Below are 51,752 nucleotides of genomic sequence, written 5' to 3' on the forward strand. Positions count from 1 at the left end.
GCGTCCATTCTGGGATGTGACTTCCCGATGGGGGCCGATGCGGAAACTGCGTCCCGTTTCGGGTCTTTAAAGCGGGACGCGGCTTCCCCTAGGGAAGCATCTCGTTATTTGCCGTCGTCGTCCTGGGCTTCATCGCGCGCGTAGAGCTCCAGCATGCGGCGGCGGTATTCGCGCACGGCGAGCTTGGCGCGCTCCAGGCGGCGGCGCTCGCGTGGAGTCAGCTTGGACGGGTCGATCTCGTCGCCATAGGTCTTCTCAGCCAGCAAATGAGCGGCGTCCACGATGCGGGCATCGATGTGGCCGCTTGCCGCCTCGGTCGAGAGGCGGTCAGCAATGGAATCAAGGGTAGGTATGCCGTCGAGCGAGCGCCCATGGCCATGCGAGGTCAAAAGCTCATGCTCGCGCGCGAGCAGGCTCGCTAGGTCGTGGTGAGCGCGCAGGATATCGAGTGCGTCGGCAGGGTGCTCGGCGACCTCTGCCACGGCAGTGGCCGGCGCGGCATCGACCACGCGATAGAAGAGCTGCGCGAGTAGCGGCATCAAGAACACCGTGATAGCACCGGCGGCTACCATAACCGAGGCGACGTCTTGCGACAGAGCGCCTGCGTTGACGGCCACACTCGTCACGGCTACGATGATCGGCAGGGCCGTGGTGCAGTACAGGGCCACGGTAATGCGGCCATACGCCGAAACGTCACGTGTCGCGGGACAAATGCTCATAGAGACAAGGATCGGCACGGCGCGAATGATCAGCAACGCCGCGATAAAGCCCACGAGCAGACCCGGGCGCGACGCCACGGCCGTCAGGTCAATCTTTGCGCCCGACACGGTAAAGAACACCGGAATCAAAAAGCCATAGGCCAGGCCATCGAGCTTGGTCTCGAGCGTATGGTTGCCCTCGGGGATGATATAGCGCAGGACAAAGCCAGCGGCAAAAGAGCCCAACACGATGTCGAGGTCAAAGATGGCGGAAAATGCCACGAGTGTGACCAGGATGAGCACCGTCAGGCGCACGAACGTCTGCGACGTCGTGTCGGCCCGCTCCTCGACAAACGCAAAGAAGCGGCTGCCGACGCGCTTGGAGCGGCTCGGAACCACGGCCAACAGCACACAGACCAGTGCAAACAAGCCAAGGATCACGAGCGTCTGGATACCAGTACGAGCGGAGAGCAGCACCGACATGGCAAGCACGGGACCGAGCTCTCCCCACGTGCCATAGGCAAGGATGGAGTCACCCACACGCGTGCCGGTCAGCGAACGCTCACGCATGATGGGCACGAGCGTGCCGAGCGCCGTCGAAGTGAGCGCCAGCGTCACGGCGATACCGTCGAAATGGCTGACCGAGAACCACGGGGTAAAGCGCACGGCAAGCCAGGCGATGCCAAACGTGACGACCCACGTCGCCATACCGTAGCGCCCCTCGACGCCCGTGATGTTCTTGGGGTCGATCTCAAAGCCGGCAAGCAGGAACAAAAAGGCCAGACCGAGCTCGGACACAAGCGAGACCTCGGCATCTACATGGATGACGCCGAGCATGTGAGGCCCCAGCACCGCGCCGAACACGAGCAAAAAAACCGTCTCGGGAACGGGCTTTCCGGGAATCGCCGATGCGATAAAGGGGCTTGCGAAGGCCACAAGCGCGATGATGGCGAGCGAAACGAATGCCATGTGATGCCTTTCTCTTGTTTGCGCTTCACTGTAGCACCCTCGCCGTCCTCAATACGCCATGAGCTGTCGTATCATAGTGACGTTTACAAACATGTGGCTCAAGGCGACCGCGAGGCTTGTCCCGCAAACCGACCGCTGCCGCATACCGCACCGTACGCCCAACCGATCAGGAAGGCAGGAACCAATGGTCTCTCGTATTTACGTGGAGAAGAAACCCGGGTTCGACGTCGAGGCTCAGCAGCTCAAGGGCGAGCTGACCGAAATTCTCGGCATCAAGGGCATCGAGGCCCTGAGGATCATCAACCGCTACGACGTCGAGGGCATCGACGAGGAGCTTTTCCGCTCCTGCGTGCCGACCGTCTTTAGCGAGCCCCAGGTCGATGTGACCTACGACGAACTCCCCGCAAGCGATGGCGCCGTCTTTGCCGTCGAATTCCTGCCTGGCCAGTTTGACCAGCGCGCCGACTCCGCCAGCGAGTGCGTGCAGCTCATCAGCCAGGGCGAGCGCCCCGCCGTTCGCTCCGCCAAGGTCTATATGATCTCGGGCGCTCTGGACGAAGCCGCCATCGAGGCCATCAAGCACTACGTGGTGAATCCCGTCGAGGCCCGCATCGCCTCGCTCGACCTACCCGAGACGCTGTACATGGAGACCCCCGAGCCCCAGCCCGTCGAGGTGCTCGACGGCTTCCGCGAACTCGACGAGGCCGGCCTTGCCGCCTTTATCTCCGAGCGCGGCCTTGCCATGGACGAGGCGGACATCGCCTTCTGCCAGCAGTACTTCCGCGATGAGGACCGCGACCCCACCATCACCGAGATCCGCGTGATCGACACCTATTGGTCCGACCACTGCCGCCACACCACCTTCGGTACCGTCCTGGACGACGTGACAATCGATGACGCCGTGGTACAGCAGGCCTTCGACCGCTATATGGAGATGCGCCACGAGCTCGGTCGCGACGCCAAGCCCGTCTGCCTTATGGACATGGGCACCATCGGTGCCAAGTACCTTAAGAAGACCGGCGTCATGACCGATGTCGACGAGTCCGAGGAGATCAACGCCTGCACCGTCAAGGTGAAGGTCGATGTCGACGGCGAGGACCAGGACTGGCTGTTCCTGTTTAAGAACGAGACCCACAACCACCCGACCGAGATCGAGCCCTTCGGCGGTGCCGCCACCTGCGTGGGCGGCGCCATCCGCGACCCGCTCTCTGGCCGCAGCTATGTGTACCAGGCCATGCGCGTCACCGGCGCCGGCGACCCCACCGTCCCGGTCTCCGAGACGCTCGAGGGCAAGCTGCCGCAGCGCAAGCTCGTGACCACCGCTGCCGCCGGCTACTCCAGCTACGGCAACCAGATCGGCCTTGCCACCGGTCAGGTCAACGAACTCTATCACCCCGGCTACGTGGCCAAGCGCATGGAGGTCGGCGCCGTCGTGGGCGCCACCCCGGCAAACCACGTGCGCCGCGAGTGCCCCGCCCCCACCGACAAGATCATCCTGCTGGGCGGCCGCACCGGCCGTGACGGCATCGGCGGTGCCACCGGCTCCTCCAAGACCCAGAACACCGATTCCATCGAGACCTCGGGCGCCGAGGTCCAGAAGGGCAACGCCCCGGTCGAGCGCAAGCTGCAGCGTCTGTTCCGCCGCGGCGACGCCTGCCGCCTGATCAAGCGCTGCAACGACTTTGGCGCCGGCGGCGTCTCGGTCGCCGTGGGCGAGCTTGCCGACGGCCTGTATGTCGACCTGGACACCGTGACCAAGAAGTACGACGGCCTGGACGGAACCGAGCTCGCTATCTCCGAGTCCCAGGAGCGCATGGCCTGCGCCGTCGCCGACGGTGACGTCGAGGAGTTCATGGGTTATGCCGCCGAGGAGAACCTGGAGGCGACCGTCATCGCCGAGGTTACCGCCGAACCGCGCATGCGTATGGCCTGGAACGGCGTCGCCATCGTCGATCTGTCCCGCGAGTTCCTCAACTCCAACGGCGCACCCAAGCACCAGGTCGCCCACGTGTGTGCCCGCAGCGTGTGGCAACCCAGCTGGGCCGGCACCACGCTTGCCGAGCGCATGACCTCGCTTGTCACCGATCTCAACGTCGCCTCCAACAAGGGCCTTTCCGAGCGCTTCGACTCCACCATCGGTGCCGCTACCGTGCTCATGCCCTTTGGCGGCAAGACGCAGCTCACCCCGAGCTCTGCCATGGTCGCCAAGTTCCCCGTGGACGGCGAGACCACCACGGCGAGCGCTATGGCATGGGGCTTCAACCCCTACCTGATGGAGGCCGACCAGTTTGCAGGCGCCTACCTGTCCGTGGTCGAGTCCATCGCCAAGCTCGTTGCCGCCGGCTTTGAGCACAAGCGCGCCTACCTCTCCTTCCAGGAGTACTTTGAGCGCCTGCGCACCGAGCCCGAACGTTGGGGCAAGCCCATGGCAGCCGTCCTGGGCGCCCTTATGGCCCAGGTCGACCTGGGTGCCGGCGCCATCGGCGGCAAGGATTCCATGAGCGGCTCGTTTGAGGACGAGGCCGGCGAGCTCAACGTTCCGCCGACCCTGATCAGCTTCGCTGTCGCCGTGGGCCGTGCCGCCCGCGCCGTCTCCCCCGAGTTTAAGGGCCTCACGCACCGCGTCGTTCGCATCGCCCCCGCCACCTATGGCGAGGACTACCGCCCCGATGCCCAGCAGCTGCTCGCCGCGTTTGACGCCGTCGAGGCGCTCACCGCTACCGGCGACGCCCTGGCCGTCTCCACGCCCGGCTACGGCTGCGGCGCCGAGAGCCTCTTTAAGATGTGCGTCGGCAACCAGATCGGTATCGAGCTTGCCGAAGATGTGGACGTGGAGAGCCTCTTCACCCCGCTCTACGGCAGCTTTATCGTCGAGCTCGCCGAGGACGCCGAGCTGCCCGAGGTCGCCGACGGCGTTGTCGTCGAGCCCCTGGGTACCACCGTCGAGGGCTATGTCATCGACACCGGCTCCGAAGTCATCGAGCTCGCCGAGCTCCAGGAGGCCTGGGAGAGCGGTATCGAGGGCGTCTTCGCCTACCGCAGCGCCGGCGAGACCCCCGAGGTCGAGACCATCGACTTCCGCGCCAAGGATATCCATGTGTACGGCGGCGCCAAGATCGCCCGCCCGCGCGTGATCATCCCTGTGTTCCCCGGCAACAACTGCGAGTACGATAGCGCCCGCGCCTTCCGCGCCGCCGGCGCCGAGGCCGACACCTTCGTGATCAACAACCTCACGCCCGAGGCCGTCGCCGAGAGCACCCACGAGCTCGCCCGCCGCATCCGTGCAAGCCAGATCGTCATGATTCCCGGCGGCTTCTCGGGCGGCGACGAGCCCGACGGCTCCGCCAAGTTCATCACGGCGTTCTTCCGCGCTCCCGAGGTCACCGAGGCAGTCCGCGACCTGCTCAAGGCCCGCGACGGCCTGATGCTGGGCATCTGCAACGGCTTCCAGGCCCTGATCAAGCTCGGTCTGGTGCCCTACGGCGACATCGTCGACGCCACGCCCGATGCGCCCACGCTGACGTTCAACACCATCGGTCGCCATCAGAGCCGTCTGGTGCGCACCCGCATCTCGTCCAACCTGTCCCCGTGGCTGTCGCAGTGCAGTCTGGACGACCCCTACACCGTCGCCATCAGCCACGGCGAGGGCCGCTTTGTCGCCAACGATGAAGTGCTCGCCCAGCTGATCGCCAACGGCCAGGTCGCCACGCAGTACGTGGGCGAGGATGGCAAGCCCAGCATGGATCTCTCCGTCAACCCCAACGGCTCCGCGCTCGCCATCGAGGGCATCACGAGCCCCGACGGCCGCGTCCTGGGCAAGATGGGCCATGCCGAGCGTCGCGGCGACAACCTGTACCGCAACGTGCCCGAGCATGTCCCCGGCGATAAGTTCATGCCGATCTTTGAGAGCGGCGTAGCCTACTTCGCTTAAATACGTTCCCATCGGGTACAATCCCCTCGGGTAACAACACCCGCCACCGGCACACCCGGTGGCGGGTTCTTTTTTACTTCGCGCATACAGGAAGGACATCATGGAAAGCCGCAAGCCGTATCTCGCCACCCTGCCCGAACTCATCCTGGGCTGCCTCGTCTGCTGCGCACTCTGGGGGTCGGCTTTCCCCTGCATCAAGATCGGCTATGAGCTCTTTGGCATCCCCGCGCACGATAGCGCCTCGCAGCTGCTCTTTGCGGGCTTGCGCTTCACGCTTGCCGGCGCCCTGGTTATCGTTGGGATGAGCGCGGCCCAGCGCTGCCCACTCGTTCCACAGGCTCGCGACATTAAGCCCATCTGCATCCTGTCGCTCTTCCAGACTATCGGGCAGTATTTCTTTTTCTACCTGGGACTCTCGCGCGCCAGCGCCATGTCGAGTTCCATCATCGAGGCCAGCGCCAACTTCCTCGCCATCCTCTTTGCCGCCCTGGCGTTTCGCACCGAAAAGCTCGATGCGACCAAGGTGCTCGGCTGCGTACTGGGCTTTGCCGGCGTCGCATTCGTCAACCTTTCGGGTGCGGACGGCACCTTTGGCTTTACACTCGACGGCGAGGGATTTATCTTGGCTTCCACTATTGCGGGCGCCCTGTCGACCTGCCTCATTGGCATCTTCTCGCGCGAGCATGACGGCGTCTTGCTCGCCGGCTGGCAGTTTTTGGTCGGCGGTTTGGTCCTTACCGCCATCGGGTTTTTGATGGGCGGCGCGCTATTCCCCACCGAAATCGCCCCCGCCATCGCGCTCATCATTTATATGGCGCTCATTTCCGCCGTCGCGTACTCGCTGTGGTCCCGCCTACTCGCCGTCAACCCCGTTAGCCGCGTTTCGGTCTTTGGCTTTATGAACCCGGTCTTTGGCGTGCTGTTGAGCGCGTTGTTGCTCGGAGAGGGCGCTGGCACGAGCCCTGTTACCGTAATTGTGGCCCTGCTCTTGGTCTGCAGTGGCATCATCATTGTCAACAAACCTAAAAAGGCCTAACAAACCACCCCGTTTTGAAAAGGGCAGCTCTCACTTTAGCTTAATGGAGCACACTGTATCTCGTTGATTTCGTACCGAGTCGCGGCGGCAGACGCCGTCTTGCCGTAACGCGCCGGCGACATCGAGGGGATGCAGATGCATAAGAAACTGGTTATGGGAAACCAGGCCTTTGCGTATGCCGCGCTTGCGGCGGGCGTTCGCGTGGTCGCCGGCTACCCGGGCACGCCGTCGACGGAACTTGTCGAGACAGTTGCCAAACTCAAGGCCCAAGGTAGTGCCGAGGGTGTCCACGTCGAGTGGTCGACCAACGAAAAAGCCGCGCTCGAGGTGCTGGCAGGTGCATCGTATGCAGGAGCGCGCTGCCTTTTTACCTTCAAACAAGTTGGACTAAACGTTGCCTCCGACCCGCTCATGAGCCTCAACTACGTGGGCATCAAGGGCGGTCTGGTGCTGTTTGTTGCCGATGATCCCGGCCCCATCTCCTCTCAAACCGAGCAGGATACGCGCCGCTTTGCCGCATTTGCGAAGATCCCCGTGCTCGATCCGCAAAATCTGGAGCAGGGTTACGCGATGATGCAAGAGGCATTTGAAATCTCGGAGCGCTACCATACGCCCGTTATCGTGCGCCCCACCACCCGCGTATGTCACGCCTCAACCTATTTGGAGGTACCCGAGCATACCGTCGCACATCCCGCTGGCACCTTTGAGAAGGATCCCAAATGGGTTATCTTCCCGCGCCGTTCGTTTGCCGCCCATGGCGAGGTTAACGAGCGCCTGCCGCAGATTGCAGACGCCTACTCCAGCGGCAAGGCCGCAGACGCGTTTAACCCCATCGAAAACCATGGCGATGCCACGCCGCGCCTGGTGAGCTGCCGCGCTCCGAGAAAAAGACGAGGCGCATCTTCGACAGCCGATACTAGTCCCCGAAAGCGCAGAAGGGGCGCACGACCATCGCAACGGTCGTGCGCCCCTTTTTTCTAGCGTATCTGGACGCCGGCTTTCTTCTTCTCGCGCTTTACGCGGTAGAGCTCCGCGTCGGCAGCACGGAGCAAGTCTTGCCAGGTATCGGCGCCATCACCAACCCGTGCGTAGCCGATGGACATCCGCAACAGATACGGAACCTCGGCGCACGCGAGCTCGTCGTTGATTGCCGCGCACAGATGCAAGATATCCTGCTCCGCCATCGCCTTTTGAAGCACCACGAACTCATCGCCGCCATAACGCGCGATAAAGCTACCAGACGCCGAGCAGACTTCTTTGAGTGCAGCGGATATGACCTGAAGAGCATGGTCGCCCTCCACATGTCCATAGCGATCGTTAATCTGCTTAAAGCCGTCGGCGTCCATCATAAGCAGATACACGTCTTCGGCCTGATCCACATTTGAGAAGAGCGACAGTATATAGGTCTCAAAACGGTTGCGATTGTTGAGGCCAGTCAACGGGTCGGTCGAGATGAGCTGCTCCTGGAAGACAATGTAGAGCAACAATATGCCAATCATTATGCCGACACAAAGGCCGGGCACCGAGTATACGACCTGAAAGGTACCGCCCACCAGGGCCGGAATGGCGAAAAATGCCAAGGTTCGATAGATGGTCTTCGTCTGCAGGCTCTCGACCCTGCGAGATTGCACAAACGCATGTAGGGACGTATGTATAACGTAGCAGTAGCTGACAATGGGCTGGATCATATAAGCAGAGCCGCGACTATACACGCCCTGCGAATCGATATAGAACAGGGCGTGCGTCCAGTAACTGGTAAACGCCAGCACGACCACCAGAACCGTAGGCGACGCTACAAGCACCACCCTATAGCGCGAGGCCAAAAGGCGAGAACCCTGCACCGTCTCGGAAAAATAAACCAAATGAGACACACGATGGCAAAGAGCGAAAACGAAACCGCGTTGGAAATCCAGTTGACAGCAATGCCCAACGTGCCGTCCACACCATCCAATAGCACCCAGATCATATCGAATAATATGTACGCGGCAGAGGTGTAGCCAAGCGTGCTAAACAATAGCTGCTGGGTGCTCGAGAACAAGGAGCGACGACTCCGCACGGCAAGCCCGATAAGAACAATCATGCTTAGCAGGAATATCTCAATCTTGAGCGCCTTAACCACCAGGCCCATCTCCCCATCATCAAACCGACAGCGCTTCTCCGAGCCGCACGCATCACCATAACTCCCCCAATCCAGAGGGGAATGAGGGAATAATACCAGAGCGCCCGGGCGCTCTCACGGCGCGAGTTGCACGCCAGCATCATTGATGGGCGCCGATGGCTACTCGCCATCGATGTCGGCCGCGACGGCTTCCTCGATGGCCTCGACACCGGCGGGCGACAGGTCTTCCTTGCCCTGGCAGAACTTCTTATCGACCCAACCGGTCAGAATCGGAGCCATGATTGCCGTGATGATGACGGCGGTGGCGATCTGAGCGTATGCGGTGGGCGCAAGATCGGCATAGCGCGGCGCGACCTCGGCAAGAGCAACCGGCGTGGTCATAGCCGTGCCGGCGATGGTGGAACAAGCCACGGCGGCTTTGCCGTTACCGCCGCACAGGCGCTCGAACGCAAAGGTGATGGGACCGACGACAAACAACGTGACAAGGCCCAGCAAGATGCCGGAAATGCCGCCGGTGATAAAGCTCGACAGGCTCATAGACGCACCGAGCTGAAATCCGATGACGGCGATCGCAGGATTGGTGCCGGGAACCAGCAGGTTCTTGATGAACGGGAAGAGGTTGCCCAAAACCATGCCAATCACGAGCGGCAGGATGGAACCGATGATGGTGCCAACGGGAATGTTGGCAAGACCAGAGACACCAAGAATGATCATGGTAACCGCAGGGCCCGCCGTGAAGAACAGGATGCCCACGGCGCCCTGCTCGGACTCGTCGCCAAACTCGCCCATGATGCCCGTGTAGAGCGCCATGTTGCAAAACGTAATGCCGCCGATGATGGAAACCGAGCTCAGGCCCAAAAAGTTGTCGTTAAAGAAATACGCAACGCTCAAGCCCAGCACGGCTGCCACCACAAGCTTAGGAATCAGTACGACGATGCCGGTCTTGATGGCACCCGGCGTGGACTTAAAGCTGATGCCAGCGCCCACAAACAACAGGATCGCGGCGACGATGGTATTGGAACCGCCGCGGCAGGCGGCGGTAAAGAAGCCGCCGATCTCGAAGACCTGCGGGCAGAAGGTATTGAGCAAAAGGCCGACGATCATCGGGTAGATCATGATGTCACCCGGAATGCGCGGTACTTTGAATTTCTTTTGCTCGTTGGCGATCGCTTCCTGTGCCATGAAACCCCCATTTCCGTCGACGCGGAGAAAAGCCCACGTCATGCTTTGCTACAGTAAAGTTTGACCATGGTACCAGAAGAAGCAGACCGGCTCGGTGAGAAATCCGATTCGTTGGGCCCGGACGGTAAACGCACCCCACTCCTATACGAGGCTCAAAACGATATAGAGCCCGATACCCGAGACGCAGCACCACAACATCGACTTTGTCTTGATTGCCACCGCAACGACGCCGACAGCCGCTGCGAAAAGAGCAGGCAAATAAAGAGCGATGTGCAGACGAAACCCGCAATAGCGGTGGGAACATCGACAACGGCGCACCTATCGCAACATAGGCAAGCATCACCGGCCAGACGGTTTTAACGATTTTGAGCACCATAGCGTTCCTCGTCCCGACAAGCTTTCCGAGCCGCATTCGACGACATGGCAGAATCATCGTCCGGCGGCAACCGAGTTCATCTACAATTGCCACCGGATCGAAAGACACAGAAAGACATAGCTTTTTAGGAAGTCGTTATGACAGCTATCGATCGAACGGGGGCAATCGCGGCCTTCAGGACCTACACCGATGCCTACGATGCCGCCAATCCGCGTATCGCGCTCAAAATCGAGCATACGTACCACGTTGCCGAGGCATGCGATGCCGTGGCACGCAAGCAGGACTGGGCACCACAGGACATTGACCTGGCGTGGCTTTGTGGGCTGTTGCACGATATGGGCCGCTTTGAGCAGCTGCGACGCTGGGACACGTTTAAGGATGCCGAGAGCATGAGCCATGCGAAGTTGGGCCTCGAGGTCCTTTTTGGCAAAAACCCTGCAGACGCGCCCGCGGCAACAAGTATCCGCGACTTTATCGACAGCCCGGCAGAAGACGAGCTCATCCGCGCGAGCATCGCCTATCACAGTGACTTTCGCCTGCCGGCACAACTCGACGAGCGTACACGGTGCTTCTGCGATATCGTGCGCGATGGCGACAAAATCGACATTATGCGCACCATCGCCGACAGCACCGTCGACACCATCCTCAAGGTGGATGAGGACGCATTTCTCGCCAGCCACTTCTCGGCGCCGACGTTGGCCGCCTTTGACGAGCACCGCTGCGTCGCACGTGATGAACGCGACGAGCCCGCGGACTACCTGGTAGGACTCATCTGCTTTATGTTTGAGCTCGTCTATCCGGCGAGCCGCGCGCTGGCGCGCGAGCAGGGCGATATCTACCGCCTGCTCGACGCGCCCTTTGGTATTACGCAGCCCTTTACCGACCCCGCCACACAGGCAACCTGGAGCCGTCTTAGGGAAGAGATGCGCGACTGGCTGGCGCGCGCCTAGCGCTCAAGCTGGGCCAGCAGCTCCTCGACGACCTCGACGGCATCACCGACAACCTTGTACTGGGCAGCACCAAAGATGGGGGCATCCGGGTCCTCGTTGATGGCGATAATGCATTCCGCCCCACCGATGCCGGCAAGATGCTGGATGGCGCCCGAAACACCGATACTCACAAGAATCTTGGGCGAAACCGATACGCCCGTCTGGCCAATCTGATGGCGATACTCCAACCAGCCGGCCTCCACGACGGGTCGCGTGCAGCCAAGCTCGGCTCCCAGAGCCTCGGCGAGCCTTCGCATCAGCGGCAGGTTTTTCTTGGAACCAATGCCGCGACCTACCACGACCAGGCGCTCGGCATCGGCGATTGAAGCCTGCTGTCCCCACTCCTCGGCGGGAATCGAGATCTCGACACGAGCCTTAGCATCATCCGCAAGTGCTATCTGGGTGATCGTGCCGGAGCGGCCGTAGTCAAAGTCGGGCGCCTTAAAGATGCCGGGGCGCACCGTTGCCATCTGGGGACGATGATTGGGGCAGACGATGGTGGCCATCAGGTTGCCGCCAAACGCCGGACGCGTCTGTTGCAGCAGCCCCGTCTCCGCATCCATCGAAAGCACGGTGCAGTCAGCCGTAAGGCCCGTCTGCAAACGCACGGCAACGCCGGGTGCCAGTTCGCGGCCAAAGGCGGTCGCTCCGTACAGAATGGCCTCGGGCTTGCGCTCTGCCACCAAATCGCAGATGAGGCGGGCGTAGACCTCCACATCGTTCTGGCGCAGGCGCTCGTCGCGACAGATCAGGACCTCGTCTGCACCGGCGCAAACCAGATGCTCCAGGTCACCGAGAGAACCCTCGGGGCCCATGCCGACCAGCGCCACCAGGCGACAGCCGCGTGTATCCGCAAGCTCGCGGCCCTTGCCCATGAGCTCGAAGGCAACGGGAGCCACCGTATCGCGCTCGTCGGTCTGCGCGAATACCCAAATGTCTCGATATGCATCGAGGTCAACCGCGCCGGCGGCCTCCTCGCGCTCGATCGAAATGGCATTGACGGGGCAAGCGTCGACGCACCCGCCGCATAGCATGCAGCCGTCGGTTACGCGGGCGCAACGGTTGGGCCGCTCGCCTTCCACTACGATGCCGCCCGAGGCACAGGCGCGAACGCAGCGACCACAGCCGATACAGGCTTCGCTATCGATAATCAGTCCGCTCATCTATGCCATCCCTCGATAATCTTGGCAAGTTTCGCCGCCTGCTCGGACGCCGTTCCGTCAACGGTCTCGCACGTTTGGTCGCGGTCGGGCACAAACGATCGCACGACCTGTGTCGGCGAGCCGGCAAGACCGCAGCGCGCGGGGTCGGCGTTCACGTCGGCAGCGTTGACCACGCGCACGTCCGCCTCCTCGGCCGCACGAATACCGGCGATACTCGGCATGCGCAGTTGGCCAATCTCCTTGGCAGTCGTCATCGCGCACGGCATCTCAAGATAGACCGTCTCCTCGCCGGCATCGCAGCCGTGAACAAGCGCCAGTGAACCACAGGTCGTAAAGCCCGCACTCTGCACGCAGCTCACGTCGGTCACGCAGGGAATCTCGAAGGCACCGGCAAGCTCGGGACCAATCTGGGCCGTATCGCCGTCCACCGCCATCTTGCCGCAGATGAGCAGGTCGAAGTCCTCGTCGAGCGCCTCGATGCCGCACTTGAGGGCATAGGTGGTTGCCAGGGTATCGGCACCTGCAAAGGCGCGATCGGTTAGCAGCAGTGCGTCATCGGCGCCTCGGGCGATGCAGTCGCGCAATAGCGATTCAGTCGCGGGGATGCCCATCGACACCACCGTTACGCGCACGTCCATGCCAAAGCCGATAAAGTCGTCCTTCAGCGCCAGCGCGCATTCCAAAGCGCTCGCGTCAAAGGGATTAATTACCGCCTGCTTGCCATCGCGCACGATGGTATTGGTCTTGGGGTCCATCTTGACCTCGGTGCTGCCCGGCACCGCCTTGACGCACACCACCATATGGAAATCGCTCATCTTCACGCGCCCCCTTTCTGGACGAGCTCATCCAAGAGCTGCTCCGAAAACAGGTTACCGCGGCCCAGCTGCCCGGCAGGATCGAGCTGGAGCTTGAGCCGCGCCGACTCGACCATGGCCTCGTGACCGTACATCGTCTCCAAGAAGCCCGCCTTGATCTTGCCGACGCCGTGTTCGGCGGAGACGGCGCCGCCCATGGCCGTGACCTCGGAAGCCCACTGGGCAAAGAGCTCTTCGCCGCGGCGGTAATCCTGCGCATCGCGCGGCAGAATGTTCACATGCAGATGGTTGTTACCGATGTGCCCCCAGGCGGCAGATTCAAGCCCACTTTCGGCCAACGTGCGGCGATAAAGGGCGATGACATCGGCCAAGTGTGCGTTGGGCACCGACATATCCGACCCCAGCTTGGTAATGGTGGGGTCCGTACGGCGACGCTCGTCGATGAGCATGTTGACGCTCTCGGGCACCGCATGGCGGAAGAATCGCTGACACTCGCGATCGACCTCGGTGCGCGCGACCCATGTCGCATCGTCGCTGCCGCCCGCAAGCTCCAGTACCCACCCCAAGTGATACAGCTCCTCAGTCGCCTGGGCTTCGTCGTCGCAGTCGAGCTCCACGTAGACACAGACCTTGGCGTCTTTGTCGAGCGCCGGCAGCGAGGCGAACACAGTCGACTGCTCGCGCTGACGACGCAGGATATCCAGGGCGCCCGCATCGAAATATTCGATGGCAGCCGCGTGGGACAGGACGGGACGTACAGAATCGGTGAAGGACACGGCCTTGTCTTCGCTGTCAAAGAAGCAGCTCACGCCCCAAACGACCGCAGGCGCCGCCTGCAGGGCAATCTCGAGCTCGGTGATGACGCCGAGTGTTCCACACGCACCGATAAACAGATCGATGGCATCCATATCGTTAGCAACGAAATAGCCCGAAGCATTTTTGGTCTTGGGCATGGTGTAGTCGGGAAGGTCGAGCTCGAGCGTGCGGCCCTGCACCGTGACGAGCGAAAGGCGACGACCCTGTGCAAAAACCTCGCCACGGTGAAGCTCGAGCAGGTCGCCATCGGTCAGCACGACATGAAGGCCCGTGACGTGAGGGCGCATGGGGCCGTAAGCGTAGCTACGGGCGCCGGAAGCGTTGCATGCCGCCATACCGCCCAGGCAGGCAGATGCCTCGGTGGGATCGGTAGGAAAGAATTGCTCGGGAGCTTCCTGGAACTCCTCGTAGGCCTCAAGCGATGCCTGGTCCCAGCCGGCAGTCGGCAGCACTTTCTTGCCCAGTTGCTTGCGCAGCTCAGACAGCACGACGCCGGGCGCCACGCGCAAAAGAAAGCGGCCCTGCTCATCGCGGCGAATGCCTAGGTAGCGATTCATGCGGGAAGTATTGAGAATGTGACCGCCATGAGGCACGGCGCCGGCGGCAAGACCGGTCCGGGCGCCCTGAACCGTCACCGGGACACGCTCGGCATGGAGCTTTTCCATAATGGCGCGGACCTCGTCCTCCGTTGTCGGAAACGAGATGCTCGAGGCCTCGCCCGATGTGCGAGACTCATCGCGACCATACTCTTCGAACTCGTCGGTGAAGGGTTTGATGGTTGCAGACACGCGAACTCCCCCTTTAGCTAACTACAGTGCTTGCAGGGAAATGTTACCGCATCGTTTCACCAACATGTTCGAGACCGTCTCCATAATTGACGTTTTTAACGTTCGCGCAATTCGGCGAACGGTGGAATTTTCGAGACAAGCGATGCTTTTGCCACACGTTGCCGCGCAGCCACAACATGTGCATTTATCAGTCAAAAATAGTTGAGATTTTTTTCACATGCTTTTACCTGCGGGGATATCGGCTCGTCAAGCAATTGGTTAGTTATTGGGCAAGTTGCGGCTGATACGGTCGGCATCGACAGCCAAACCAATAGGAGTTTTGGCCCCAGAGCAGGGAGGTTTCCATGGCATATTACTGGCCCCAATACGGTTTCGCCATCGAAGTCGATGACGACCCCTATCTCTTGCCTTTCGACGAAGATGCATTTCCAGGTACGGAGGTCTACCACGTCACCACCGATGTGATCTGCGACCCCGAGTCGTTCTCGGCGCTCGCCCACCACATCGCGCGTATCCACAACATCGAGCTCCCTCACGACTTCGACGAGCTCATCTACTCGCGCCGCCTGATGCTTCACATGCTCTTTGGAGCGGACCCGTCCACGTTCGCACGTGTCTACACCACCAAGGACGCCGCATGAGTGCGAAGAAGCCGCCCCGCCTTGCAGGACTGGGGCGTCGCAAGAAACTCGTCGTTGTCTGCCTGGCTGTCGTCTGCGCCCTCATCGCCGTAGGGCTATACGCCTGGCAGTCGCAGCCCGTGCCCGAAGCGGGCGCCTCAGTCACGACGGCAGAAGGTAAATCGCGCCAAGAAATCCAGGATGAGCTCGACGCCATCGTCCGCGACAACATGATGACGATCTCGGTCGCGCCGGTCGCACAGTTGCAGGAAGGCGGCAAGTTGCGCGTCAACGTGCAGAACGTCCAAGACAACAAGTTTCCCCAGCGCTTCCGCGTGATTCAAAACGACGAGACCATCTATGAGTCCGGTGTGGTCGAAGCCGGCAAGACGGTTGAGACCTGCCCCGCCGGCGATATCCAAGAAGGCGAGGCATATATCGAGATTCAGGCACTCGATGCCAAGACCTACGACACCCACGGCAATCCGACGCGCGTCAAAGTGCGGGTGGCACAGGCAGAAGGCTAGTGGCCGACGCGCTCGCAGGGGCAGCACCCTGTCCCCATTCGTCCAACCATCACGGAAACAGTCCGTGACGAGCAGAAAGGATCGATTATGAACACACCCGTGAACCTGAGCGGAGCCAGGGCACTCGCCGTGGGCGCAGGGCTTACGCTCGCACTTGCGATGGGCGCCGCGCCAACGGCGGCCATGGCAGAGGTGCGCGTTGGAACCACCGATGTGACGGTGAAGGCCGACATTAGCAATGTTTCGTTTAAGGTGCCAACGGTCATCCCTTTTGCCGCCAAAGCCGACGGAACGCTTGTAGGACCCTCCGACAAGACGATTACCATCGACAACCTCTCGGCATACGGCATCCACGTCACCAACATGAAGGTCACGGCCAAGAACGACTGGACAATCGTTGCAGACGCAAAGACGGGCTCGGCCCAGAACTCCATCGATTTTAAGGTTGGCCCCGATAAGGCAGAAAAGGATGCCAGCTCGGCGACTCAGACTACGGGCCTCGATCTTTCCAAAGACGCAAGCTTCGACATGAAGTACAAGGACATTGCCGACGGAACGGACAAAATTAGGCTCAATGTGAGTGGCCACGTCGCCCGCGTCACGCGTGACATCTACCACGCCACCGGTACGGGAGATCAAGTGGCAAGCATCACCTGGACGGTCGAGCCCGGTGCGCACGCCACGTCCTAAGGCGATTGCACTGGCCGCCATCGTCGGCATCTTGGCGTCCGCACCCGCAATGCCTTTGCTCAACAAGAGCAAGCGCAGGCGGCCACAGAAGTGACCGTCGATCTTTCGGGCCTTAATCGCGGCAGCCGTCACGAGCCGCTCGTCCAGACGAGCGACACCCGGCAACTCATTGCGGTAGGCGTCGCCACGGTGGGAGCAGGACTGACGTGCCTTGGCCTGCACATCAAACGCAACCAATAGCCAAGCACGACCGGAGTACGCGGAATAGATAGGAGAACCATGGCACCCAAAAACCTTTTGCCCGTTGCCGCGCTCTGCAGCGCACTGGCGAGCGGTACGCCTCTCGCCGCTTGGGCGACGCCCGCCACGGCAAGCTCTTTACCGCAAGCTCCTTACCGCAAGCTCTGAACCCCGCGTCGAATTCGTCGGGTATCGTCGCCTGCCAACGTTTTTCGCTCGCACATGCCACGGTCCGAACCTCGGGATGCCTTCACCTCAATACGGTCGACTCGATAGTCGTGGATATCAATCGACCGGACAAGGAGAACGGCCCCCGGACAGGTTGCGCCATCTGCACATGGAAATCGGCTGCAGTCAACGCCGATGGCGACCCATGCGACTTAGAGCTGCGCATCGATATTGCCTCGGTCGATGACTCGGCGAACGGGGCAAAGGTCGTCTTCGACAGCGCGGCCCATGAAGAAGGGGGTGTATGCCTGGGCTGCGTTCCCTCGAATGTCGATGGCGCGCAGCCCATCATCTCCTTTACGGCGTCGCTGCGGCTGACCAAGGCGGACACCGAAGCCATCGCAACGGGAGATGCGCCTTTGCTGTTCTACGCTGGCGACGCGGACGACCAAAAGGCTCAAAGCACCAGGCAGAAGGGCTCGCTTAACCTCACGCGCGGATCAGAACCCGCCCCCATCAATATCGATGCCCAGGAGCCGGGCGTGCAGCGCATTCTCGCCGATCCGGCGCTGCTCCAAATGACATGGCACGGAGTGGGGTCCGTCGAGATTGCCGCTCCTATATCGAGCGATAATGACAAATCCCCCAAAGACGAGGTCGCAGACGCACCGGCACATGTTGACGATGCATCATCAGAAGACAACGCTGCGGTTCCTCTCGAGAAGCCAAGCGGAAGCGCCACCGAACTAGGCGATTCCCAACCGAAAGACGGCCTGGACTTTGCCGCTCCCCCAGGTGTCGACGAAGGCAACTGTTGCATGATGGTCGCGCTCGACCACACGGAAACCGTCGATGCTGCAAGCATTGAGCCAGTCGCTGCCAATGCGCCCCGCCGCAAAAATATCCTCATCGCATTCCCCAATACCGTCTTTTTGCCTTCGGGCGAAGTCGTCGCGCCTACGGCACTTACAGCAGTGGGAGCAAAGAGCGCATCGAACGATATCCAAGCTATCTCGGCACTTGATGCCACAACGACCGCCAAGTTACACCTTTATTCTGTTGCAGCAGACGGAACGCGAACCGAAGAATTCGACGGAACCAAGCTTTTGGTTCCTCGTCGCATCGGTATCCAAGAAGACGTCCCCTATCAAATGGAACTTGAAGGGTTCGATCGCGCACGAGATGCCGACATCATTGCCGAAGCCATCGAATCCCCACAGCACCTCATGACGCTGCGCTTCGACTTTAGCCCCATCCTGTCCTAGACCGCTAACCGCCGCTTGGCTCGGATACTGAGCGCCCCCTCCCCGTTCTGCTACGATTGCCGCGTTGGCATCAATTACAGGAGGGTCCATGCCGGGTTTAGGAACGATCATCAACGTCGCGCTTTTGATCGCGGGCGGTCTGCTTGGCCTTATGGGTGGGCGCTTCATTTCGCCTCGCATCCAAGACACGCTCATGAAGGCGTCGGGGTTGTGTGTTCTGTTTATCGGCCTGGGCGGCACCATGCAAAAGATGCTCGTTATCGATGGAGAGGCGTTGGCGACCACCGGCACCACCATGCTTATCGTCTCATTTGCCCTCGGTTCGCTCATCGGCGAGGCCATCAACCTGGAGGCCGCCATCGAGAACCTCGGCGAATGGCTCAAGCGCAAAACCGGCAGCGAAGGCGACAACGAGTTCACCAACGCCTTTGTCTCGGCATCGCTCACCGTGTGTATCGGTGCCATGGCCATCGTAGGATCGATTCAGGACGGTCTGCTCGGCGACTGGTCCACGCTTGCCCTGAAGGGCGCGCTGGACTGCATCATCGTCTGCACCATGACGGCCTCGCTTGGCCGCGGCTGCATCTTCTCGGCCCTGCCCGTTGCCGTATTCCAGGGCACGATCACGCTTTTTGCCGGCGCACTCTCCCCCATCATGACCACCGCAGCCCTCGACAGCCTTTCGCTTGTGGGCTCTATGCTCATCTTCTGTGTTGGGGTTAACCTTATTCGACCTCAGACCTTCCGCACGGCCAACATGCTCCCCTCCGTCGTCGTGGCGGTCATCTACGCCCTCTTGTTCTAAATCTATCTACGTAGCGGTTTCTCGAACACCTGTTTGATGCTGTGCTATGATATGAGGTCACCGAAGCTGCGTTAGGAGAGGAGAAGCGGTGGCCGACCAGGACGTCAAGATGCTCATCGAGCGCATTATGGCCGAGGCCCGGACCCATCAGTCCGCCCGCTTCTCAAACGAAATCTATGCTGACGAGCCGATTCTCAAGACCGGTCGACAGATGCAGAACTTCCTCCCCGACCAGTACCGCAAGATGCGCGAGATATCGCGCTGGCAAGATGATCCCAAAGGCGGCGCGGGACGTTGGCTATCGGAGGCGGAGCTCTTTTACCGCCAAGGCCTGCTGATGGCCGACTTCGAGGACGATTGTCCCTACAACGGCACCTTTAAGTCGTACTTTCCCACCTACAATGCCATGAGCGATCGACAGTTGCGCGGCTACTTTACCTGGCGTGCCCAAGTGCGCCGCGGAACTGTCGAGGAAACGTCTACGTCCTTTGCCTTCCTGTATCTCTATGAGCTGATCTGCGGCATTGGCGTAGATGACCCACTCGATGGCTTTAGCAAGATCAAGGCCTTTTGGAATGCCTATCGTGCCTTCGAGCCCGGCATCGACCGGTTTGCACGCGTGTGGTTGCAAGATTACGCCGTTTTCCACGGGCTCGACCCCAAACTGCTTCGCGACTCTAAAACCGTCATGTTCGATAACGCCCTTATCGAGCTGCGGCGCGCGGCTCGAGACCTTGCACCTGCACCGACGCCGTCGGATCTGCCGCCTGCGCGTCGTAAGACCTCCGAGCCTACGCTCCCCCTCCCGCCCGACGAGGCGGGCGAGGAGCGACTCATGGCCGCTATCAACGCCCTCTCCACGTATAACCTCGATAACTCTAGACTCGATCGCAGCCACCATCGCGACCTACGCCACGTGGCATGTGCCGTGTACGTCCGCATGGCGCGCTACTATGACACGCACCGAAAGACCGGTATCGTGGCGAGCTTGTTTGGGGAGGAGACGGCCATGCCTTATACCATGTTTGCCTCGGCCGTGTTCTTTGCGCCCGAGCGCCACGAGGACTGCGAATACCGTCTTGACCCCATCCATATCTACCGCTGCCAAAACGGTTTTTGGGAATGCATGCGAATTCACGGCAGCAGGCAAAAGAGCAGCAAGCTTGGTGAGATGATGCGCGCCTGCGACCAACGTCTGCGCCTGGCCCTAGCCCCCGCCCACCCCCTGAAGGAGGAGAAGGTCCCCAAATATCTGGCCAAAATCATCGATGACGAGATCGTGGCATGGCTTTCGTGGGATGCCGCACACCAGCCCGTCAAGATCGATATCGATTTGAGCCAGCTGGGGCACATCCGGAGCGCCGCCGCGCAAACGCGTGAAGCGCTTTTGATTGATGAGGAGCGCGAGGACGGCACGCCCGTGGAAGCCGAGGCAACGCTTATCGAGCAGCCGGGCCGCGAGTCTGCGCCCGGCATGACTGCCGAACCTGGCGAGATGACCATTCAGCAAGACGAACCCGACGAGCCGACTGTCTCCGCCGAAGAGTTTGGCGTCATGGCACCGCTCCTCGTGTCTGCGCCCGCACCCGTAACGCCCGCGTCTGCCGAAGCTACGAACAAACTCGCGCCCGCCGAAGATGCCTTTCTTCGCGCTCTCCTCGAGCAAAACACAGCGCAAGCGACATCGGCAGTGGAGAGGTCGGGCCAGAGCGAGGATATGCTCGTCGACAGCATCAACGAGACGCTCTTTGACCTGGTGGGAGACACCGTTATCGAGTTCGGCGCGGCAGGACCGCAAATTATCGAGGATTACGAAGCAGACGTGAGAGGATACCTAGACCATGAGTGATACCGCATCCGCAGCACCCCGCGTGCCCAAGCGCGTCGCTGCCGTCATTCTCAACTCACTCAAGGGCGGTGTGGTCCCGCGCATCGGCCTTCCCTATATCACCGTAGGGCGCGAGGTCGAGATCCGCGCCCTGCTCACCGATTTGAGTCTCATCGCCGACGGTGGCGCGAGCTTCCGGTTTCTGGTCGGTCGCTACGGCGCAGGCAAGAGCTTTTTGCTCCAGACCATCCGCACGCACGCCATGGGCGAGGGGTTCGTCGTCGCCGATGCCGACCTGTCGCCCGAGCGCCGCCTGCAGGGCGGTCAGGGGCAGGGCCTTGCCACCTACCGTGAGCTCATCCGCAACATATCGACCAAGACGCGCCCCGAGGGCGGTGCGCTCAACCTTATTCTGGATCGCTGGGTCGCCTCGTGTGCCGACGTCGACGAGTCGGTCGTCAATGCCCAACTGGCCCCGCTCGAGGAGATGGTCCACGGCTTCGACTTCGCCCGCATGCTCCGCCGCTACCGCACGGCCGTATCCGAGGGCGATGAAGAGGCCATGAGCCGCGTAACCAAATGGATCCGCGGCGAATACCGCACCAAGAGCGAGGCTCGCGCCGAACTGGGTTCCTCGACCATCATCAGCGATGACGACTGGTACGACTACGTTAAGCTCATTGCGCGCTTTTTGGTCTGCAGCGGCTACAAGGGCATGCTGGTGCTCATCGACGAACTCGTGAATCTGTATAAGATTCCCAACGCGATCACGCGCCAATACAACTACGAGAAGATCCTGACCATGTACAACGACACGCTCCAGGGCAAGGCGCAGTACCTGGGCATGATCATGGGCGGCACGCCAACCTCCATCGAAGACCGCCGCCGCGGCGTGTTCTCCTACGAGGCCCTGCGTAGCCGACTCGCTCAGGGCCGCTTTGCACGCGAGGACCTTAAGGACATGCTCGCGCCCATCATCCGTCTGCAGCCACTCACCTACGAAGAGTTGCTGGTGCTGATCGAAAAACTCATGCAAATTCACGCCGGCTACTTTGGCTGGACGCCCACGCTTACCGAGAGCGACCTGGTGGACTTCCTCAAGATTGAGTTCGGTCGCGTGGGAGCCAACACGCATCTGACGCCGCGCGAAGTCATTCGTGACTTTATCGAGCTGCTCGACATCCTATGCCAAAACCCCGACGCCAACGTGGCCGAGCTGCTGCAAAGCGTCGGCGGTGACGCGCCAGCAGCCGCAACAGACGACACCGGCACCGCAGGCGCCGACCGCAACTTCGCCGAATTCGCCATCTAACCTGCCAAAAAGGGACAGGTTTATTTTGGCAGGTTTTACCTGGGCAAACATTGAAGCAGTCATGCAGCAAGCCACTGCCTGCCGCGTTGAGAGATTCGCTTTTGAAAGGAGGCCCCGTGAACGCCTTCGACCGCTACGCCCCGTTTATCCAAGACTTCATCTACTCCCACGATTGGGAGAGTCTCCGCTCCATTCAGGTTGCGGCGGCAGATGCCATCTTTAACACACAAGACAATGTGCTCCTGACGGCATCCACGGCTTCCGGCAAAACCGAGGCGGCCTTCTTTCCCATCCTGACCGAGTTTTGGGAAAGGCCGCCCGCGAGCGTGGGCGCCCTCTACATCGGCCCCCTCAAGGCGCTCATCAATGATCAGTTCGTCCGCCTTAACGACCTCTGCGAAGAGGCCGATATCCCTGTCTGGCACTGGCATGGCGATGTCTCGCAGTCGCACAAGGCTAAGCTCATCAAAAAGCCGAGCGGCATCTTGCAGATTACGCCCGAGTCACTCGAGGCGCTCCTGATCCATAAGCACATGGCGATCCCGCGCATGTTTTGCGACCTGCGCTATGTGGTCATCGACGAGGTCCACTCGCTCATGCGCGGCGACCGTGGCGGGCAGACGCTCTGCCTTATCGAGCGACTCTCGCGCATGGCCGGCGTGCAGCCTCGACGCATTGGCCTTTCGGCCACCATCGGCGACCCCGAGCGCACGGGCGCTTTTCTCTCACAGGGAACGGGACGTGACTGCGTTATCCCCCGTTTTGAGGAACCGCGCCGCGTGTGGCGCATCTCCATGGAGCACTTCTACAACTCGGGTCCCCAGGCACAGCAGCGGGGATTCGAGAGCATGGGTCCTCAAGAGGCCGAAGTTCTTGCCTCCGAGCGCATTGAGGCAGCGGCACCCACGGCGCTGCCGGCCGACACCCAAGGCATGTGCCACAGCGGACAGCCCACACAGGAGGAGCGCCGTCAACGTCGCAAACGGGCACAGGGTAAGGCTACCTCCGGGAACCGCTGCACTTCTTCGGCCCCCGAGGGCGAAGTCGACATCCCCCGGGCCGCCGAGCAAGCGCTCCTCAACCCCACCGACACCGCACCCGACAACGCCGATCCCGGCATGGGCTATATCTTCGAACACACCCGCGGGCGCAAGTGTCTGGTCTTTGCCAACTCGCGCGAGGAGGCAGAGGCCGTATGTTCCATGCTGCGCAGCTACTGCGAGAGCCGACACGAGCCTGACCGTTTCCTCATCCATCACGGCAATCTTTCGGCATCGTTGCGCGAGACGGCAGAAGAGCTCATGCGCGATGAGGAGCAGGCACAGACGACCGTCACCACCTCTACGCTTGAGCTTGGCATCGATATCGGCCGTCTGGAGCGTGCGTTTCAGATCGATGCGCCATTTACCGTCAGTTCCTTTTTGCAGCGAATGGGCCGCACGGGACGCCGCGACCTTCCGCCCGAGATGTGGTTTGTCATGCGCGAGGAAGAGCCCGAGCCGCGCACGATGATGCCCGAAACCATTCCGTGGAAGCTCCTGCAGGGCATCGCACTCGTACAACTCTATCGCGAGGAAAAGTGGGTCGAGCCGCCCGAGCTCGATCGACTCCCCTACAGTCTGCTCTATCACCAGACTATGTCGACGCTTGCCAGCACCGGAGAGCTCACGCCGGCAGAACTTGCCCAGCGCGTGCTCACGCTCAGTTATTTCCACCGTGTCTCAGCCGATGACTATCGCGTGCTGCTGCGTCACCTCATTAAGATCGACCATATCCAGGTCACCGAGGGCGGCGGGCTCATCGTGGGCCTCGCGGGCGAGCGCATCATCAACAATTTTAAGTTCTACGCCGTGTTCCAGGAAAACGAGGAGTTCACCGTCCGCAGCGAGTCGGCCGAGCTGGGCACGATCGTCAATCCCCCACCGCCCGGTGAACGCATCGCCATCGCCGGGCACTGCTGGATTGTCGAGGAAGTGGACTGGAAGCGCCATACCGTCTTTGCAACGCAGGTCAAGGGCCGTGTACCGGCTTACTTTGGCGACTGCCCCGGCGACATCAACACGCATGTACTCGAGCGCATGCGTAAAGCGCTCAACGAACATGCCGCGTATCCGTACCTTATGGGTAACGCGCGGGCCCGCTTGGCGCAGGCTCGCCATACGGCCGAGATTTCGGGTGCGGGCACTAGGCCACTCATTAACCTGGGCGGCGACACCTGGGTGCTCTTCCCCTGGCTGGGCAGCTATGCCTTTTTGGCGCTCGAGCGCATGCTCAAGATTAAATGTGCCGCGGAGCTGGGCCTTCGCGGACTCGACCCGTCGCGCCCGTACTTTATGCAGTTTAAGATGAAGGCCGACGAAGAGACGTTCTTTGAGATACTCACCGCCGAGGCCGAGAAGGACTTCGATCCCATCGAGCTCGTCTATCCCGGCGAGGTGCCTTACTTTGATCGTTACGATGAGTTCGTTCCCGAAGAGCTCGTGCGTAAGGGCTTTGCCGAAGGCGTGCTCGACATAGAGGGTATGAAGCAGCGTGTCCGCAGCTGGCGCGACCACGCATAAAACGGGGCTGACTATATGAGCAGTCAATTTGGGACGGGGCTATTTTAGCTGCCCTTGCAGGTAAAGCGAAAGGTTTGGCCGATTAGTGGCAGGGATAGCTAAAATAGCCCCGTCCCAAATTGACTGCTCCCGATGTGGAGCGAGCCGGCATCCGAAAGCAGCTAAAAAGCCCCGTCCCAGAAAGACTGGTCGCAGAAAGACGCGCTAGTCGTGAAGGACGGCGCCGAGGAAGTCGGCGTCAAAGGGCACGGCTTCGGCAAAGGCATGGTTCCCGTCGCTGGCGATGAGCAGGTAGTTTTCCTCGCCGCCGAACTCTGTATCGCCACAGGGGACCACCCAGGCGTGGGCGAATATCTCGAGCGCCGTGGCAGCGCAGTCGCGCAGGAACGTTACATCGCTCCCCTCGTTTGCGCTCACGATATTGGCAACGTAGATACCCCCGGGGTTCAGGCTGCCCCGCACTAAACGCAACGCCTCAACCGTCGCCAGCTCGCGTACGGGCTCGGCACCGCCAAAGCAATCGCTCACGACCACGTCGTAGCGACGATGGCCCACGCTCGTCACACCCAAATACGAGCGAGCCTCAGCGGTTATCACCCGCAGGCGATCGCCCGCCGCGCGCTCTAGCTCGTCTAGGTAGAACCAGCGACGCGCCAGGCGCGTAATCTCTCCGTCATACTCGATAACGTCCATGCGCAGGCCCTCATGCGACATCAGCGCAAATTTGGGATAGGCAAACCCGCCGCCACCTAGCATAAGCATACGGCTGATACCGTGACCATAAACGTCACGCATCACATCCTCGGCCTCAAACACGTCGTCAAACGCGCGATAATACGCAAAGACGGGCTCCGCCCAGCGCTCGCCGACGTAACTCGCGCTTTGGTAGACACCGCCTTGCACCAATACGCGGACTTCATCGCCGCCCTCATCGTGCACGCGTTTCACACGCGCCAACCCATTGCGGGTTCGCGCGACCTGCAGGCAGGCAGCACGAACAGCGACGGCAGCCGCACCCAGCGCCGCGGCTCCCAGAGCAACGCCGGCAACAACGCCGGCAGAAACACTCGGTTTGTTCATCTAGAGCTCCTTTTGCAGATAAAGGCCATGGTCATAAAATCCAAGATGGCGATAGTACTCGCGTGTGCCAATCGAGCTGATCACGTTGATGCGTGCATACCCCGCATCCCGGGCAATCTCGCACGCACGCTCTACGAGCAAACGCCCCAACCCGTGATGCTGCGCCGCCTGGCCCTGGTCGCCCACGCGCGCCGCCATGCCGTACACGTGCACCTCGCGAATCATCGCCTCGTCCGGCGTCGTCGGCAACTCGTCCGCATGCGCGGCAACAAACGAATGGTCGGGCAGCGACAGGCGCAAAAAGCCCGCAATCTTGCCCTGCGGCGTCACCCACTGCAAAAAGCGCTCGTGCGTCACCGGCGTCTCGTACGCTACATCCTCGTCAAGGGTCAGCTCATCCAAGTCGGCACCCGCCGTGCTGATCTCGCGATAGCGAATCTCACGCACCGTCGCACCGTCACCCCGAGCAGCCAGGCGGTTCTCGACGAGCTGACGCAGGTTGGGCTTCTTGTTGCCCACCATAATGTCATCGGAGCTAAAATCGCGGATCATGCGGCTGATACGGCAGAACGGCGGCGTCACCACGATATCGTCGGCTAGCACGTCGAGCAGCTCCTCCTCGGTATAGGGGCGCCACTCGCCGCGCTCGTAACAGCCCACCAGACGCGAGCCCTCGATGAGCGCGCACGGGTAGACCTTGACCTCGTCGGGCATAAAGGCCCCCTCGGTCATAAAGCGCTCGTAGTCGCGCTTGTCCCCCTCGGGTGTGGCACCCAGCAAGTTGAGCATAAAATGCGCGTGGATCTTAAAGCCAAACAGGCGCGCAAGCGAAAACGCCCGCTCGATTTGCCCCACCGAAATGCGACGCTCGTTGATATCGAGCAGGTACTGGTCGAGGCTCTGGATGCCCATCTGGATCTTGGTGCAGCCCAGGCGGCGGATGAGCGTAAGCGCCTGCGGCGTTACGGCATCGGGGCGCGTCTCGATAACGAGTCCCACCACGCGATGCTTCGCCGTCTCGTTGATGTGCTGCTGACGCTCGAGCTCCTCCATCGTTGCCGTCTGCCACTCGGTGACCTCGCCCCACGGCGTACCGGGGCCGTACAGACGACGCACCGCACGGTTATAGCCGCCCACGGCAGCATCCACACGCTCCTGTTCGTCGGCAACGCCGGCAGCGAGCTCGGCCTCGTCTGTCGCAATGCCGGCAGCCCGATAGCGCTCGCGGCGCTCCGCTACCACCGGCGGCAGGGCATCGGCGGGTGCATCGTCGAGCAGACGCCCCGCCTCGGCACGGCTGATGCCCGGACGCGCCAACATGGGGTTGGCCGCCACGCCGGCAACGGCATCGTCATTGAGCGCACGGAAAAGCTCCGACATAAACCATGTCTGATAGCCTTCCGGATAGTCGCTCCAGGTGCCACCGAGCACAATGAGCTCAATCTTATCGGTCGCATGCCCCATCTGCGAAAGCGCGGTCAAGCGAGCGCTCACTTGCAGATACGGATCAAAGCAATTTTGCTCCGCACGGGCGCACGCGGGCTCGGCATGCAAATAGCTTTTGGGCATACGCAGGTCGTTGGGGCAAAACAGGCAATCGCCCGAGCACGGCCACGGCTTGGTGATGACGGTAATGGTCGCCACTCCCGAAGCCGTGCGGCGCGGCTTCATGCGTAGCACCTGCAGCAGTTGACGTTCCAGATCGGAATCGACATTCCACGCAGCCCAACGAGCCGGATCCTCACGTTTAACCCGCTGGTAGAACGGCAGCAGACGGCGCTTGGCCAGATCGCGCTTGTCGGCACCCTCACGGCGTGCCTCGGCATGTATCAGTTTGACGAGCGCCTTGTCGTCTACGGTCTCGCCGCGACGCAGGGCCTCAAGTATGTTCAAGATAATCTGTTCCATGCCCCCATTGTAAAGGCAAAGGCGCCGGAGCCCGTCACGGCCCCGGCGCCTCAATCAAAGAGCACGCCTATATGTACCGATCTCCGAAAACCGCATGTCACTCCGGATCAAACGACATGTCACCCGAACCGACCTCAAAACGATACGTGGCAGACTTATCGCCGTTATCGAATTCAAGATTCAAAATGGTCTCGCCGTCGTAGCCAAGCGGAAGGAAATCGCTCTCGAAGTCGCCGCTGCCCAAGGTGACGCTCGCCTTAAAGCCCGTCGAGTTCGGAACCGTCATCTCCACATCGCCCGAGCCCACACTCACGTCCATCGACTTCGCGGGGGCCTGGTAGAGCTCAAACGTCGCATCGCCCAAACCGACCTCAGCGCTGAGCGCATCAGTCACGCTGCCCGTAAACTCTACATCTCCCGCACCCAGGACAAGATCGAAACCATCACAGATGACACCGGCAATCTGCAGATCACCCGAGCCCACGTGCGCGTTGACTCCCTTCAGATGTTCGGCAACACGGCGTGGCAGCTCAACCGTAACTGAGCGATCGATTGCCTTACCGTCATCACTTCCAAACTGGGAAACCTTGAGCGTCGAGTCCTCGACGGATGCGATGTTTTGCGTCGCGGCCTTGGAGGCATCCATACCCTCGGCAACGCGCCCCCGCTCGATAACGCGAGCCTTGTTGCCATCAACAACCTTGACGTCCACCGACGCCGCATTGATATCGAAATCAAGGTAGCGGAACTCATCGGCATCAAAAGTCACACTCGAAAGTTGCTGAGGCCGAGCGGAATAGTTACCGCTATTCAAGGAATCGTCCTCGTCAAACATATCGTCAAAATCAGACAAATGGCCAGATAGAATACCGGTCGTACGCACCATATCGGAATGAGCCAATAGCCGCGAAACGCCAAACACAAGCCCGATAATCAGTACAAACGCTCCGATGCCAACGCCCAAGCGTACCTTGGATTCATGCGAAAGCTTCATCATTCATCACCCTCTTTGGCAATCGGCTCAGCGGTGGTCGCGGTAGCCACGTCAGCATCAACCGCAGCGGAAACATTCTGAGCCCTAGCCGTCACCGATGCGGGACCAACCTGAATATCACCGCGCGCCCAATCGCCATCGAGCGCACGCGCCACCCTGTGATAGATAGGGATCGTAAAGAAGATGAGCGCAGCAAAGGGGCCGGCGCCAAACGGGAACATCAGCAAAAAGAACAGTAGCCAGCACACGGCCCAATACGGGAACGACTGGAACGGGCCCTTCACCGGAATCGAGCCAACTGCGCCGCCACTCGTCGCCTGCGCCGTAGCAGCATTGGCGGCCTGCGCACTCCAGCTTGCCGCTTGCGCCGCCTTGGCGGCGGCATCACTCGCCTGTGTTGCCGCCTCGGTGGCACGTGCCGCCGCCTCATGGGTGCGGGCGCGCTCTGCCGCCTCGGCCTCGCGCTGGCGGGCGCGGTCCTCGTTCTCAAACTCGATATCGTCCTCGATCTCGTCGCTCGGATTGAGGAGCTCGTCCAGGCTCACGCCATAGAGCTTGGCGAGCGAGATCAGGTTCTCGGTATCGGGCGAGCTCTCCGCGCGCTCCCATTTACTGACCGCCTGGCGCGACAGTCCCAGCTTTCGTGCCAGCCCTTCTTGACTAAAGCCTTTGCTGCGGCGAAGGTCGGCGAGCCGCTACGCAGTTTCTACATTCATGGTTCCTCCTATGTGATGCCAGCCGTGCCGCCGGACCGTTTTTGTTCTTAAGGCGCCTTGCACAGTTAAAAATCTATCCGCCACCGCCAAAAGCATGCCACCTATTCTAGTGAGATTTTTGACAACCGGCGGTTGCGGGTGCATATGAGCTGCGGAAATGTGTCCAAACAAAGCAATGACACGTAGCTTGGTTGTCCCCGTTGCGGCGTTAACGGTAGTATGGTCGTACTGTTAATTTCGCACCGCCAACGGAGGGAGTCCCGCGCCGTGAACCGCGATTTCGCCTCATCGCTCATCCAGCTCAACAACACGTTCTATCGCGAGCACTCCGCCTCCTTTTCCGATACGCGTCAGGCCCCGTGGCCCGGCTGGGTACGCACCATGGACATCGCGCTCGGGCAGCTCGACGTCGCCACAATCGAGCATCCCGTCCGCGTCTTCGATCTCGCCTGCGGCAATATGCGATTCGAGAACTTTGCCGCCGGCGGCGCACTTGCCGCCAAGGGCGTCGACGGCGCAAACTCCTCGGCAGATGCCAGCTGCCCGTTTGAGTTCTATGGCGTCGACTCGTGCCAAGACCTGGCCATCGATGCACGCGGTCACGCCCTGCGCATTCCCAACCTGCACTTCCAGGAACTCGACGTGCTCGACGCCCTCATGAAGCTCAACCCCGCCGAGGCGCCCGACGCGCTTTTCGACGCCCCGCTCGCCGACATCTCGGTCTGTTTTGGCTTTATGCACCACGTGCCGTCGTGCGAGTACCGCGTACGCGTGCTCGACGCCCTGGTGCGGCAGACGCGCCCGGGCGGCATCATCGCCATTAGCTTTTGGGAGTTTATGAACGACGAGCGCATGGCGCGCAAGGCCGTTCGAGCCGAGGCCCGCGCCGAGCTCACCCCGCCGTTTGAGGGTTACGATTCAGCACAGTTTGAAGCCGGCGACCACCTCATTGGCTGGCAAAACGACCGCCACGCCTACCGCTATTGCCACCACTTTGACGATCAGCAGATCACCGACTTGGTGCGCGGCGTGCGCACGTTCTACAAGAGCGGCGAGGTCCCCGTACGCGAGCTTGAGCGCTTCCATGCCGACGGTCGCAGTGGCGAGCTCAACCGCTACGTGATTCTCAAGCGCCTGTAGGCACCGACGACTCGCCGTCGAGCCGCACTGCATCTTTCGGGCAAGCTATGCCTACCCTTTTTTCAACCCATTGACGAACGCGCAGCTATGCGTTCCATACTTATGACCAAGGAGCCTCATGGGAGCCGTCCACGTTCGCACGCCTAAGAACTTTGTGCTCGAAGAGCGCCTGGAGCGCTACGCCGATGCGATTGAGACGAACCCTGAAATCTATGCCGGAGATTGGCGCGAGGCCTGTGCGCCCGCAGGCAGCAAGTCTTTCGAACACCTTCACCTGGATCTTGGCTGCGGCAAGGGAACGTACCTTGTAGAGCGCGCGGACCACGAGCCAAACACGCTCTTTATCGGCATGGACCAGGAGCCCATCTGCATCGCCTATGCCGCACAGAAAATCTGCGAGCAGGAACTGACCAACGCACTCGTCCTGCCCCGAGGCGCCGCATCGTTGCCGCAGCTGTTTGCCACAGGCGAGCTCGATGCCATCACCATCAACTTTCCCACGCCGCAGCCCAAGGCCAAGTACGCCAAAAAACGACTCGTCCATGTCGACCATCTGATGCTCTACCGCCCGCTTTTTTCAGCCGGCGCCACCGTCACGCTGCGCACCGACAGCAAGCCATTGCGCGACTACGCCCTGGGGCAGTTTGCCGCGGCCGGCTACGACACACTTTGGGTAAGTGACGACGTTCGCCGCGACCATCCCGAGCATCCCGAGACCGAATACGAGCGCCGCACGCGCGAGATGGGTGCCGCCGTCTATGGCATTTGCGCCACTCCCGACGCGCTGCCCAGCGATGAACAGCTCACGGCGGGGCGCGCGCAGGAGCAAAGCCTTGCGTGCTACCTGCCCGACAATCTCGATGAGCTCACCTACGTGCCCCTCGGCATGGAAGAGGCCGTCGAGAACTTTAAAAACCGCGCCCGCAAGGGCAAGAAGCGCTTACCGCAGGAGTCCCAGGGGCCTCTGATGGTCGCGGCTTCGGCAAACAAGCGCAAATAGGCGCCAGCAAACGACCCTCAAATCTTAGTGAGTAGACTTTTTTGCAATAGCCAAGCACAACCCGCATAACCAATACTAAAACCGCAGGTAGAGCCTTTGCGTAAAAGCCATGTGCTCGCGATATTGCAAAAAGTCTACTCACTTAGCTGGCAACTGCACCAAACAGCTGGGCAGAACGCCCATTTCCTGCATTTTCTTGCCTGCGAACGCATCGATGCGACGCTACGCCATAATAGTTGGCGGACAATCGCGAGAGAAAGCAAACACATGGCACAGACCACGACAGATACCGCCACCAGCACCGTCTCCGGTGCCGGCGCCGCCAGCTCGTTCTCGGGCGGCACGGGAACCGAAGCCGAGTTTGGCTCGCTCGGCGCGCTCTCTCCCACCTGGTGGGAGCCCGAGGACGGCAGCGAGCCCGAACCATGGCTCACGCCCGATCAGGCCTTCGAACGCTTCTTTGAATGGACGAGCGACCGTGGCATTGAGCTGTGGGATCACCAAGAAGAGGCCCTCATGGACCTGGCCGCCGGCGATCACGTCATTTTAGGCACACCGACCGGATCGGGTAAATCGCTCGTCGCGCTGGGCATGCTCTTTATGGGCATGGCTCAGGGCAAGCGCTGCTATTACACGGCCCCCATCAAAGCCCTGGTCAGCGAGAAGTTCTTCGACCTGGTACAGGTACTCGGCCGCGATAACGTCGGCATGATCACCGGCGATACGCATATCAATACCAAGGCGCCCGTCATCTGCTGCACGGCCGAAATCCTTGCCAACGATGCGCTGCGCGAGGGCGAGGGCGCCGACGTGGGCTGCGTCGCCATGGACGAGTTCCACTACTTTGCCGACCCCGACCGCGGCTGGGCCTGGCAGGTACCGCTGCTCACCCTGCCCCACACGCAGTTTATGCTCATGAGCGCCACGCTCGGCGATGTCACCGCCATCGCCGCCTCGCTCGAGGAGCACACCGGCGCTGCTTGCGACTTGGTTGTCGATGCCCCGCGTCCTGTTCCGCTGAGCTACGACTATGTGACGACCTCCCTCGAGGGCACGGTCGAGCTCGCCATGCGCCGTGGCGAGGCCCCGCTCTATATCGTGCACTTTAGCCAGGATGCCGCCCTTGCGACGGCACAGTCGCTCGCCAATTTTGGCATCGCCAGCAAGGAGCAGCGCGAAGCCATCAAAGAAGCGGCAAAGGGAACGAGCTTCTCCACGGCCTTTGGCAAGATTCTCAAGCGCCTGCTTGGATGCGGCGTCGGCGTGCACCATGCTGGCATGTTGCCGCGCTATCGCCTGCTGGTCGAGCGCTTGGCGCAGCAGGGCCTGCTGCCCGTCATTTGCGGCACCGACACACTCGGCGTCGGCATCAACGTGCCCATCCACACCGTGATCCTCACTGCGCTCACCAAGTTCGATGGTTACAAGATGCGTCGTCTGCGCGCCCGCGAGTTCCATCAAATTGCCGGTCGCGCCGGTCGCTCGGGCTTCGATACCGAGGGCATGGTGATCGCCGAGGCACCCGAGCACGAGATCGAGAATGCCAAGCTTATGGCCAAGGCGGGCGACGACCCCAAAAAACTCCGTAAGATTAAAAAGAAAAAGGCCCCCGAGGGCTTTGTCTCATGGAACAAGCAAACTTTTGAGCGCCTGATCGAGACGCAACCCGAAACACTCAAGCCACGCCTGCGCATCACGCACTCTATGGTGATTAGTGTGGTCGAGCAGGGCGGCAATGCCCGAGCCCGCGTACATGACCTCATCGAGACAAGCCTGCAGACCCCCGAAGAGAAGGCCAAGCTTGAGGTTCGCGCCGACGAGATCTTCGCCACGCTCATCGACTCCGGCGTCGTCGTGCGCACCGAGGTGCCGCCCGCACCCGACGCTCCGGCTGACGCCGCGCCGGATATCGACTACGCGCTGACGGTCGACCTGCCCGAGGACTTTGCGCTCGACCAGCCGCTCTCGCCGTTTTTGCTTGCCGCGCTGGAGCTGCTCGACCCCGAAAGTGAGACCTATACCATGGACCTCATCTCGATGGTCGAGGCCACGCTCGAGGACCCCAAGCAGGTATTGCGTGCACAGGAGCGCGCCGCACGCGATCGCGCTATGGCCGAGATGAAGGCCGACGGCATCGAGTATGAGGAACGCTTGGAGCGCATTCAAGACGTCACGTACGAAAAGCCGCTCGAGGATTTGCTCGACGCCGCTTTTGACAAGTACTGCCAGGAAGTGCCCTGGGCAAACGACTACCAGCTCTCTCCCAAGAGTGTCCTGCGCGATATGCTGGAAAGCGCGAGCGATTTTAAGGGTTACATTCAAAAGCTCGGCATCGCCCGCTCCGAGGGCATTTTGCTTCGCTACCTGGCAGAGGCCTACCGTTCGCTCGACCGCACCGTACCCATCGAGAAGCGCGACGAGCGCCTGCGCGACATTATCTCGTGGCTGGGCTTTGTGGTGCGCTCGGTGGACTCGAGCCTGGTGGACGAGTGGGAGAACGCCGGCAACCCGGCAGCCCTCGATGCCGCGCCGCCACAGGGCATCGACGAGGTCGTGGCGGACCGCCGCGGCTGCACGCTGCTGGTGCGCAATGCGCTCTTCCGCCGCGTGACCCTTGCCGCCCGTGAGCACGTTCGCGACCTAGGCGAGCTCGACGACGACTGGGGCATGAGCGAGATCCGCTGGCAAAAGGCCCTCGATGCCTACCATGAGCAGCACGAGGAAATCCTCACCGACGGAGACGCCCGCAGCGCCGCGATGTTTTCCATCGATGAGTCCGACGAGAAAACCGCGCACGTATGGCACGTGCACCAGATCTTTGCCGACGAGGACGGCGATCACGACTTTGGCATCATGGGCGATGTCGATCTGGACGCCACGCAAGACGGCGGTGAAGTCATCTTCAAAAACTACCGCGTCGGCTTTATCGAAGACCTGCTCGAGGACTAGTCGAACATATTGGAACGAAACGAAGCGGGGCCGTTGGCAATATCGCCAGCGGCCCCGTTTTTGCACTATACGCTATGCCTTACTCGGTATCCTCGACCTCATACGAATCCGCCTCGGCTGGCTCATCGTTTGTCTCTGGCGCAGCCCCGCGCGCCTCGTCAAACGCCGCCTTCATGGTCTTGTTGCCCCACGTGAGCTTGCGAATGGTAAGATCGTCGGCCTTCTTGTTGGCTAGGCGCAGATTGTTCTCGGAGGACAGCAATGCCTCCTTGGTTTTCTGCAGATGGCTAATCGTCTTGTCAATCTCATCGATTGCCGTTTGGAACTTGCGGCTCGCGATCTCGTAGTTGCGACCGAAATCATTCTTGAACTTCTCCATCTTGGCTTCGAAGTTCGTGACGTCGATATTCTGCTGTTTGTACTCCGCTAGCTCCTGCTTATAGCGCAGTGAGCCCATGGCGGCGTTGCGAAGGAGCGTGATCATGGGAATGAAAAACTGCGGGCGAATCACGTACATCTTCTCGTAGCGATAGCTCACGTCGACTATCCCTACGTTATAGAGCTCGCTCTCGGGCTCAAGCAGCGTGCAGAGCACCGCGTACTCACAGCCTTTCTGGCGACGATCGTGATCGAGTTTCTTAAAGAAGTCCTCGTTTTTATGCTTGGTCGCGGTCTCATCGTTTTCGTTTTTCATCTCGAACATAATCGAAATGACCTCGTTGCCGCTCGCGTCGCACTCGCGGAAGATAAAGTCGCCCTTGGTACCCTCGGACGCATCGTTATCCTTCTCGAAGTACGCGTTGGGAAATGCCGTCATGCGCAGACGGTTAAACTCGGTCTCGCAGTGCTGCTCGAGCGACTCGCCCACCATCTTGGTGGACAGACGGACCTTCATGTCCTTAAGGCGCTCGATCTCTTCATCCTTGTAGCGAATCAGGTCATCGCTCGCGCGCTTGGCCTGCGCAAGCTCGAGCTCGTGTGCCGCCTTGGCCTGTTCCTCGCGAGAATCGCGCACCGCCAGCTCGCTCGTCAGTTTGGCACGCGCCTCATCGCGCTCTCGCTCCGCCGCGGCGACCGCCTTCGACAGCTCCATTTTTGCAGAAAGTTCTTGCTCACGAAGCTGTGCACGAAGGCCCTCGGCCTCGCGCTCAGACTGAGCCTTTGCGGCGGAAAACTTCTCTTGTACCTTCGCACGATAGTCAGCAAGCGCGCGTTCGGCCTCGCTGCGAGCGGCATCGAGCTCACGCTGCGACTCTGCCGCGGCAGCGGCAAGCGCCATCTCCTGGGCCTTGTCCGCAGCGGCAAGCCTGGCCTGCAGCTCGGCAATCTGAGCATCACGTGCAGCTAAATCGTTTTGAGCGGCATTGCGCGCCGCCGACTCGACGAGCTTGGCTTCGTCATCTTTGCGCTCCAGCTGCGCACGCAAATTGTCGATCTCGCGCTGGAGTTCGGCATTCTCCTTTTGAGCGTTGGCTCGTGCCTCTACCGCCGCGCGCTGGCTTGCACTCTCGCGCTCTGCGGCAGCGCCCTCGAGCTTGGCGCGCAGCTCGGCGAGCTCAGCATCGCGCTTGGCAACCTCTTGTGCCAGCTGTTGAGCTGCAGCGTTCTTCTGCTCGGTAAGCTGAGCGTTGCGCTGGGACTCTGCCTCTTGCAAGGCAGCCATCGAACGCGAGCGCTCAAGCTCCAGCGCTTGCTCGCCCTCGCGCTGGACCGCCTTCACACGCTCATCCAGGTCGCGCGAAAACTCGGCATTGCGCACTTGCTTGACGATATCCGCATAGCCGGATGCATCGACCTTAAATACTTCGCCACAATGCGGGCACTTGATCTCGTTCATAGCAGCTCCTCGCTGGACGCAAATTTCAACCGCCTACACTCTACCGCGCCGCACGGACAAAAAAGGCGCCGCCGCCATAATGGCAACGGCGCCAGAACCGCCACAAAGGTGCCCGTCCCCTTTGTGGCGTTTTGTGTGACGGTTCGAGAATTACAATCCAAAGAAGCCTAGGATTTGGTCACGGCTTACGGGCTTGTACTCGTTGGCATCGAGGCCGACATCGTAGCGAAAGATAGGACGTTCGCGATCGCGGTTGCGCGTATTGGTGCGGTCTCCCCTGCTGTGGATATGCCCGTGCAGCATGATGGCGCCACGTGCCTTGCCATTCCAGCTGAGCATGGGGTAGTGGCTCATAACCAGACGATGACCCTTGGCATAGCCGGGGGCAATCTCCAGGTAATCACGCACGTCTTCCCAAATCTGCGGCACGTCGGGATCTTCCCAGTCGCCGTCATGGTTACCACGGATGAGCGTCACGTTCTGGCATTCAATGCGTTTACGCAGGCGCTCCGCCTCCGCCAGGGGCAAACGATAGGTAAAGTCACCCAGAATATAGAGGCGGTCATCCGCAGCCACGCACTCATTGATGGCATCGATGACCTTGCGGTTCATCTCCTCAACCGAGCCAAACGGTCGGTCCATGTCGTGCAAGATATTCGTGTCGCCCAGGTGCAGGTCGGCGGTAAACCACATCATCGTCTCAGTCCTCATTTCGCAACGCGTCCAACTCGTGCTAAGTATACAGACGCAGCGATGCGGCAGTTACCCAAAGAGCCCGCCAAACAGTCCGCGACGGCGCTTGTCTTTCTTTTTCGACGCATCACCCTGAGTTTTCTTGTCCTGTCGCATCTTACGGTCCTGCTCCAGCTCATCGTCGTCGAGTAGCATATCCCACTCAAACGAATCGTCCGTCAGATCGAACAGGTCATCGTCATCAAACATGGCAGCCTCCCTTACCGATTAGCGGGCATCCACCACATAGAGGCCAACGCGCACCTGGTGCCACGGGCTACGCTCGGGGGCAACCTGCTGCACGCGGGCCTCAAATACGTCCTCATGGCCGTAATACATCATCAAGGACAGCGGACCGACCTCGTTTCCCGGAACATAGCCAAGCTTGGTGTTGCCGTAGTAGATCGCAACCGCCTCGGGATCATGGGGATTATCGCGCTCGGCGCACAGCGTCAGTTTATCGCCCGCTTTAAGATCGCCCAGGACCAAAGCGCCGTCGGCATACTGAAATCCCGCAATGTGAAACGACAGAAGAACACGTGAAGGCTCGTACATGGCAACTCCCCTAACGGCCGGATAAAACGGCGTTTAACCTTATTGAGAAGTCTACGGGTCCGTGCGGACACAAATTCATCCTGCCTGCGTCTTTTCGACCGTTTGTCCCTACGCCATCTGATTTTAATGCACAAACATGCGCACGAATTTGTGCTTCCAGTTTGCGTAAGGGGCATAGCGAAATGGCACGTCCAGCCACGTTGCCTTGTTCACGATGCTCTTCTTGTGGCTAAACGTATCGAAGCTCTCGCGTCCATGGTACTGCCCCATACCGCTCGCTCCCATGCCGCCAAAGCCCATATGGCTCGTAGCCAGATGCATGATCGTGTCGTTGACGCAACCGCCACCAAAGGGCACGTAACGCACAAAGCGCTGCTGAACCTCACGGTCCTGGCTAAAGATATACAGGGCCAGCGGCGTCGGACGATCCGTAATAAACGTCTCGGCCTCGTCTAGGCTCTCAAACGTCAGCACCGGCAAGATGGGACCGAAAATCTCCTCCTGCATCACGGCGTCATCGGGGGCCACGCCGTCCAAAATTGTCGGCTCAATCTTGAGCGAAGTCTCGCGCGCAGCACCTCCAAGCACGACCTTATCGGAATCGATTAGCCCATGCACCCGCGCAAAATGCTTGGCATTGACGATATGCCCGTAATCCTCGTTGTCGAGCGGATGCTCGCCAAACATACGGCGCGCCTCTTCCTTGATGAGGCCCAGCAACTCGTCATGCACACGCGTATCGACCAGCAGGTAGTCGGGCGCCACACAGGTCTGCCCCACGTTGAGCCATTTACCAAAGGCGATACGCCGTGCCGCAACCTTCAAGTTTGCCGTCGCATCCACGATGCAGGGACTCTTTCCACCCAGTTCAAGCGTCACGGGCGTAAGGTTTTTACTTGCGCGCTCCATGACGAGCTTGCCGACCGGAACGCTACCGGTAAAGAAGATCTTGTCCCAGCACTCATCGAGCAGCGCTTCGTTCTCGGCGCGCCCGCCCTCGACAACTGTCACCAGGCACGAATCAAATGCCTCTTCGCAGATCTGCTTGAGCACCGCACTCGATGCCGGAGCATAGGCGCTCGGCTTGATGACCACAGTATTGCCCGCGGCAAGGGCGCCGGCGAGCGGCTCGAGCGTTAGCAAAAACGGGTAGTTCCACGGGGCCATGATGAGCGTGACGCCATAGGGCACGGCTTGCGTTTTGCACACACTCACGGCGTTGGCAAGGTCGCACGGACGCAGGCGCGGACGACTCCATCGAGCCACATGCGCGATCTGATGACGAATCTCGGAAAGCGACGTGCCGATCTCGCACATATACGCCTCGTCATGCGACTTTCCCAAATCGGTCTTGAGCGCATGGGCAATATCGGCCTCGTGGGCCCGCACCGCATCGCGTAAACTCACGAGCGCACGACGTCGAGCATCGACATCAAACGTGGCATGCGTCTTAAAGTAGACGCGCTGGTCTCCGACGATGCGCGCAATTTCCTCGGTGTTCATGGACCCTCCTAGTTCTCGCCCTCAAACATACCACCCGCGACGACCTCGTACATGCGCATCAGCTCCAAACGGTCCATCAAAAGTGGAACGGGGTACAGCGGATTGGCCTCGACATCGGCATGCGCCGCCGTCTCGGGAATGTCAGAGCGGCGAATGCCCGTCACATATTTGGGAATGTCCAAGGCGGCGTTCATTCGATCGACCCAATCGATAAAGGCCTCGACGGCATGCGTCAGGGCGTCCATGCCCGTCTGCCCCGTAATGGAGGCGAGCAGACCGCGCGTAAACTCGGGGTCGTGCACCGCAAAGCGCGGGATAAGCACAAAGTCGTTAATGGGGTACTTGTAGTGCGTCTCGTCATCGGTGATAACCGCCGCGAGCGTAACTTCGCTTCCCGTACCGGCGGTAGTGGGAACCGCAATAAGCAGCGGCAGGAGACGGTGGACGCGCAGCAGACCGCGCATCTTGTTGATGGGCTTGTTTGGCTGTGCGATGCGTGCTCCCACGTCCTTGGCACAGTCCATGGCCGAGCCACCGCCAAAGCCGATAATGGCCTGGCAGGCGCTCTCTCAGCATGCTCCAGAATGCGTGGCTCGGTATAGGGCAGCACCGGCAATGCGATGCGAAAACCGTTTGATACGTTCGGCACCAGGCGCAGTGGGCTAGATGCATAAAGGAAACTCCCTCATTTGTTGATTGGTCAACATTTGCTCGACCGATTCTACTCATCGGAGCTCGCAGGCGGCCCGCCAATCGTTAATCAATCAACATCTTCATATCTCAAAATTGTTTTATCAAAAATCATTCCTAATAGGCTTCACATTTTGTTGCATTTATGGATAATAGAACTCGTCAAGACGCACGTCCGGAGAGGGCCCTTACGGGATCGGACAAGCGCCCCATCGCCATCCATCGAAAGGATCGAATCATGAAATTTGTTTGCCCCGTTTGCGGTTATGTGGAAGAGTTCGACGGCGACCAGCTGCCCGAGGATTTTAAGTGCCCCCAGTGCGGCGTTCCCGGTTCTCGTTTCCTGAAGCAGGAGGAGGGCAAGCTCGAGTGGGCTGCCGAGCACGTCGTGGGCGTCGCCAAGATGGAGGGCGTCTCCGAGGACATCGTTGCCGACCTGCGCGCCAACTTTGAGGGCGAGTGCTCTGAGGTCGGTATGTACCTGGCCATGGCTCGCGTCGCCCATCGCGAGGGCTATCCCGAGATCGGCCTATACTGGGAGAAGGCTGCCCACGAGGAGGCCGAGCACGCCGCCAAGTTCGCCGAGCTCCTGGGCGAGGTCGTGACCGACTCCACCAAGAAGAACCTCGAGATGCGCGTTGAGGCCGAGAACGGCGCCACCGCCGGCAAGACCGATCTTGCCAAGCGTGCCAAGGCCGCTGGCCTCGATGCCATCCACGATACCGTGCACGAGATGGCTCGCGACGAGGCCCGCCACGGCAAGGCTTTCGCCGGCCTGCTCAAGCGCTACTTTGGCTAAGCCAACCGCCTGAGAGATAATCTCTAACTTTAAAGGGCCCGAACCGCATGGTTCGGGCCTTTTTTCGTGTCTCATAAACTCGTTAACGCCCTGAAATAGGGCCACTTTCGGCATCGACTTCTCGTCAAAAACTAAGTGAGTAGACTTTTTGGAACTTGCCGAGCAGACCATCCATATTGCTCTATAAAGCCGCAGGTAAATGACTTGTTGCAAAACGGCCTGGTCGCCATCACGCCAAAAGTCTACTCACTTAGATCCGCGCCGTCCACGATCGAGCTGTTTTGTGTCCAATGGACATCTTTCCGTCGATTACTCCCAATTTTGTCCAGTCAACGAATAGTTCAGAACGGAGTAATGCCTCAGCCCTTTGCTCATCCGAGCTTTTATAGCGATATTCAACATCGAGCATCCTGCATACGGCCTTAACGATCGCACGGAATCTATCCTCATCGGATATCTGTCCGTGTGTCAGGAGAAGCACGTCGTAGCCCATGGCTTGAAGCGCCGTCATGCGGTCAGCGTCACGCAAGCCATCCCCCGCGCGCCCGTGCGAGGCCTTTCCCTGACATTCAATGGCCACCTGCCGCCTCCCGTCCGGCGAGGAAAGAAGTAGATCGATATATACGCGGGTCTTTCCTACAATCGCTCGAGCACTTGTGCTTAGCACCACTTTGACATTGAGCTCTATGCCGCAAAACCCTTCACCTCCCAGGGCTCGCGGCAGTCCAAGCAACAAATACGCCTCGACCTCAAAAGGCGAGGCGGCACCCAATGGAACGAGATGCGATACCGCCATAAATCGATTGCCGTAACGCATCCCGCAAACATCTGAACAAAAACGGTCGAGGTCCCCATCCAAAACCAAAGCGTCGCGACGCCATAAATTTGAGGCGGTGCCGCCCTCGGACGGGTAGCGCACCCAACCCAACGTTGTCGAAATCGTACCCGAATCAATTGCACGCGAAAGCTCCACCTCAAGTGCCGCCGGCAGGGCGCATACCGCAAACAAGCCGCACATCTCCGCCAATACCAGCAGAAGTTGGAGATCCGTCAGATGTCGAGACATGATAAATGCCGTCAGTAGAGGAGACGTGACCAAAAATCCATGCTCCGTTTCCAGCACGGATTCCCTGGGGAGTTCACCAAGAAACAGCCGCTGCCTAATGTTGGCAGGGCAAGTCCGTTTGTTTCTCGTCCGAACCAATGTATACAACGGAAAACCGAGCGCGACCGCAGCCGTCGGGTTGCGGACGAGGTCATATCGCTGCCGGTCTTCATCCGGCCGCGGAAGCGGAGGACACAAAGCGCGGACTTGAGGGGGCAAACGCCAGTACCTAAAAGCCGATATGTCACAAAGTAGATCCTTCATAAGCACAGGAAAGCACGAATTTCAACCCAGTCGGTCTCTCATTGGCGCGAACGCACCAAAAATGGAGCCGAACGAACTGCAAAGTTTTCAACAGCCCCCCCAACTGGCCAAAATCTTACCGAGAACTGGACGAAGCCCTGTTGAAAACCCCATTTTTTTTCTCATGCGGAAGCTTTGCGCGGCAAGTGAGTAGACTTTTTGGGACATCCCGAGCAAACCGATGATCCCACTTCTCAAAACCACAGGTAGATAGCTTGTTACAAAACTGTCTGGTCGCCAAAGTGCTAAAAGTCTACTCACTTAGGTTACAGAGTGCCCCATTAGCTGCGATTCCAGGGTATTAAGCACCTCCGGACTCAGGTCGTCATACTGGACAAGAATTTGAGTTGAGTTTTCAGGGACAGATGCGCCATCGGCACACCAATAACAGTTACTGATATCGATAAAAGGGATGCTCGAGCGCGTGAGGGCCTGCGCAAAAGAGCTTCCGCCCGTTCCCCGCTCCGCAACCACGGTGCAGTAAAGGCCTGCGTCTGCATGCTCGATCGAAACCTCTCCTACTGGAAACGCATTCCGTACAAGCGCCGCCAGGCCATCACGCGCCTCACGAGCACGAACGCGCACGCGGTTCACATGTCGCTCGTAATCACCCGATTCCAGCAAACGAGCCAAAGCGACCTGGTCGACAGAGCTCACCGACGAGGCGTAGAAACCAAGGTTGCACCTAAACCGCTCCATCAGCTCATCGGGCAACACCATGTACGCTAGACGCAACGCCGATGAAAGGCTCTTCGAAAACGTGTTGGTGTAGATAACCGATTGAGCGGCATCGATCGAAGCAAGCGCGGGAATCGGCTTGCCGGCCAGACGAAACTCGCAATCAAAGTCATCTTCGATGAGATATCTACCTGGTCGCTCGGCGGCCCAGCTCAGCAGCGCATAGCGACGCGCAATGCTCGTCACAAGGCCGGTCGGATACTGATGGGACGGCATCAGGTGAAGGACATCGGTCCCAGTTTTCTGCAGAGCGCTCAAGTCTACGCCCTCATCATCCAACGGGATATGTCGAACTTTGCAACCCATAGCCTGATAGATGCGCGTCAGGCGCAAATAGCCCGGGTCCTCAACGGCATACACTTTGTCGGCGCCAAGCAACTGAACCAACATGGTATCGAGCAGCTGGGCGCCCGCACCGATAACAACGTTGTTGGGGTCGACATTCATGCCCCTTGTCCCGCGCAGATGGTGGGCAATTGCGCGTCGTAGCCGAGTGGTGCCCTGTGCCGGCGCGGTCGAAAAGATTTCGCGCTCGTCTTCGGATGCCAGCGTCGCCCGCAGCGCGCTTTGCCAAAGCCGCGCCGCCTCCAAAGCAGAAGGAGAAAGTGCATCGAATCGCTCGACCTGTCCGTTGACATCATGCGCGCCGGAACCCGCAGAGACGGCATCCCGGTCGATGCCCTCTGCAGCCAAAGCCAAAACCGGTGCATCCGGAAGCTTGCAAGCGTAGTAACCACGACGCGGCATTGAGCAAATATAGCCCTCGGCAAGTAACTGGCTATATGCATTCTCGATGGTAATGACACTGATTCTCAGATGATTGGCAAAGGCGCGCTTAGACGGAAGATGCTCCCCCGCCGCAATGCGTCCAGCAACGATATCATCTCGAATTTGCTGGTAAATATACTCATAGAGCGATGCTTCGCCGCGTTTTTCCAAATTGTAGTCAAGCATGAGTTTATCACCTGACCTTATTGAGTCATTCAATCTGGTATTAGTCTGGCCTTATTATTATCTCGAAAACTGAGTATTTCGCCATACCCAGCTCCCCGATAGGATGTTCCGTCAAGCAATGCACATGCCAACCAAGGGAGCAACCATGGCAGAACAGACCAGCAAGGCCGATCGCGTCAAACTCAATCGCGAGCTCGCGCAGATGCTCAAGGGCGGCGTCATCATGGACGTCACCACGCCCGAGCAGGCACGCATCGCCGAAGAGGCGGGCGCCTGCGCCGTCATGGCACTCGAGCGCATCCCGGCCGACATCCGTGCCGCAGGCGGCGTCTCACGCATGAGCGACCCCAAGATGATCAAGGGCATCCAAGAGGCCGTCTCCATCCCCGTTATGGCCAAGTGCCGCATCGGCCACATTGTCGAGGCGCAGGTCCTGCAGGCCATCGAGATCGATTACATCGACGAGTCCGAGGTTCTCTCCCCTGCCGACGACGTCTATCACATCGACAAGACCCAGTTTGACGTGCCGTTTGTCTGCGGCGCCCGCGATCTGGGCGAGGCGCTGCGCCGTGTTGCCGAGGGCGCCACGATGATTCGCACCAAGGGTGAGCCGGGTACGGGCGATGTCGTCCAGGCCGTGCGTCACATGCGCAAGATTCAAAAGCAGATCCGCGACGTTGTTGCCCTGCGCGATGACGAGCTCTTTGAGGCAGCCAAGCAACTGCAGGTTCCGGTCGAGCTGGTCCGCGAGGTCCATGCCACGGGCAAGCTTCCCGTCGTGAACTTTGCCGCCGGCGGCGTAGCGACCCCCGCCGACGCCGCGCTGATGATGCAGCTGGGCGCCGAGGGCGTCTTTGTGGGATCGGGCATCTTTAAGAGCGGCAACCCGGCCAAGCGCGCCGCCGCCATCGTCAAGGCCGTGGCAAACTTCACCGATGCCAAACTCATTGCCGAGCTTTCGGAGGACCTGGGCGAGGCCATGGTGGGCATCAACGCCGACGAGATCGAGATTATCATGGAAGAGCGCGGGCGCTAGTCCGGCAGAAAGGATCGCCCATGAGCGATTATGCAGACCAAACGGTCGCCGTGCTGGCGGTCCAAGGCGCTTTTGCCGAGCACGAAGCAAGACTATCCGAGCTGGGCGCACACTGTATTGAGCTGAGGCAGGCGGCCGATTTGCAGCAGAACTTTGACCGTCTGGTACTTCCCGGCGGCGAGTCCACCGTTCAGGGCAAGCTACTTGCCGAACTCGATATGCTCGAGGATCTTCGTACCCGCATTGTTGAAGGCATGCCTGTACTGGGAACTTGTGCCGGTCTGATTCTGTTGGCGCGCGACCTTGCCGCCCACGATGACAAGGGGACACCGCGCTTGGCAACCATGGATATACTCGTTGAGCGCAATGCCTATGGCAGGCAGCTCGGCAGTTTTCGCACCCAGGGGCAGGTAGGCGGTATCGACGGTGAAGTGCCGTTAACGTTTATCCGTGCACCCCGCATCGTCGAGGTGCACGGCAATGCCAAGGCCTTAGCGAAAGTCGACGGACGAATCATCGCCGCGCGCCAGGGCAACCAGCTCGGCGTAACCTTCCACCCCGAACTCGATGACGACACCCGCCTCCACGAGCTCTTCCTCCAAATGTAGGCAGAAAACAAACGAACGTGGATTTTCGGACGCATAGCAAATGAGAGTGGAAATCCCCCACTTTGAGCTTGGATGCAGGCTCAAACCGGGAGATTATCCACTCTCATGCTATGTAGTCGTTGGGGACGTTCTCAAACGACTAGTCAAACAAGAACGTCCCCAACGACTACATTGCGATAGACGGCCACGTTTGCCCAGATAATACCGACCAAAATAAACCTGTCCCTTTTTGGCAGGTTTGGATCAAGGCAACGCCGATGTTTTGGCAACGACAGCGAAAACCCGTACACGCGAGCAGGGTGCCTTGAAACGAGGCGGCATTGACCTTCTGGTCATGCCGCCGAAGTTGAAAGGCAGATTGCCGCTCTGGCGGGCTTGCAGCGTCGGCCCGTTACGGCGTTTGGTAAAACGCCGTAACTAAAAACGGTTGCCGCGGAAGCCACCGCCGTTGCGGCCGCCACGGTCGCCGCCTCGACCGCCGCGGTCGCCGCCACGGTTGCCGCCGAAGCCGCCACGGTTGCCACCGCGGTCGCCATAGCCACCACGGTTGCCGCCAAAGCCGCCGCGACCGCCACGATCGCCGCCACGGTCACCAAAGCCGCCACGGCCACCGCGACCACCACGGTCGCTGCCACGGCCACCGCGGTCGCCAAAGCCGCCGCGACCGCCACGGTCGCCGCCACGGCCACCACGGTCGTCACGGCCGCCGCGAGGACCGCGATCCTCGTCCAGACCCATGGCGACGAGCGGAGCGATAACCTTATCGAGCGCGGCCATCAGCTCGGTGGCCTCCTCGTAAGAAAGCTCGGGCAGGAGCTTCTCCTTCTTGTTGGCAAGCTCGACCAGGCCCTCAGCGGCATCCTCGGCAGCGAAGACGACGATCTTGCGCATATCGCCCTCGGCGTTGTCGATGCGGCCGACCAGATCGGCAGCCTCGGCCTCGGCCATCAGGCCATCGAGCTCACGAAGGCGCATGCCCAGCAGATCGGACATTTCCTTCTGCTCCATCTTGGGCTTGAGGTCAAGGAGCTTGATGGCGCGCTCGATGTTCGCCATACGCTCGGCCTTGGCCTCCTCCTCCTTGGAAATAGCAAAGCGACGGCTACGCAGCAGGCGGGCGGCCTTCTGCATCTTGTCCATCAGCTCTTCGTCATCGTAATCAACGGCGGCCTCGACAACCTCGGCCTCCTCCTCGGCGGAAACCTCGTCAGCAGCCTCAACCTCGGTAGCTTCGGTCTCCACGGTCTCGACTGCCTCGACCTCGGCAGCCATGGTCTCGTTCTCGGTCTCGTTCATGATCTCTTCGTTCTCGGACATGAGACTCCTTCTTGGCCCTCTCGGGCATCATCGCCCCATTCGCGGGGCCCGTCGCGCACTCTTTGCGCTTTAAACATTCATGCCTCTCGGCAAAACGTCCCTTAGTTTATGGTGTCGCCATCCAATCTAGCTGCAGAATCTATATGCACACATTAATGCGACATGTCGCGGTATCATGGCCTGAACCAAACGTGTCCACCTTAAGGAGCCCGCCATGATTAAGCCCATCATGAAATCCGAGTTCTTTTTGCGCCTGCCTTCCGAAGACGCAGGGCCCGACGATGCCGTAATCGGGCAGGACCTCCTGGATACGCTCCACGAGCATGAGCACGAGTGCGTGGGGCTCGCCGCCAACATGATCGGCGTGCGCAAACGCATCATCTGCGTAAAGGACGGCAACAGGACGCTCCTGATGTACAACCCTCAAATTCTTGAGCAGGTCAATGCCTATCAGACCAGCGAAGGATGCCTCTCGCTGATCGGCGAGCGTCCCTGCACCCGCTATCGTCGCATTAAGGTGGAGTATTTGGACGAGAACTTCGTCCACCGCATCACAAACTTCTCGGGCTACACCGCCGAGATCATCCAGCACGAAATCGACCACTGCAACGGCGTCGTTATATAGTTCCGCGAGTCAAGGAAAATGATCTGTTTTCCTCCGTCCCCTTTGGATCATGGTAACGACGCAGGCTGAGCACACGACAGCGAGCGAGCCGCATTTGCGCCAAGGTGACGTGAAATGAGAGGGCGCTGACCTTCTGGTCGCGCCCTCGAAATTGAACGTCAGATTGGCGTGAATGCGGCTCGCGTAGCGTCAAGCGGTCCGCCGTTCGGTAGAACGGCGGAACCAATTAGGACTGGCGGTAATGGTCAAAGAAATCGGCGAGGTCTTCGAGCGACTCTTTGAGCACTTCCATGCGCGGCAGGTACACGATGCGGAAGTGGTCGGGCTCAGCCCAGTTGAAGCCGCCGCCACGCGTGATGAGAATCTTCTTCTCGTGCAGCAGGTCGAGGGCAAACTGCTCGTCATCGGTGATGTTGAACTTTTTAACATCCATCTTGGGGAAGATATAAAACGCCGCACGCGGCTTGACCACCGAGATGCCGTCGATCTTGCTGAGCGCCTCATACACAAAGTTGCGCTGCTCGTAGACACGACCGCCGGGGCGGATGTAGTCGTTAACCGACTGATGGCCGCCAAGCGCCGTCTGGACGATCGACTGGGCCGGCACGTTGGAGCACAGGCGCATGTTGGAGAGCATGTTGATGCCCATGATGAAGTCGCTCATGCAGCGCTGGTTGCCCGAAAGCACCATCCAGCCAATGCGATAGCCCGCGATCATATGCGACTTGGACAGGCCGCTAAACGTAATGCAGGGCAGGTCGGGGGCGAGCGATGCAATGGAGACGTGCTCGTAGCCGTCCATGCACAGGCGGTCATAGATCTCGTCGGCAAAAATCATGAGCTGGTGCCTGCGCGCGATCTCAACGATGCCCTCGAGCACCTCGCGCGGATAGACAGAGCCCGTGGGGTTGTTGGGGTTGATGATGACGAGGGCCTTGGTCGCGCTCGTGATCTTGGACTCCATATCCTGCAGATCGGGATACCAATCGGCCTGCTCGTCACACAGATAGTGCACGGGATGTCCACCGGCAAGAGTTGCGCACGCCGTCCACAGCGGATAATCGGGGCTGGGAATCAGAATCTCGTCGCCATTGTCGAGCAGCGCGTTCATCGAAAGCTGAATGAGCTCGGACACGCCGTTGCCCGTGTAGATATGTTCCATCTGAACATTGGGCAGGCCCTTGATCTGCGAATACTGCATGATCGCCTTGCGCGCAGAGAACAGACCGCGCGAGTTGGAATAGCCTTCGCAGTCGGGCAGCTGCTGGCGCATGTCCTTAATGACCTCATCGGGCGTGCGGAAACCAAAGGGCGCCGGATTACCGATGTTGAGCTTGAGGATGCACTCGCCTTCGTCCTCCATACGGGCTGCCTCGTCGACAACGGGGCCGCGCACGTCATACAGAACGTTCTCGAGTTTGGTGGATTTAGAAAAAGTACGCATGGTGGTGCTCCTTGCAATTTGATCTGAGGGATGGGGTTCGGGCTTGGAAACGTTGTGGGTCGATGATGTCTCGCCTTGATCGGCGTCACCGGCGAGCAGCCAGGTAACATCGACCTCCAAAATGCGGGCGAGCAGCTCTGCCACATCGCGCCGCGGAATCGTCTTGCCGCTCACATATTGGCTCATCTGACTCTTGCCGAGTTTTTTGCCGAGCATCTCCGATGCGCGGATTACGTCCGACTGGCGAACGTCGCGATCGGACATAGCCTGTCGCAGGCGATCGCTAAACGTCTCTTGGGTCACAGGAACCTCCTTGCTGGCAAAGTTCAATTTATAGAACACGAATTGAACCAAGGTTCAATTTAGCAAGCAGTATAGCGCCGTGCTATTTCTAAAAGTTCAATTTCAAAAATAACATGACCCAAACCTCAAGATTTATCCCAAGGCGGTAACGACGTGCGCCCATTTAGAGGTATTCGAGAAAACGGGCGGCGGCAAGCGAAACATCGGCCGTTCGATATATGGCGTTGATCTGCCGATGGGGATGCCCTTCGAGCGGACGCACGGCAACATCGAACTGACAGCGGCGCATGATGAGCGCGGGAAGAATGCTCACACCCAGGCCGTCCTCGACCATAGCCATAATCGCATAGTCATCCCAGGTCGACAGTTTTGAGTGCACTGCCAGTCCCGCCCGACGAAACAGCGGCGTAATCTCGTCATCGGTGCCGCGTTCTAGCAGAATAAACTGCTCGTTGGCCAAGTCGGCAAGAGAGACGACCTCCGCCGTGGCAAACAACGAGCCTGACGGCACTACCGCCATTAACTCGTCACGCACCAAAGGCAGCGATGTCATGCCGTTTTCTCGGGGCTCACGAGGGATAAAGCCCAGATCGCAGCGACCCTCTGCCACCCATTGTTCAATCTCTGAATAGTCGCCCATCAGCAACTCGTAATCGACGTCTGGATGATCAGCACGAAAACGCGCAATCACCGGCGGCAGCACGTGGGTCGCCACGCTCGAAAACGTACCGATGCAGATTTTGCCGCGCATGAGCCCGCGCATCTCATCCACCCGTCGCTGCAAGCGAACGAATTCCTCGCAGAGCGCCTCGACAGCCGGCATGACCTGCCGCCCGTCGGCAGAAAGAGCAACACCTTCACGACTGCGGTCGAGTACCTTAAAGCCCCAATCGGCCTCAAGATCGGCCACCATGCGGCTCACGCCCGATTGCGAGTAGCTCAGGCGCTCGGCAGCACGCGTAAAGCTTCCAGCGCGCACGGTCTCCAGCAGCACCTGCATCTTTTGAATATTCGTTTCCACGACATGCCTCCACCTTTGCATGAGTTTTTGTCATGTTTTCCATGCATTATATTCGCTTTTCTTCTAAAGCCAGTTCACCCATAGTGAACATGCACAGATATAGAGGGGACGGCAGCGCATGAACAACGGATTGATTACGTATTTAGCAGCATTGTTGTTGTTTGGCTCCAACGGCATCATCGCTGCGGCCATCGCACTCCCGAGCTCCGATATCGTGCTGCTACGCACTTTTCTGGGAGCCCTTTCGCTTGTCGCCATCCTCGCCATTACCCAGCGCCATAAGCTGCAGGCGCCTTCTCGCCCCCGCGAAGCCGCAGCCCTCCTCCTCTCGGGAGCCGCGCTGGGCGCCAGCTGGATTTTTCTGTTCCGCGCTTATCAGACGATCGGCGTCGGCGTTTCTTCGCTGCTGTACTACTGCGGCCCCATCATCGTCATGGCCCTCTCGCCGTTTATCTTTGGCGAAAAACTAACCGGTGGCAAAATCGCCGGGTTTATCGCAGTCGCCTGCGGCGCTTTTCTCATTGCAGCGCAAGGTCTAGGCGGCAATATGCCCATTGCGGGCATCGTCTGCGGAATCGCCTCGGCCTTCTGTTATGCATTGATGGTCATCGCCAGCAAGGGCGCACCGCACATCGAAGGCCTCGAGAACTCCGCGCTCCAGGTGAGCGCCGCCTTTGTGACCGCGCTGGTCCTTACACTCGTCACCCAAGGCACCCCCTCATTCCTGTCCGCCAGTATCGCCGCAACCATCGATTGGCGCGCCGTCGCTATGCTCGGCATCGTCAACACCGGCATCGGTTGCCTGCTCTACTTTAGCGCCGTCGCCAAACTGCCCGTGCAGACCGTCGCTGTCGTCGGCTACCTCGAGCCGCTTTCGGCCGTCGTGTTCTCGTCCGCCCTTTTGGGCGAAGTCATAACACCGGTCCGCCTGATGGGCGCCGTGCTTATCATCGGCGGCGCGATCTTTTGCGAACTCGCCGGTAAACGCTCAGGCGCCAAGACCGGTATCGCTCAGGCAGCACGCGTCTAAAAGTTCCCTCTTCAGTTTCAAAGCAGGAGCGCGTCCGCAGTTATTACATTGCAGCAAAGCCATACAGCGGATGCGCCCCTGTTTTGAAATGCTACCTGCGTACATAAATAATCCCCAGATGGAGATTATTGTCAAAAATTACCCGATGCGCCAAACAGCTCTTGTATGTATAAAGACGGCATAAAAGTTATCTGTCCAAGACAGATAACCGGATGTCCAAGGGAGTCCACGTGGCGCACGCCAAACTGGAGGCAAACCTCCAAGACCAGCACGGTCAAGTACGTGGTAATCGCCATGAAGGCCGACAACCACAACGAGGGCGGCATCTTCGCCCTGTTTAGCCTGGTGCGCAAAGTGGCGCCGTGGCTGATCCTACCTGCCATGATCGGCGGCGCGGCGCTGCTCGCCAATAACTCCAGCTCGAAGTTCAGATCGAGGAAGCCGAGGAAATGGATGTCGATATCTTC

40 protein-coding genes and 3 pseudogenes are annotated in these 51,752 nt (G+C 60.0%); 22 read left to right on the plus strand and 21 right to left on the minus strand.

Annotated elements, in window-relative coordinates; all coding sequences use genetic code 11:
• Positions 1-104: 104 nt before the first annotated feature.
• On the minus strand, positions 105-1,667 hold the full coding sequence (locus ACQRAQ_RS05565; RefSeq protein WP_427794183.1) for a cation:proton antiporter: 1,563 nt from the start codon (positions 1,665-1,667) through the stop codon (positions 105-107).
• A 184-nt stretch (positions 1,668-1,851) separates the two neighbouring features.
• Between ACQRAQ_RS05565 and ACQRAQ_RS05570 the strand changes: the two genes are divergently transcribed.
• The 3 genes from ACQRAQ_RS05570 (at position 1,852) to ACQRAQ_RS05580 (ending at position 7,615) form a co-directional block, all read left to right on the plus strand.
• Positions 1,852-5,598: a phosphoribosylformylglycinamidine synthase gene (locus ACQRAQ_RS05570; protein WP_427794184.1), complete on the plus strand. Its 3,747-nt coding sequence runs from the start codon at positions 1,852-1,854 to the stop codon at positions 5,596-5,598.
• Positions 5,599-5,698: 100 nt separating this feature from the next.
• Entirely contained in the window at positions 5,699-6,634 is a 936-nt protein-coding gene (locus ACQRAQ_RS05575) for a DMT family transporter (protein ID WP_427794185.1), read from the plus strand.
• Positions 6,635-6,769: 135 nt separating this feature from the next.
• Positions 6,770-7,615, plus strand: coding sequence for a hypothetical protein (locus ACQRAQ_RS05580; RefSeq protein ID WP_427794186.1), 846 nt, complete (start codon positions 6,770-6,772; stop codon positions 7,613-7,615).
• Here ACQRAQ_RS05580 and ACQRAQ_RS05585 read toward each other — a convergent pair.
• Both ACQRAQ_RS05585 and ACQRAQ_RS05590 read right to left on the minus strand, forming a co-directional pair.
• The gene (locus ACQRAQ_RS05585) at positions 7,612-8,457 is read right to left on the minus strand and encodes a GGDEF domain-containing protein (RefSeq protein WP_427794187.1); all 846 of its coding nucleotides are present in this window, start codon (positions 8,455-8,457) and stop codon (positions 7,612-7,614) included. The genes ACQRAQ_RS05580 and ACQRAQ_RS05585 overlap by 4 nt on opposite strands.
• Before the next feature lie 455 nt (positions 8,458-8,912).
• Positions 8,913-9,935, minus strand: coding sequence for a 2-keto-3-deoxygluconate permease (locus tag ACQRAQ_RS05590; RefSeq protein ID WP_427794188.1), 1,023 nt, complete (start codon positions 9,933-9,935; stop codon positions 8,913-8,915).
• A 513-nt stretch (positions 9,936-10,448) separates the two neighbouring features.
• Here ACQRAQ_RS05590 and ACQRAQ_RS05595 point away from each other — a divergent pair.
• Positions 10,449-11,261: an HD domain-containing protein gene (locus tag ACQRAQ_RS05595; RefSeq protein ID WP_427794189.1), complete on the plus strand. Its 813-nt coding sequence runs from the start codon at positions 10,449-10,451 to the stop codon at positions 11,259-11,261.
• On the opposite strand, the gene ACQRAQ_RS05600 is transcribed toward ACQRAQ_RS05595, so the two are convergent.
• The 3 genes from ACQRAQ_RS05600 to ACQRAQ_RS05610 are packed head-to-tail and all read right to left on the minus strand — an operon-like array spanning position 11,258 to position 14,882.
• On the minus strand, positions 11,258-12,463 hold the full coding sequence (locus tag ACQRAQ_RS05600) for an FAD-binding protein (RefSeq protein ID WP_427794190.1): 1,206 nt from the start codon (positions 12,461-12,463) through the stop codon (positions 11,258-11,260). The genes ACQRAQ_RS05595 and ACQRAQ_RS05600 overlap by 4 nt on opposite strands.
• Complete coding sequence (locus tag ACQRAQ_RS05605; RefSeq protein ID WP_427794213.1) at positions 12,460-13,278, minus strand: electron transfer flavoprotein subunit beta/FixA family protein; 819 nt, start codon at positions 13,276-13,278, stop codon at positions 12,460-12,462. The genes ACQRAQ_RS05600 and ACQRAQ_RS05605 overlap by 4 nt, the downstream gene beginning before the upstream one ends.
• Before the next feature lie 2 nt (positions 13,279-13,280).
• Entirely contained in the window at positions 13,281-14,882 is a 1,602-nt protein-coding gene (locus tag ACQRAQ_RS05610; protein ID WP_427794191.1) for an FAD-binding oxidoreductase, read from the minus strand.
• A gap of 344 nt (positions 14,883-15,226) precedes the next feature.
• Here ACQRAQ_RS05610 and ACQRAQ_RS05615 point away from each other — a divergent pair, with 344 nt between their 5' ends.
• The 9 genes from ACQRAQ_RS05615 (at position 15,227) to ACQRAQ_RS05655 (ending at position 24,898) form a co-directional block, all read left to right on the plus strand.
• The gene (locus ACQRAQ_RS05615; RefSeq protein WP_154517147.1) at positions 15,227-15,523 is read left to right on the plus strand and encodes a hypothetical protein; all 297 of its coding nucleotides are present in this window, start codon (positions 15,227-15,229) and stop codon (positions 15,521-15,523) included.
• The gene (locus ACQRAQ_RS05620; protein WP_427719604.1) at positions 15,520-16,029 is read left to right on the plus strand and encodes a hypothetical protein; all 510 of its coding nucleotides are present in this window, start codon (positions 15,520-15,522) and stop codon (positions 16,027-16,029) included. The genes ACQRAQ_RS05615 and ACQRAQ_RS05620 overlap by 4 nt, the downstream gene beginning before the upstream one ends.
• Before the next feature lie 87 nt (positions 16,030-16,116).
• Positions 16,117-16,719: a hypothetical protein gene (locus ACQRAQ_RS05625; RefSeq protein ID WP_427794192.1), complete on the plus strand. Its 603-nt coding sequence runs from the start codon at positions 16,117-16,119 to the stop codon at positions 16,717-16,719.
• 279 nt (positions 16,720-16,998) lie between these two features.
• Complete coding sequence (locus tag ACQRAQ_RS05630; protein ID WP_427794193.1) at positions 16,999-17,127, plus strand: hypothetical protein; 129 nt, start codon at positions 16,999-17,001, stop codon at positions 17,125-17,127.
• 110 nt (positions 17,128-17,237) lie between these two features.
• Entirely contained in the window at positions 17,238-18,392 is a 1,155-nt protein-coding gene (locus ACQRAQ_RS05635; protein WP_427794194.1) for a hypothetical protein, read from the plus strand.
• Between the two features lie 88 nt (positions 18,393-18,480).
• Positions 18,481-19,197: a DUF554 domain-containing protein gene (locus tag ACQRAQ_RS05640; protein ID WP_427794195.1), complete on the plus strand. Its 717-nt coding sequence runs from the start codon at positions 18,481-18,483 to the stop codon at positions 19,195-19,197.
• An 88-nt stretch (positions 19,198-19,285) separates the two neighbouring features.
• Complete coding sequence (locus ACQRAQ_RS05645; protein WP_427794196.1) at positions 19,286-21,046, plus strand: TerB N-terminal domain-containing protein; 1,761 nt, start codon at positions 19,286-19,288, stop codon at positions 21,044-21,046.
• Positions 21,039-22,337, plus strand: coding sequence for an ATP-binding protein (locus ACQRAQ_RS05650; RefSeq protein ID WP_427794197.1), 1,299 nt, complete (start codon positions 21,039-21,041; stop codon positions 22,335-22,337). Before ACQRAQ_RS05645 ends, ACQRAQ_RS05650 begins: the two co-directional genes overlap by 8 nt.
• Positions 22,338-22,453: 116 nt before the next feature.
• Positions 22,454-24,898: a DEAD/DEAH box helicase gene (locus ACQRAQ_RS05655; RefSeq protein WP_427794198.1), complete on the plus strand. Its 2,445-nt coding sequence runs from the start codon at positions 22,454-22,456 to the stop codon at positions 24,896-24,898.
• A gap of 204 nt (positions 24,899-25,102) precedes the next feature.
• Here ACQRAQ_RS05655 and ACQRAQ_RS05660 read toward each other — a convergent pair whose 3' ends face one another.
• The 4 genes and pseudogenes from ACQRAQ_RS05660 to ACQRAQ_RS05675 form a co-directional block, all read right to left on the minus strand.
• On the minus strand, positions 25,103-25,978 hold the full coding sequence (locus tag ACQRAQ_RS05660; protein WP_427794199.1) for a spermidine synthase: 876 nt from the start codon (positions 25,976-25,978) through the stop codon (positions 25,103-25,105).
• Positions 25,979-27,886 (minus strand): elongator complex protein 3, encoded by a 1,908-nt coding sequence (locus tag ACQRAQ_RS05665; RefSeq protein ID WP_427794200.1) that lies wholly within the window; start codon positions 27,884-27,886, stop codon positions 25,979-25,981.
• Between the two features lie 97 nt (positions 27,887-27,983).
• Positions 27,984-28,880 (minus strand): DUF4097 family beta strand repeat-containing protein, encoded by an 897-nt coding sequence (locus tag ACQRAQ_RS05670; RefSeq protein ID WP_427794201.1) that lies wholly within the window; start codon positions 28,878-28,880, stop codon positions 27,984-27,986.
• Positions 28,880-29,563, minus strand: a pseudogene (locus ACQRAQ_RS05675) (helix-turn-helix domain-containing protein); the annotation flags it as partial. The gene ACQRAQ_RS05670 and the pseudogene ACQRAQ_RS05675, both read right to left, overlap by 1 nt.
• A gap of 300 nt (positions 29,564-29,863) precedes the next feature.
• Between ACQRAQ_RS05675 and ACQRAQ_RS05680 the strand changes: the two are divergent.
• From ACQRAQ_RS05680 to ACQRAQ_RS05690, 3 genes are all read left to right on the plus strand, one after another.
• Positions 29,864-30,736, plus strand: a complete 873-nt coding sequence (locus tag ACQRAQ_RS05680) for a class I SAM-dependent methyltransferase (protein ID WP_427794202.1) — start codon at positions 29,864-29,866, stop codon at positions 30,734-30,736.
• A 118-nt stretch (positions 30,737-30,854) separates the two neighbouring features.
• A complete protein-coding gene (gene trmB / locus ACQRAQ_RS05685; protein WP_427794203.1) occupies positions 30,855-31,736 on the plus strand; it encodes a tRNA (guanine(46)-N(7))-methyltransferase TrmB in 882 nt (293 codons plus the stop codon).
• Positions 31,737-32,003: 267 nt separating this feature from the next.
• Positions 32,004-34,685: a DEAD/DEAH box helicase gene (locus tag ACQRAQ_RS05690; protein WP_427794204.1), complete on the plus strand. Its 2,682-nt coding sequence runs from the start codon at positions 32,004-32,006 to the stop codon at positions 34,683-34,685.
• 79 nt (positions 34,686-34,764) lie between these two features.
• Here ACQRAQ_RS05690 and ACQRAQ_RS05695 read toward each other — a convergent pair whose 3' ends face one another.
• The 6 genes and pseudogenes from ACQRAQ_RS05695 to ACQRAQ_RS05720 all read right to left on the minus strand — a co-directional run.
• A complete protein-coding gene (locus tag ACQRAQ_RS05695; RefSeq protein ID WP_427794205.1) occupies positions 34,765-36,522 on the minus strand; it encodes a DUF2130 domain-containing protein in 1,758 nt (585 codons plus the stop codon).
• Between the two features lie 150 nt (positions 36,523-36,672).
• Positions 36,673-37,233, minus strand: a complete 561-nt coding sequence (locus tag ACQRAQ_RS05700) for a metallophosphoesterase (protein WP_427794206.1) — start codon at positions 37,231-37,233, stop codon at positions 36,673-36,675.
• 51 nt (positions 37,234-37,284) lie between these two features.
• Positions 37,285-37,464, minus strand: a complete 180-nt coding sequence (locus tag ACQRAQ_RS05705) for a hypothetical protein (protein ID WP_154517096.1) — start codon at positions 37,462-37,464, stop codon at positions 37,285-37,287.
• An 18-nt stretch (positions 37,465-37,482) separates the two neighbouring features.
• On the minus strand, positions 37,483-37,809 hold the full coding sequence (locus tag ACQRAQ_RS05710; RefSeq protein WP_117655201.1) for an HIRAN domain-containing protein: 327 nt from the start codon (positions 37,807-37,809) through the stop codon (positions 37,483-37,485).
• A 123-nt stretch (positions 37,810-37,932) separates the two neighbouring features.
• Positions 37,933-39,312, minus strand: a complete 1,380-nt coding sequence (locus tag ACQRAQ_RS05715) for an aldehyde dehydrogenase (RefSeq protein WP_427794207.1) — start codon at positions 39,310-39,312, stop codon at positions 37,933-37,935.
• Positions 39,313-39,320: 8 nt separating this feature from the next.
• Positions 39,321-39,866: pseudogene (locus ACQRAQ_RS05720) on the minus strand (iron-containing alcohol dehydrogenase); the annotation flags it as partial.
• Between the two features lie 374 nt (positions 39,867-40,240).
• Between ACQRAQ_RS05720 and ACQRAQ_RS05725 the strand changes: the two are divergent.
• Positions 40,241-40,801: a ferritin family protein gene (locus ACQRAQ_RS05725; RefSeq protein ID WP_154517090.1), complete on the plus strand. Its 561-nt coding sequence runs from the start codon at positions 40,241-40,243 to the stop codon at positions 40,799-40,801.
• A gap of 250 nt (positions 40,802-41,051) precedes the next feature.
• Here ACQRAQ_RS05725 and ACQRAQ_RS05730 read toward each other — a convergent pair whose 3' ends face one another.
• Both ACQRAQ_RS05730 and ACQRAQ_RS05735 read right to left on the minus strand, forming a co-directional pair.
• Positions 41,052-41,924: a hypothetical protein gene (locus tag ACQRAQ_RS05730; protein WP_427794208.1), complete on the minus strand. Its 873-nt coding sequence runs from the start codon at positions 41,922-41,924 to the stop codon at positions 41,052-41,054.
• Positions 41,925-42,470: 546 nt separating this feature from the next.
• Complete coding sequence (locus ACQRAQ_RS05735) at positions 42,471-43,901, minus strand: PLP-dependent aminotransferase family protein (RefSeq protein ID WP_427794209.1); 1,431 nt, start codon at positions 43,899-43,901, stop codon at positions 42,471-42,473.
• A gap of 145 nt (positions 43,902-44,046) precedes the next feature.
• Here ACQRAQ_RS05735 and pdxS point away from each other — a divergent pair, with 145 nt between their 5' ends.
• Together pdxS and pdxT are read left to right on the plus strand one after the other, a co-directional pair.
• Positions 44,047-44,937 (plus strand): pyridoxal 5'-phosphate synthase lyase subunit PdxS, encoded by an 891-nt coding sequence (pdxS, locus tag ACQRAQ_RS05740; RefSeq protein ID WP_154517081.1) that lies wholly within the window; start codon positions 44,047-44,049, stop codon positions 44,935-44,937.
• 20 nt (positions 44,938-44,957) lie between these two features.
• Entirely contained in the window at positions 44,958-45,545 is a 588-nt protein-coding gene (gene pdxT, locus ACQRAQ_RS05745; protein WP_427794210.1) for a pyridoxal 5'-phosphate synthase glutaminase subunit PdxT, read from the plus strand.
• A gap of 417 nt (positions 45,546-45,962) precedes the next feature.
• Here pdxT and ACQRAQ_RS05750 read toward each other — a convergent pair whose 3' ends face one another.
• Positions 45,963-46,862, minus strand: coding sequence for a hypothetical protein (locus ACQRAQ_RS05750; protein WP_427794211.1), 900 nt, complete (start codon positions 46,860-46,862; stop codon positions 45,963-45,965).
• Between the two features lie 214 nt (positions 46,863-47,076).
• Here ACQRAQ_RS05750 and ACQRAQ_RS05755 point away from each other — a divergent pair, with 214 nt between their 5' ends.
• The gene (locus ACQRAQ_RS05755) at positions 47,077-47,487 is read left to right on the plus strand and encodes a peptide deformylase (RefSeq protein ID WP_427794212.1); all 411 of its coding nucleotides are present in this window, start codon (positions 47,077-47,079) and stop codon (positions 47,485-47,487) included.
• 226 nt (positions 47,488-47,713) lie between these two features.
• Here ACQRAQ_RS05755 and ACQRAQ_RS05760 read toward each other — a convergent pair whose 3' ends face one another.
• Together ACQRAQ_RS05760 and ACQRAQ_RS05765 are read right to left on the minus strand one after the other, a co-directional pair.
• Positions 47,714-49,195 (minus strand): aminotransferase class I/II-fold pyridoxal phosphate-dependent enzyme, encoded by a 1,482-nt coding sequence (locus ACQRAQ_RS05760; RefSeq protein WP_427747912.1) that lies wholly within the window; start codon positions 49,193-49,195, stop codon positions 47,714-47,716.
• Positions 49,196-49,397: 202 nt separating this feature from the next.
• Positions 49,398-50,255, minus strand: a complete 858-nt coding sequence (locus ACQRAQ_RS05765) for a LysR family transcriptional regulator (protein WP_370450624.1) — start codon at positions 50,253-50,255, stop codon at positions 49,398-49,400.
• 118 nt (positions 50,256-50,373) lie between these two features.
• Here ACQRAQ_RS05765 and ACQRAQ_RS05770 point away from each other — a divergent pair, with 118 nt between their 5' ends.
• On the plus strand, positions 50,374-51,285 hold the full coding sequence (locus ACQRAQ_RS05770) for a DMT family transporter (RefSeq protein ID WP_427719773.1): 912 nt from the start codon (positions 50,374-50,376) through the stop codon (positions 51,283-51,285).
• 267 nt (positions 51,286-51,552) lie between these two features.
• Positions 51,553-51,752 (plus strand): annotated as a pseudogene (locus tag ACQRAQ_RS05775) (KUP/HAK/KT family potassium transporter); the annotation flags it as partial.

Origin of the sequence: Collinsella sp. SGI.178 (genome assembly GCF_050313495.1) — a bacterium.
Classification (GTDB): domain Bacteria; phylum Actinomycetota; class Coriobacteriia; order Coriobacteriales; family Coriobacteriaceae; genus Collinsella.

Coding starts and splice junctions, on each gene's coding strand:
- ACQRAQ_RS05715 (WP_427794207.1), bottom strand. CDS start 39,312: ATGAACACCGAGGAAATTGCGCGCATCGTCGGAGACCAGCGCGTCTAC.
- trmB (WP_427794203.1), top strand. CDS start 30,855: ATGGGAGCCGTCCACGTTCGCACGCCTAAGAACTTTGTGCTCGAAGAG.
- ACQRAQ_RS05700 (WP_427794206.1), bottom strand. CDS start 37,233: ATGAGGACTGAGACGATGATGTGGTTTACCGCCGACCTGCACCTGGGC.
- ACQRAQ_RS05760 (WP_427747912.1), bottom strand. CDS start 49,195: ATGTCCGATCGCGACGTTCGCCAGTCGGACGTAATCCGCGCATCGGAG.
- ACQRAQ_RS05750 (WP_427794211.1), bottom strand. CDS start 46,862: ATGTCCGAGAACGAAGAGATCATGAACGAGACCGAGAACGAGACCATG.
- ACQRAQ_RS05725 (WP_154517090.1), top strand. CDS start 40,241: ATGAAATTTGTTTGCCCCGTTTGCGGTTATGTGGAAGAGTTCGACGGC.
- ACQRAQ_RS05615 (WP_154517147.1), top strand. CDS start 15,227: ATGGCATATTACTGGCCCCAATACGGTTTCGCCATCGAAGTCGATGAC.
- ACQRAQ_RS05595 (WP_427794189.1), top strand. CDS start 10,449: ATGACAGCTATCGATCGAACGGGGGCAATCGCGGCCTTCAGGACCTAC.
- ACQRAQ_RS05705 (WP_154517096.1), bottom strand. CDS start 37,464: ATGTTTGATGACGATGACCTGTTCGATCTGACGGACGATTCGTTTGAG.
- ACQRAQ_RS05565 (WP_427794183.1), bottom strand. CDS start 1,667: ATGGCATTCGTTTCGCTCGCCATCATCGCGCTTGTGGCCTTCGCAAGC.
- ACQRAQ_RS05670 (WP_427794201.1), bottom strand. CDS start 28,880: ATGAAGCTTTCGCATGAATCCAAGGTACGCTTGGGCGTTGGCATCGGA.
- ACQRAQ_RS05735 (WP_427794209.1), bottom strand. CDS start 43,901: ATGCTTGACTACAATTTGGAAAAACGCGGCGAAGCATCGCTCTATGAG.
- ACQRAQ_RS05590 (WP_427794188.1), bottom strand. CDS start 9,935: ATGGCACAGGAAGCGATCGCCAACGAGCAAAAGAAATTCAAAGTACCG.
- ACQRAQ_RS05605 (WP_427794213.1), bottom strand. CDS start 13,278: ATGAGCGATTTCCATATGGTGGTGTGCGTCAAGGCGGTGCCGGGCAGC.
- ACQRAQ_RS05650 (WP_427794197.1), top strand. CDS start 21,039: ATGAGTGATACCGCATCCGCAGCACCCCGCGTGCCCAAGCGCGTCGCT.
- ACQRAQ_RS05695 (WP_427794205.1), bottom strand. CDS start 36,522: ATGAACGAGATCAAGTGCCCGCATTGTGGCGAAGTATTTAAGGTCGAT.
- ACQRAQ_RS05710 (WP_117655201.1), bottom strand. CDS start 37,809: ATGTACGAGCCTTCACGTGTTCTTCTGTCGTTTCACATTGCGGGATTT.
- ACQRAQ_RS05620 (WP_427719604.1), top strand. CDS start 15,520: ATGAGTGCGAAGAAGCCGCCCCGCCTTGCAGGACTGGGGCGTCGCAAG.
- ACQRAQ_RS05640 (WP_427794195.1), top strand. CDS start 18,481: ATGCCGGGTTTAGGAACGATCATCAACGTCGCGCTTTTGATCGCGGGC.
- ACQRAQ_RS05570 (WP_427794184.1), top strand. CDS start 1,852: ATGGTCTCTCGTATTTACGTGGAGAAGAAACCCGGGTTCGACGTCGAG.
- ACQRAQ_RS05755 (WP_427794212.1), top strand. CDS start 47,077: ATGATTAAGCCCATCATGAAATCCGAGTTCTTTTTGCGCCTGCCTTCC.
- ACQRAQ_RS05625 (WP_427794192.1), top strand. CDS start 16,117: ATGAACACACCCGTGAACCTGAGCGGAGCCAGGGCACTCGCCGTGGGC.
- ACQRAQ_RS05600 (WP_427794190.1), bottom strand. CDS start 12,463: ATGAGCGGACTGATTATCGATAGCGAAGCCTGTATCGGCTGTGGTCGC.
- ACQRAQ_RS05580 (WP_427794186.1), top strand. CDS start 6,770: ATGCATAAGAAACTGGTTATGGGAAACCAGGCCTTTGCGTATGCCGCG.
- pdxS (WP_154517081.1), top strand. CDS start 44,047: ATGGCAGAACAGACCAGCAAGGCCGATCGCGTCAAACTCAATCGCGAG.
- ACQRAQ_RS05690 (WP_427794204.1), top strand. CDS start 32,004: ATGGCACAGACCACGACAGATACCGCCACCAGCACCGTCTCCGGTGCC.
- ACQRAQ_RS05770 (WP_427719773.1), top strand. CDS start 50,374: ATGAACAACGGATTGATTACGTATTTAGCAGCATTGTTGTTGTTTGGC.
- ACQRAQ_RS05575 (WP_427794185.1), top strand. CDS start 5,699: ATGGAAAGCCGCAAGCCGTATCTCGCCACCCTGCCCGAACTCATCCTG.
- ACQRAQ_RS05665 (WP_427794200.1), bottom strand. CDS start 27,886: ATGGAACAGATTATCTTGAACATACTTGAGGCCCTGCGTCGCGGCGAG.
- ACQRAQ_RS05660 (WP_427794199.1), bottom strand. CDS start 25,978: ATGAACAAACCGAGTGTTTCTGCCGGCGTTGTTGCCGGCGTTGCTCTG.
- pdxT (WP_427794210.1), top strand. CDS start 44,958: ATGAGCGATTATGCAGACCAAACGGTCGCCGTGCTGGCGGTCCAAGGC.
- ACQRAQ_RS05630 (WP_427794193.1), top strand. CDS start 16,999: ATGGCACCCAAAAACCTTTTGCCCGTTGCCGCGCTCTGCAGCGCACTG.